We start from the raw sequence: 55800 nt of genomic DNA on the forward strand, positions 1-55800 counted from the left end.
ATGAACACCAAAACACAAGCTACGGCGGCGTAAGTCGCAAGGGGTAGTTTTAGGCCGCGCCGCAGACCTAAAAAACGAAAACCCCGCCAAAAATATGACGGGGTTTGTCATCAATCTGAGGCCAGCTTTCGAGCTGGCCTTTTGTTGTTTAACCGGCGGCCGCCAATGTGACGGGCCCAATGATATCTTCAAAGCACCGGCGCACTTCGACTTGCTGATCTTCCAGAAGGCGGGTCAGCCGCTCGAAGGTAGGCTCCCCGCCCGCCATGACCAGCAGGTCCAGCATGCCCCTTGGGGCTGTGTTCGGGTCGAACTTGCCTGAGAGGGTGAGCTTCAAGATTTGCGTCAGGGCCTCGTAGAGACGCAGTTGTGGCACAAGCACATCCGCATGGCCTTGGTCCAAAACACCTGCCGAGACAGCGGCCTGCAACGCCTGCTCGGTTTTCTGCTTTAGGACCTGCGGATGATCTTTGCCGTGCGCAAGCTGCAGGTACTGTGCGATGAACTCAATGTCTACCAGACCGCCAGAGACCTGCTTCAGATCCCAAGGGCACTTGGCAGGCTTTTCCTTCTGGATGCGCGCACGCATCTCACAGACATCCTTGCGCAGTTTGTCAAGGTCACGGGCACCGGACTTGATGTCCTCTATGCCGCGCTCGATCCGCATGGAAAAACTGTCTGAGTTTGACGCAATCACGCGGGCGCGGGTCAGCGCCATGTGTTCCCAGGTCCAGGCTTCCTTTTGCTGGTACTCCGTGAATGCGGAGAACCTCGTGGCAAGGGGGCCGGAGTTTCCAGAAGGACGCAGTCGAAAATCAACTTCGAACAGAACCCCTTCTGCCGTTGGTGCTGTGAGCGCGCTCACAAGCCGCTGCGTGAGACGGCCAAAATACTGACTTGGCGCAAGCGGTCGGCCTCCATCGCTCTCGTAGACCTCCTCTGGCACCTCATAAAGCAGAATAAGATCGAGGTCGGAACTGCAGGTGATTTCGCGCCCACCCAGCTTGCCCATGGCAAGCAGGGCTACTTCGGCACCCGGGAGCTGGCCGTGGGTTTCTTCCAGTTCGGCTTGAACACGGGCAAGCATTTGCTGCAACACCGCCTGCGCCAGATAGGACAGGCATTCTCCCATCTGCAAAGGTGTGATGCTGTCCGTAAGGAGGCGCAGGCCGAGGAGAAACTGCTGCTCCTGAACGAAGATACGTGCCCGGTCCAAAGCTTCCTCGTAGAACCGTGCCTGCCCCAAGGTGGTTTCAAGGCCGGAGACGATCTGGGCCTGTGTGGGCACATCGCCAAAGAAGGCTGGATCAAGCACAGCGTCGAGCACGTGAACCCGGCGGGAGACGATCTCTGCCATGCGCGGCGCCGAGCCCATGACGGTGGCGAGCAGGTTCAACAGATGGGGATTGGAACGCAGCAGGCCAAAAAGCTGGACACCTGCAGGCAACTTGGACAGGAACGCGTTGAAACTCAGTAGTGCGCTATCTGCGTTGTCCGTCTTTGCAAGGGCATCAAGAAGGACCGGGTGCAGTTCGGTAAGGCGCTCACGGGATTTGGCGGTCCGCATGGCTGGATAGCGGCCATAGTGCCATTCACGAATGATGCGAATGGCCTCTGATGGGCGCTTGAAGCCGAGACGCTCCAGCGTTGCGACCGTATCCGGATCATCGCTGTCCCCGGTGAAGACCAGATTGCCGAGACTGTCGGTCAACTCCGGTTCATGCTCAAACAGGGCTGAATAGTGGTCCTGAACGGTGTTGAATCGCTTCAGGAGCGCTTCTGTAAACTCTTCCAGGGTTGCCAAGCCCAATAGCTTGTAAACCCGCGCCAGCGCGTCTGGGTCCGTTGGCAGAATATGTGTCTGCTCATCGTTCACCATCTGGATGCGGTGTTCAACATTGCGCAGGAACGTGTAGGCCTCTGCAAGTTCTTCGCAGGCGCTTGGATCAATCCAGCCGTGCTCCACCAGCCCCTGAAGGGTCACCAACGTCTGACGCGTGCGCAGGTCCGGATTTCTCCCCCCGGCAATGAGCTGCTGGGTCTGGGCAAAGAACTCCACTTCACGAATGCCACCACGACCCAGTTTCACATTGTGGCCAGCCACGGTGATCTTTCCGAAGCCTTTGTGGGCATGGATCTGCCGCTTGATCGAATGGACATCGGAGATTGCGGCGTAGTCCAGATACTTGCGCCAGATGAAGGGACGAATTTCCTTCAGGAAGATCTCGCCAGCGGCCACGTCGCCGGCGCAGGGGCGGGCCTTGATGAGGGCGGCACGCTCCCAGTTCTGACCCAGGCTCTCGTAGTAAACCAGCGCGGCGGGAACCGAGATCGCAAGCGGCGTAGCGCCCGGGTCGGGCCTTAGCCGAAGATCGGTACGGAATACATAGCCATCCCCTGTGCGTTCGCTCATCATCTTCACGATGCGGCGGGTCATGCGCACATACTCAACCGGCGGCTCCGCATTGCCCTGCAAGCGACTGAGCTCTGGCTCATAGAAGACAATGAGGTCAATGTCTGAGGAGTAGTTCAGCTCCCCTGCACCGTGCTTGCCCATGGCAAGAATGAAAAAGCCAGCGTCCTTCTCGGGGCGATCTGCATGGACAGGTTCAAACCTGCTGCGGGCCTGAAGATCGCGGTAGCACAAGCGAATGCAGGCGTTAAGTGAGACGTCGGCAAAATCGGACAACGCGCCCGTCACCATTTCCAGTGGCCAAACGCCGCCCAGGTCTGCCAAGGCGGTGGTCAAGGCCAGCTCCTGCTTGGCAAGGCGCAGGACCCGCATGAGGTCGGCTTCACTCGTTGCATGGTCATAGGCATCATGCAGGCAGAGATCGGTAATTATCGCTTCGGGAGAAGAAGTGAGGATGCGCAGAAGACGCTCCACGTCCCTCAAGGAAATCTCCTTCAAAAATGGAGAGTTGACGAACACGCCCGTGAGAAAGGACTTCAGCTTTGGATACTCGTCGCAAGCGCTCTGAAAAGCTTCGGCGATCCCGGCCTTTTCAAGGGCGAGCTCAACATCCTTCCAATGCGCTTCTGCCAGTCGCGTGTCATCAGCGACGGGTATCACCTCAAGACGCTCAGCCAGACAGGATTGATCCTCAAGAGGGTGCGCTACTGAGTTCTCTTTGGCCACCGTCATCTCCACCACTGGTACTCTCCCGGGCCAGTGGCAAGACCAAACGTGCGATCAGGCCCGGGTTACCACTGGCAAGCTCCAACTCGCCATGATGGACCCCAGCTACGGCTTTAATCAAGGCCAGACCCAACCCTGACCCCGGCTCGGTGCGGCTATGGTCAAGCCGCACGAAGCGTTCGCAGACCCGCTCGCGCTCGTCTTCCGGAATGCCGGTCCCGTTGTCGGCCACCTCAAGCACCGCTGTTTGATCCCGTGAATACAGGCTTACGTTGACTTCAGATGGCTTGGCCTCGTCGATAGATCCACCGTACTTCAGGGCATTTTCAATAAGGTTGGCAACGGCCTGAGACAGCAGCTGGCGATCGCCAAGGACCACGGTACCCGTGTCGATTGAACTGTGGAAGACTACACCCTGATCTTCGGCAACAGGCTCATAAAGCTCGCAAAGGTCTTCTGCCACACTCGAGAGCGGCAGGTTCTCCATTTTCACGCCTTCAGAACCCGCCTCTACTCGGGCGATTCTCAGCAGAGCATTGAACGTATTGATAAGCTCATCGGTTTCAACGAGCGTCTCTTCCAGCGCACCACGCAGGCCCGCTTCGTCCTTGTGATCACGAAGCGCACCTTCCACGCGGCCACGCATGCGGGTGAGCGGCGTTTTCAGATCATGGGCAATGTTGTCGGAAACATCCTTAAGCCCCCGGAGCAGCTCTTCAATGCGTTCCAGCATCTGGTTGAGACTGATGGCGAGGCGGTCGAATTCGTCGCCGCTGCCTGTTACCTCGATGCGCCGGGACAGATTGCCCGCCATGATCTGCTGACTGCTCTTGGTGATGCCGTCCATTCGGGCAAGCATGCGGCGGCTGATGAAGAACCAGATGGCCGCAGCAAGCACGACCATGCCGACAAGCCAGAGCTTGAGCGCATCTCCCAAAAGGCCATGAAGCCGGTCCTGCTCTTCCAGATCTCGGCCGACGAGAAGACGGAAATTACCCGGCAGCTTAAAGACCCGCACGACAGCGTTGTAGCTCTTCTCCTGCCCACGGGCGTTCTCATCACTCCGCTCGTTGAGGCGCTGATAATTGACCACGTGGATTTCACCGTCGGCCTTGTCCAGTACGGCGGTGGGAAGGTGGGAAATGTTGCCGGAGATGAGGTTGCCCGCAAAGTCCACGAGAAGGTAGAGGTTTGCGTTGGGCTGACGCACGCGCCGTTCAATGGCTTGAGCAAGGCCGGTGATGCCGCCAAATGCATAGGGCTCGGTCAGCCCGTTGACGTCTGCATCCACCGTTTGGATAACCTGATCTCGCATCAGGTCATCTGTGTTCTTGGAGATGAACAGGAACATGGACAAGGACAGCCCGATGAACACCAGAATGGTGATCATGGACAGTTTGAATGCGGTGGTTTTTACCAGTCTACCGAGCGCCGTCACGGATGGAATACCCTGCCCCGCGTATTGTGTGAAGGAGCGGCACCTCGAAGCCCTTGTCGATCTTTGAACGCAGACGTGAGATGTGAACGTCAATCACATTGGTCTGCGGATCGAAATGATAGTCCCAGACATTTTCCAAGAGCATGGTGCGGGTCACCACCTGTCCGGCGTGTTTCATCAGGTACTCGAGCAGACGAAATTCGCGAGGTTGAAGGACGATGGGCTGACCGGCACGGGTGACGCTATGGGCCAGTCTGTCGAGCACCAGATCGCCTACCTTGAGCTGCGTTTCCACCTGACCCGCACTCTGTCGGCGGCCAAGCGCTTCAACGCGCGCCAACAACTCGGAAAAGGCATAGGGCTTTGGCAAATAATCGTCACCACCTGCCCGGAGGCCTTCTACTCTGTCATCTACCTGAGAAAGCGCTGAAAGAATGAGAACCGGCGTATGGTCACCAGAGGCCCGCAGCTCTTCAATGATGGAAAGGCCATCGCGCTTTGGCAGCATGCGGTCTACCACCAGAACATCCCAGGTCTGGGCGAGCGCAAACTCTAGCCCGGCTTCCCCATCAGCGGCATGATCGGGATTATGTCCTGCTTCCTTGAGCGCCTTTACGAGATATTGCGCGGCTTGTATGTCGTCTTCGATGATCAGGATTTTCATAGGGCAAAGGTCCTTTGGGGGAGTCATAGCACCACACCTTTCTCGGGAAAACAGCTTGATTTTATTATTGAGTTGATAGACCCGGCAGATCTCTGCGCATCAGATAGGAAAGAGGAAAACACCTGAGTGGACGCAGGTGTTTTCCTTGAGTGGGTCGGCTCTTCTGTTGTGTCGGGGCCTAAAGAGCCGACCCTGAGCAATGCTGATCAGGCATCCTCAAAAGGGATTGCCACAAACAATGTGTTTTCATTGCTTGTCACACGCAGGAGAACGGCTTTACGGCCTTGTTCTCTGGCGGCCTCTACCTGCTCGGCAACATCAGCAGGAGTAGAGACAGGATGACCAGCGACTGCGGTAATGATTGCGCCTTGGCGCAAACCCTTTTCGGCAGCAGGACTGTCAGGCTCAACGCGGGTGATGACAACACCCTCGCCTTCCAGACCAGCTTCTTTAGCCGTTGCAAGCTCAATGCCCAGACTATCGACAAGTGCCGTCTTGGTGTCCTTGCTCGTTTCGGCGGAAGCAACACTCTCATCTTGCGGGAAGATGCCAAGCTTTACGGTCTTCTCCTGAATCTCGCCATTGCGCCAGTATTCGATCACAACTTCGGACTCTGGACGGTACTCGGCAATGGTTCGGGCAAGCTCACGTGGGCCGTTCACTTCCTTGCCATCAACCTTCAAGATCACGTCGCCAGCCTCAAGTCCCGCAACCGCTGCGGGCGTATCCGGCTGGGTTTCGGCAACCAATGTGCCATCGGTGCTTTCAAGGCCAAGAGACTCAGCGATGTCTTCAGTCACCGGCTGGATTTGAACTCCGAGCCAGCCGCGGGTCACTGACCCATCTTCCTTCAGATCCTGAATGATCTTGCTTGCGGTGGAGGCCGGAATTGCGAATGCAATGCCCACATTGCCGCCGCTTGGAGAGATGATGGCAGAGTTGACGCCAATCACTTCACCATTGATGTTGAAGGCCGGGCCACCTGAGTTGCCGCGGTTCACAGAAGCGTCGATCTGGATGAAGTCGTCGTAAAGACTTGCGCCGATATCACGGCCACGTGCGGAGACGATGCCTGCGGTTACTGTGCCGCCAAGGCCGAATGGGTTACCCACGGCAACAACCCACTCGCCAACCAGCGGCGGCGTGTCGGCAAACGCGACATAGGTGAACTCCTTGTCAGCATCAACCTTGAGAAGCGCAAGGTCCGAACGCTCATCGGAGCCGACCAAGGTGGCTTCATATTCTTCACCGTCATCCGTTACCACGGTGAACTCGGTTCCATCGCCAACAACGTGTTCGTTGGTGACCAGAAAACCGTCTTCAGAGATGAAAAAGCCAGAGCCTTGAGACTGACCGTAGCGCGGGGCACGGCGTTGTTCCTGGTCCCCATCACGCCCACCACCGAACTCGTCAAAGAAGTGGCGGAACGGATGGTTCTTCGGCAAATCGCGGAACATGGGCGGAATGCCGCCACGAACAGAAGACTGCTGAATTTCAGTGCGGACGCGCACACTGACCACAGCGGGCTGCACGGCTTCTACAACAGGCGAGAAGTTTGCAATTGCAGGCGCCTCAACGCGAACCGGGTCTGCAAACGCAGGCGCGCTGTTCATGGCGAGTGGCGCAGCAATCGCACCGGTAACAGCGAAAGCGACAGCACCGGTCAGGAGTCTGGAACGAAGGGAAGCTTTGGAATTTGCAAGTTTCATTGAATTCACTTCTGTTGGTCAGTCACAATTGGGGGAAAGAGAGCGCCCTGGGGAGCGGAGCGAAGGCGTCTCTCTTCATCTTGATCTACAAAATGAACTCGCGAACCTTACAGAGACCTATCTGCCAGATTAAGCTTCTGTAATATTCCGCAGGACCATTACGCAGATTGCGGTTCTGCGATCTTGGTAATCACCGCAGCGCTGCTTTCCAGTGTTCTGTGAACTGGGCATTTATCAGCGATTTCTAGCAGCTTTGTCTTTGTTTCTTCGTCCAGCTCACCTTCCACATGAATGGTGCGCTCAAACCGGTCAATCTTGCCTGCTTTGCCTTCTGCGACCGCACCGCAGTCCCCGCAGTGGTCAGCAGGCAGCTTTTGATGAGCGACTTCAACGCGAACGCGACCCAGATCAATTTTCTTGAAACCGGCATAAATTCGAAGGGTCATGGACGTGCAGCTTGCCAACGCCACGCTGACAAAGTCATAGGGAGATGGGCCACTGTCCAACCCGCCAACGGATTCAGGTTCATCTGCAATCATGCGATGCGGCCCAACCTTCACCATGTTCTGGAACTTGCCGAGCCCCGTTTCCTCAACAACCGCATTCACGGGTGCATCAGTCACAACCTTTTCGGTCGTGTCATCAATGTAGCGGCAGGCCCAGCCCGCAATCACCCGTGCCGCATAATCGGCATCTTCTGGCTTGGTGAGCAAGTGGTCTGCATTATCAAGAGAGACGAAACTTTTCGGATGTTTGGCCGCAACGAAGATCTCACTGGCGTTGTCGATGCCGACCGTTTCATCCAGAGGCGAATGGAGCACAAGAACGGCCTTCTTCAGCTCGCCAATACGGCCGCGCACATCTTGTTGTTCCAGATCGTCTACAAACTGTTTTTTGATCTTGAATGGTCGTCCGGCCAGATCGACAGTCGCCTCGCCGTGCTCTCGGATGGTATCGAGCGCCACGTGGAAGTTATGCAGCACATGATCTGCCGTTGAGGGCGCCCCAATGGTCGCAACCGCTGTAACCTCCGGGATTTCCTTTGCAACGGCAAGAACTGCCGCGCCGCCAAGGGAATGACCGACAAGAAGCTTTGGAGCTTCGAAGTTCTGGCGCATGTAGTCTGCAGCCAGAAGAAGATCCTGAAGATTGCTGGAAAAGTTGGATGAGGCAAAATCCCCTCCACTGCCGCCAAGCCCGGTAAAGTCAAAGCGCAGGACTGCGATGCCGTCATTGGTGAGCGCTTGCGCAATCCGGCGCGCAGCAGAGATATCCTTTGAGCAAGTAAAGCAGTGCGCAAACAGGGCATAGGCGCGCACGGCACCCGCAGGCAAGTCCAACCGAGCGGACAGCTCAGCGCCAGAGGATCCTTTAAAACTCAGCTTGATTGGCTTCACATCCATTGTTCTCTCCAGTTCTGATCCGAGCCTGCGGCTTAACAGTTAAGAGAGATACTCCAGATTGAAAGGGTGTAATCAACACGAAATCGCAGAAGCGGTTCACTCTTCCTTGAAAAGCGCTTCAAGCTCTTCCTTTTCCTTTTTGCTCAAGGGTGGCGGAACAATCTCTTTTTCCAGCAGCTTGCGCCGTTTGCGCAAGCTGAAAAAGATCACAGCACCGCCGACCAGAAGGATCAACGGGCCACCTGCCCACAAAAGCCATGTATGCGGGGCAAAGCGCGGCTTCATGAGTACAAACTCGCCGTAGCGGTCCACCAGATAGTTCAGAACTTCCTCGTCGCTATCGCCTTCTTGAAGGCGCTCTCGAACCAACAAACGCAAGTCTTTCGCAAGCTGTGCGTTTGAATCGTCGATGGACTGGTTCTGGCAGACCACACAGCGGATCTCCGCGGAAAGGTCCCTCGCCCGCTGCTCCAATGCGGGGTCGTCCAGAACCTCATCCGGATTGACGGCCCAGCTTGGTGTTGCCAGTACCGCCAAAACAGCCAGAGTGCGCAGAAGTATCTTCATGGTCACTGGCTTCCTCTATTCGGCCGGGGTTGCTGCGACAGGGCGCTTGACCGCTTTGCGGGCCGGCTGGGGAGCGCCCACATGGAGCTTGCGGTCAATCAGCGCGATAAAGCCACCCAGCGACATCACCAGTGTCCCGATCCAGATCAAGGTAATCAGCGGCTTGTAGTAAACACGGGTTACGAGTGAGCCGTCATCCATGTTGTCGCCAATGGAAATGTAGACCTGTGAGAAGCCAGAGGTGTAGAGCGCGGCTTCTGTCATGGGCTGCCCACTGACATTGTAAACACGCTTTGAGGGCAGCATGGTTGCTGCCACATTGCCATCCTGGCGGAGCGTGAACTGTGCCACGCGCTCCACAAAATTCGGCCCCCGCTGATCCCATGTTCGATCATAGGTCATGGAGTAGCCGGAGACTTGCTGGGTCTGGCCGGTTTGCATGGTGAGTACGGTCTCGGTCTCAAATGCCGAAACAGTCACGATGCCAAGCGCCGTCAAACCAATGCCCAAGTGGCCAAGCGACGTTGCATAGACGGTCTTGGGAAGGCCAACGAAACGGCTCCAAGCCTTCTTGAGGCCCACCTTGCGCGGTTTTACGCGGTCCACGATCTCCCACACAGAACCAAAGATCACCCAGAACGATACGCCGAAGCCGAGGGCAGCCAGAATGCCTGTCCCACCCATGACCCAAGCCAGAAGACAGGTTGCAACAAGTGTCACGAAGAACGCCCCGGTCAGGCGCTGGGTTACCCCCCACGCGTCCCCGCGCTTCCAAGCCAAAAGCTGACCAAATGGCATCATGAGCAACACCGGGATCATCAAAGGCCCGAAGGTCAGGTTGAAGAACGGAGGTCCAACAGAAATTTTCTCGCCTGTGAAGGCTTCAAGTGCTAGCGGGTAGAGCGTGCCGAAGAACACGGCAGCCGTTGCCGTTGTCAGGAACAGGTTGTTGAGCACCAACGCCCCTTCACGGCTTACCGGTGCGAACAAGCCACCCGTCTTCAGGAGCGGGGCACGCCATGCAAACAACGTCAAAGATCCACCGACGAACACCATCAGGATGCCAAGGATGAAGAGCCCGCGGGCGGGATCTACGGCGAACGCGTGAACGGATGTGAGAACACCGGAGCGTACGAGGAAGGTACCCAGAAGGGACAGCGAGAAGGTCAGCAGTGCCAGGAAAATGGTCCAGACCTTCAACGCATCACGCTTTTCCATGACGATGGCAGAGTGCAGCAGCGCCGTACCTGTGAGCCACGGCATGAAGGAGGCGTTCTCGACCGGGTCCCAGAACCACCAGCCGCCCCAGCCTAGCTCATAATAGGCCCAGTAAGAGCCCATGGCGATGCCGAGGGTCAGAAAAATCCATGAGACGAGCACCCACGGGCGCACCCAACGGGCCCACGCAGCGTCGATACGGCCAATGAGCAGCGCAGCAATGGCGAAGGAAAAGACAATGGAAAAGCCCACATAGCCGACGTAAAGCAGCGGCGGGTGGATGGCGAGGCCAATGTCCTGCAACATCGGGTTAAGGTCGCGGCCTTCCATGGGGGCCGGAGCCACGCGCAAGAACGGGTTTGAGGTGAAAACCACGAAGATCAGGAAGGCAAAGCTGACCCAGCCTTGCGCCCCGAGTGTCGCTGCGCGCAGCTGTGTCGGCAGGTTTCGGCTGAATGCCGCCACCAGTGCGCCAAACAGCACAAGGATCAAAACCCAGAGCAGGATCGAGCCTTCATGGTTGCCCCAAACCCCTGAGAACTTATAGATCAGCGGCTTGTCTGAGTGAGAGTTCTCGATCACGTTGAGCACCGAGAAATCCGAGGTCAGGTAAGCATGGGTAAGTGCTGCGAAGGAAATGAGAACCAAAACAAACTGGGCATTGGCCAGTGGGGGTGCCACTGCCATCATGCGCTGATCGTTCTTCAGTGCCCCCCAAACCGGAAACACACTTTGAACCACTGAGGCGATGAGCGCCAAGATCAGAGCAAAGTGCCCAATTTCAATAATCATCTCAATTCCTTGTCTTCACTCAGAACGGTCACGGCGGCCTTGTGAGGGCCGGAAAATGGCTTAGTAGGACTTGCTGCTGCCATAACTGGCTGCGCCTTGTTCCTCTTCCATCCAGTGTCCGCTATCTTCAAGGGCCTGCTTTACTTCTTTTGGAATGTAGTTCTCATCGTGCTTGGCAAGAACCTGATCGGCCTGAAACACGCCGTTCGGGTCAATGTACCCTTCAGCCACGATACCCTGCCCTTCGCGGAACAGATCCGGCAACAGGCCGGTATAGGACACGGCAACGGTCTCGACTTCATCTGTCACGATGAATGACACTTGCGCGTTGTCGCCTTGCACGACGGAGCCGTCCTTGACGAGACCACCCAAGCGAATGCGCTCTCCTGCTGGGATCTGGTTCTCTGCAATATCAGAGGGGCTCTGGAAGAACACAATCTGATCGTTCAGCGCATAAAGCACCAACCCAGCCGCTGTGGCCAACACAACGCCCGCCAGACCAATCAGCGTTAACCGTCTTTGTTTTCTCGTCATCGCTCTCAATAAGTTAGGCTGCCTTTCAACCCGCAGCCATGCCTCTCATGCCCGGTGCCCACACGGGGCCGTACCAATCTATTTAGAACTATTCTTAGTTCAAGCCCAGTGTCAGAGCCAATGCGTCCAATTGCTCCAGCCCGCCCTGATCTGCTTTCAGGTCCTCACGTGCTGCCAGCAGCATTTCCTGAGCCTTGCCCTCTTCGCCAATAACGATGAGAGACCGCACCAGACGGCCCCACTCAGCGGCGGACCCTCCATCTTCAGTCAGGCGCAGTTCAAGCCCTTCTACCATGCCACGGATCATGGCCTGACGGTCTTCAGCGGTCATTTCCTGAGCTGCGGCGATTTCTTCCGCGCTCGGTCCGGAAAGTGTATCAGCGCCTTCCTGTGGTGCTGGCGCGATTGCCACGGCGGATGACTGCGGCTCGTTGGTTTGGCCGCGCAACTCGTTCAGCTGTGCCTGTGCTACGGGCACCCACGGCTCGTTTTCATCCGCTTCTTCAAGCAACGCGGTCCAAGCGGCAATGGCCGCCTCGTTTTCCTGACGCTGGCCAAGCGCAAGCGCAAGGTAGAATTTCGGTTTGATCTGGTCTGGGGCGGCGGCGCTTGCACGCTGCATCATGGCTTCCGCTTCCGCGCTGATCTGGCCTTGCGCGGCAAAAATCATGTTTTCCGCCCGCGCCAATTCCAGTTCAGGATTAGGTCCAATGATGCGAATGGCCTCGCCATAGGCCGCCTGTGCCTTATCATAGGCGCCAATGCGGGAATAAACCGGTGCAAGTACAAGCCAGCCCTGCGCATCATCCGGGTTGGCGACCAGATGCTCTTCGGTTCGGGTAATCAACTGTTCCAGATTGGGTTCACGCTGGATCTGAGCAAGACGCTCCGCCAGCGGTTGATCCGGCACGCCCGGGGCCCCCACGTAAAAGTAAAGTGCCAGTGCCGACAGCGGCAGAAAGACGATAATCGCAAGCCGCACCCAAATAGCACTTGCCGGGCTGATGCTTTGCTTTGCGCGCTGTTCTGCCTGTCGGCTTGCAGCAAGCAAGCGGCGGGAGATCTCAGTGCGCGCCGCTTCGGCCATCTCCGGAGAGATCGCACCAGTTCGCGCATCGTCTTCGACTTCAGTCAGCTGCTGCCGGAAAACCAGAACATCATTGTCTTCGCGTTCCGGCTTGTTGCGAGAACGAGAAACGGCGACAAGCACGGACAGTGAGACTGCCGCAGTCATAAGGGCTAGTACGATCCAAAACATCATAGCGGTGCAATAGACAGACTCGTGAGCGTTTAGGCAACATGCCCAACACTGCGACCAGCGGTCGCAGGCTCAATATGGTACCTTAAGCAGAAGCACGCAATCCTTGCCGCACAGGTATTTTTACAGATTTTTCATTAGGTTATGCAGCAGCCTTTTGGGCTGCACGGCGCCGCTTCATCATCAGGCTACCGTATTCATTTCCAAAACAATTTTCTCCAAGGGCGACCAGACAGTCGAACGCGCGCACCTCTTTGTGATCATCTTGCAAGTTCTGAGACTGAATCTGTGACAGCAGCTTGTTGCTTCGGCCTTCAAAGTATTGCTCGATCTTGCGGCTCAGCGGCAATGAAGCCTCTGATAAGCCAAGAGTTTGTGCATAACCCGGCATAAGATCGCCCACCTTTAGAACACGGATCGCGTTGCGCAGAGATTTGCGCTCCCCGCTCCCTTTGGCGCGCGCCTCATCAAGCGCGGCATCCATGCTCCCAATGGTGTTTTCTATGTCCTCACGCACCATCTTGGTGATGAATGCTCTTGTCTGCTCAAACACACGGGACCAGTGCTTGCTTTTTTGGAAATCCGTCAAAAGCAAGATGTCTTCCAGAGACTTCAGTGCTTCTCTGAGGGCTTCCGGATAGCCCAACTCGCAGAACGGAGCTGCCTTCCAGTTCTCAACACCTTGTATCTGGCGGGCAAATTCGCAAAGGGCGTGGGAGACAAGCGGCTTGAAAGTGCTTTCCTCAACCACCCGAATATCTCGGGAGCTGCACATGTCCATGGCAAGCTCGATCAATGCGGCAGCCTGCTGCCCCCGTCGGTTGATCAAGAGGCTGGCCACATAATTGATGTCGCCGGGGTGTTTTTGCAAATACTCCCTCAGGTAACGGATGGCCTTCATGCTGAAAAGGTCGTTCTCGTCCTTTTCGAGCGGCGGTAACTCGTCCATCAGAACCCGCAGGCGCTCCGAAGCCTCAAAGATCTTGAGTGCGTCCTCCAGCTCCTCCAGATACCGCTCCCCGCCCAGTCGGCGTCGCAGCTTGCGGTGCTCGCTCATGGACGCATCGGCAGCCTTGATCTGTTCTTTCGCCGCTTTGACCACTTGCTTGCGCAGCTCAGCCGCCAACGACTGGAGGAATGCATCTTCCTCCATGTCCAGCTCGTCATGCCAACCTTTCATGGCGTGCCGACATTGCTCGATTTCGCTTTTCAGAAGCTCATCTTCCAGATAGCGCCAAAACCCATCCAGAAAGCCGCGCTCAATCAGACCTTGAGTCTTGACCGGCATGTGCTCATTGATGAAAAACGGCTGCAACGGAGAGAAGACGGCGCGCTGTAGGGGCGAAGACCTGTAGCCCATGCGACGTGCGGAGGATGTTTTTCGGATCAACCCTTGGGCCATAGGCAGAACAAGGGCGCTATTGGTCAGCTGCGTGCCCTTGGCTTCGGAGGCCTCGATTGAGCGCACAAGCATGCGAAGGGCCTTGGGCGACAGTCCCCCAAGAAACTCCGAGAGCTTTTCCGACTTCAATTGTGCATTAGGCATATACACTCATCCTGAAACTTGGATTGAGTATAATCTGATCGAATTACTTAAGGATTAAGAAAGGAAGATATCCCCGGGACGCACATGGCGCGCCCTCTTAATTCAACAGGGTCCAATTCTTACCCGTTTTACATGCAGCGCCATTAAACACCATCTTCTGCTGCTCGATGGTGATGGCGTGAGAGTAATCACGGCATTGGGTTTCATTCACGAAATAAATCGGACCTGAACGCACCGAACCCTCCGCTTCCGAACGACGGCTGGTCCATTCAACAAGACCGCCAATATCGTTAGAATTCAGAGCAGCTGTCTGCGCCCTCTCCGCCATCGTCAAATCGCGTGAAGCAAGCAAGCTCTGCAGCTCTTCAGAGATGATACCGTTTATGGCCTCTTGTCCTTGCGTTTCAGCAGACTGTGACGCCCAGAAGCCGACCATGCTGGTTTCCCCAGCATCATCCGATCCCGTGGTGCCACAACTTGCAAGAGCAAGACACATTGAAAGGCACAGGCCGATCCGAACCATGGTGCGCAGCCGAAGGCTCCCCTGTTACGCTCTACCAACCCTGAAAACGGTTTGGTTTGTTTTTCCGTTCAAGTCCCGAATTCATATTGAGGGGCATATGCCTATAAGTGCAACTAGGACGCAACCCAACAAAATCACTAGACGAATTTATCTTTATCGCTCCAGATTAATCGCGCAAGCCCCCTCAGGATTTAAGGCCCGGCAGTGTAACGATCGCCTTAAGACCGCCCAATTTACTCTCCTCAAGCTCGAAGCTGCCGCCGTAAACGCCTACAAGATCAACAATAATCGATAATCCGAGTCCCGATCCAGGAACGCTTTCATCCAGTCGCTTGCCCCTTCGCAGTGCTTCCTTACGTTGAATCTCAGTCAATCCGGGCCCATTGTCCTCCACAGTTAGGCGGATCATGTCCCGTGTTGAGCCCTGCATTTCAACAAATTCACAGCGAACTGCGACTTTCCCGTCACACCATTTGCAGGCGTTGTCGATCAGATTCCCGGCAACTTCTTCCAGATCTGGTTGCTCCCCTCGGAATCTCAGCTCCTCAGGCAGGTGACTGTCGATCTCCAGATCCTTGTCCCGATAGATCTTCTCCATGGCCCGAGTGAGGCGTGAGAGCACCGGTGCCACTTCGCAGGACACACCAATCACCCGGCGTTGCGCAGCCATGCGCGCCCGCTCCAGATAGTGTGTCACCTGATCCTTCATAAGGTTGGCTTGCTCTTCCACCTTGTGAGCAAAGCGGCTGTCTTCGCTGCGCGCCTCATTCAAGATCACAGAGAGCGGTGTTTTAAGCCCATGAGCCAGATTACCCACGTGGGTTCTGGAGCGTTCAACGATCTCCTGATTAGACTTGATAAGCGCATTGAGTTCCTCTGCCAGCGGCTTGAGTTCCCGCGGCAGGTCTTCGTCGATGGCCTCTGCATCGCCGCGCCGCACTGCTGCCAGAGAGGCCTGCAGGTTCGTAACCGGCCACAAGCCATAGCGCACCTGAAGCACGATGGCAGCGACCAGTCCCAGCCCCAAAATGCCCAGCGTCGCGGCAGCAAGCTGCGCGAAAGATGTGGTGCGTTGATCCACTTCACTGGTGCTGCCTGCCACTGCGATCAGATAGCTTGACCCATCTGAAAACCCGATGGTGTCCCACTGTACCCTAAGCTGCTGCCCAGCGGGGCCCGTGGTGTAAAACTGCTTTTCAACCTGCTTTTCCGGCTCTTCGAACTCTAGCCTGTCACCAAACAGGGACACACTGTCGTAAATCACCACACTGGGGTCAGCGGCATCGCGAATGGTCCAATACCAGCCGCTCAAAGGCAGGTCGAACCGGGCTTCGCCCAGCGCGGCTGGTCGTTCTGGCTTGTCCGGCATGTTTCTGGCAATGGAACCAATGATGGACGTCATATGCACGTCCAGCCGATCATCCAAAGCTTCAATGCTCGACTTTTGAAAGAGCGCGACCAGCACACCGCCTGCAATGATGAGCGTGAAGAAAGACCACAGGGCCGCAACGAGAATAAGGCGTATGGACAGCGCCATACGCCTTTTCTTTTTCACCTCAGGGGCATGTGTCTCAGCCATTTTCATCCTGAATGCGATAGCCGAGGCCCCGGACAGTCTCGATGAAATCCGAGCCGAACTTCTTGCGCAGACGCCCCACAAACACCTCAATGGTGTTGGAGTCCCTGTCGAAGTCCTGATCGTAAAGATGTTCCACAAGCTCCGTTCGCGATATCACCCGCCCCTTGTGCATCATCAGATAGGCGATGAGGCGCAGCTCGTGGGAGGTCAGCTTGACGGCAGAGCCGCCTTTGGTCACCCGCCCCGCTTTAACATCAAGAACAACATCGCCAATGGACACCTCGTTGGAGGCATGGCCTGCGGCGCGGCGTACCAGAGCGCGTACACGGGCCAGAACTTCTTCCATGTGGAATGGCTTTGCCACGTAATCGTCGGCGCCTGCATCAATGCCAGCCACCTTGTCGCTCCAGCGGTCACGAGCGGTCAGGATGATCACCGGCATGGCTCTGCCATCCCGGCGCCAGCGTTCCAGAACACTCAGGCCATCCATTTGCGGCAGGCCGATGTCCAGCACCACCGCGTCATAGGGTTCGGTATCTCCGAGGAAATGGCCTTCTTCGCCATCGAACGCCTTGTCGACCACATAACCAGCATCTTCAAATGCTTCAGAAAGCTGACGGTTCAGGTCCTGGTCGTCTTCAACCACGAGCAATCGCATGAAATAACTCCAGCCACGCCGGTGGCTTATCTTCCGGTTTTTGCATCAACGGTGATCTGCCGCACTTGCCCGTTCTGAAGAACGGAAAGAACGTAGACCAGACGCCCGCCTTGTTGGCACAGCTTGGCATCCACGATCTTGCCGCTTATGCCGAGAGATCCCAGCGCGCGAGCCTGCCCGCTGTTGACCGCAGACCGCGCCTCACCTGCAGACAGGCACTGCGCAGCCACTGCTGAGGGCGCAAGTGGCACTGCCAGCATAACGCCCAGCGCGACCACCGCCAATTTGTGTTGTAAAAACCAGAGCTTCATCATGAGCCCTGTTTTAATGCAGGTTGGCTGAACATGAAATGAACACACCTTTCATGAAGGGCTGATTACGGCATAATTTCGACAGCTTTGCTGGTTGCTTTTCCACTTCCCACAGTATTTGAGAGCTGAGCAACTGTAATCACCAGCCACTCCTCCGCCGCAATCGAATCGTCTGCTTGCATGGCGGTTGTATAAGTCCATCGCGGCGTGGTCACCTCAACTTCTCGGCGAAGATCCCCCGATTGCGTCTCAACGCGCACCCGGTAGGCTTCTTGTACCTCGCCGACCGGCACTTGTGCCAAGGCCCAGTTATCTCCGTTCAACCGGGTCCTGCGCACCCATGACACCTCAATATCACCAAGGCCGGATTGCTCGGCCTTCAAATGAACCGGTGAGAGCGGGCGCAATGCAATGCCTGTGCCTTCGTAGGTTTTGTCCACTTTAAGGGCGCTGTTGAACGCTTCTCCCGCAGGCAGAATGCGATAGTAAAAAGCGCGTTGAAGGGCTTCCTCAGAAAATGGCAGGCGCTCCACCGCCTCATTGAGGAGCAAAAAACCTGCGCCTTCTGGAGCGCCCCGCTTAGCAAGGTGCTCCGTGCCTTGCTGGCCGCGCAGCAGGCCCGTCAGCTGGTAGGTATTGGCTGCGATGAGCTCCGCCTCTTGAAACTGAAGAAGCTCCCACTCCCCCTGTTGAACCTCGACCGCGCACAGGTTTGCCCCGCTCAGCACGTCCATTGGGTCTGCGGATTGCAGTGCCCCTGTCAGCTCGGTGACAATAAGGCGTGATTGGGTGTCCCACCGCCACACCGGACCGGCAGGCAAAGGCGCAGAAAGCCGCCCCATGGTGGCCGGTGTTGCGACCTCGCTTATAAGATCGTAGGAGGCCCCGGAGCTGCTGCGATAAACCTGCGCAGGCCCGGGCCACGGATCCCCGTGAACCGCGATCACCGGATGGCCATCATCTGCCCCGTCCCGTAAGCGCGGCAAATCGGCAATCACAACGGTTGGAGGCCCCACCCGCGCACCGTTAAACGCAGTTCTCTTTTCGAGACCGGGCACACCGTTGGAGGTCGCTTTCGGCTCTTGGCTTACCTGCCGCGCATCCACTTCCAACGCGTCGCCCCAGGTAAGCCGCTCCACCCGGTATCTCACCTGATCATGCGCGCCATCAACCAGATCAGCGCCAAGGCGCACCACGTCACCGGGTGTCACATGGGCATGACGAGGAGACAGAGTGAAACGCGCGGCTTCCTTTTCCTGCCACAGGCTCTGCATCTGCTTTTCGCAGAGCATTTGCAAGGTCTCGGCCCCCGCCGAGATTTGAAGCGATTGAGTCAGCACCCGTGCACCTGACGCTTCTCCATATCGGGTGGCGACAGAAACGCGGGCATAGTCCTGATAGGGATCATAGCCACTGAGCCGAAGTTCTGCGGGCAAGTCCGCGCTGCTGGATCGTTGCAAGGTAAGAGGCGCTTCCCCTTCCCGCGTAACCACCAGGTCGCCAAGACCCAGTGTCTCGGTGTCGGCCCCAGTCCCTGTCCCCGTCCCCGTACTGGTCCCAGACCCGGACCATTTGCTGCGCAGCGCAAGCTGAACCCCCTCGTCGGCCATCACCAGCCCCAGCACGCTCATCAACGGTTCAAGCACACTGCGGACAGAGGTAATGCCGGGTACTACCAGCCCGTCCAGTGTGGCGGCGGCCTCTTCCAGGCGCACTGCGTCCTCGGGTATCTCGAAGTCTTTCACCAGTTGCCGCATCAGCCCTTTCGCAGAGACCCCGCCAAGGCGGCCATTCAGCCAGTGTCCGCGATACCAGTTAATGCCATCGGACCATTCGCCGGTGTATTTTGGAAAGGCCGGGAACGGGCGCGCATCCCATGTCCAAAGAAAGATCCCGTCAGGGTCCACCATTGGTCCGCCATACACGGCGGATGTGGGGTTCTCTACCATCTCCAAGTCGGGATGGCCTGCACTGAACGTGCTCAGCACCGCCTCAAGCGCCCGGCGCTGTACCAGATCATCACGGGCACCGCTGGAAAAGTGAGGCAGCGCGCTTTCCGAGGATTTCTCATCATAGAATACGTTGGGCTGGTTTGCGCTCAAGTCCACGGCCGGAAAGCCCAGCTCCGTCAGCCAAATTGGCTTGGATTGCGGCACCCACGGGGTTGGCGCGCTCAGTTCCACGCCATTTGCGCGCTCCACATGCGCCTCACTCCACCAGCTTTTCAGGTCCTTGGTGCGGTAGACCCACGGCTTGCCATAGGCACCGTCGGTGATGGTCGTTGTTTGCCTCGCAACCCGGTCCGCCGCGCTTTCATAGTACCAATCGTGGTACTCCCCGCTTGAAAGGCCCTCACGCAGCAGCGCCGGGTTATAGCGGTCTTCAGCACTCTCGCTTCCTCTCTGGTCAGTCAGGGGCACATACCAGTCGATCCCGACCACATCGATTTCTGCATGGCCCCAGAGCGGGTCCAGAGGAAAGCGCAGCTCTCCATCTCGTGGAACGAAGCTGCCATATTCCGACCAATCGGCCGCGTAGGATAGAGTGGTATCGTTCCCGAGTTTCGCCCGCACTTCGCCCGCCAACGCCATCAGCGCCGCGACAAACGGAAACACGCCTGAGCTGGAATAGATACGCGTCAGGTTCTTCAGCTCCGTTCCGATGAGAAATGCATCCACGCCGCCCGCCGAGACGGCAAGGTCGGCGTGATGATGGATGAACCGGCGGTAACCTGCCTCATCAACCGCGCCCACGAACCGGTCCACTTCAGTTCGGGCGGCTTCACTTCCCTGCGGCGTTCCGGCCATATCGGCGGCAAGCGAAGTGGTCAGCCGTCCGCGCCATGGGTGCGCCGCCTGTTCACTACCACCATATGGGTCGGGCAAGCCGTTTCCCTCCGGGATATCCATCAGGATAAACGGATAGAGCATCACCTTCAGGCCGCGCCTTTTCAGTTCTGCAATGGCCTCTCTTACAGAGGCATCCGAGGGTGTGCCGCCATAGGCCGGGCGGCCCTCCACATCAGAAACTACTGGCGCTGTTGCACGCGTATACCCAGCCACTTGCCAGTCTTGCGGCCACGTATTTCGGTTCTTGTAGGTCACTTTCGGTTCCAGCCGGCATTCCCCGCAGCGCAGGTCATTTCCAAACCAGCTCACCACCAGAGCCACCGTTTCAAGGTTCGGGCATAGCGCCTGCAGTTCGTCCAGCGACGCAGCAAGATCGCTCCCTGCACTCTTGCAGTGGCGGTTCAATGTGCGTGTGGCCCCCGGCCCGGTTTCGCTCAGCACTTCCGTTGTGGCGTTGATGAACTCATCGGCTCCGGGGATCAGCGTGATACCGCGCACCATGGGCTCCAACGGCTCTACCGCCCGGATCACTTCAAAGGAGATCTGCGGCAAGCGGTTGCCATAGGCTTCCAGCGGCAAGCGTTCAAAAACAACATAGGCCAGTCCGCGATAGGCGGGCGCGGTTCCCTGTTTGGCTTCGATCAGCGGATCCGGCAGCTGGTCGGACGTGCCCATGTAAATGCGCATGTTCACGCTTTGCCGGTCCAGCAACTTGCCATCCACCCAGATGCGACGGACATCCGCAATCGGCCCTTCACACAGACCAATGGCAAAATTGGCGAAGTAGCTGTGGGTCGTCACTGTGGTGGACGTGCCGCCGCCGCCCTTTCCGCCGCCGTGCTTTTCCCGCGATACCACTTCTTCAAATCGGGTTGCCCAGATGACCTCGCCCGACACCCGTGCGCGGCCATAGACCCTTGGAATGCTCTGGCCTTGCGAGGAGGTTTGCAAATGCACATCGCCAATCCGGCCGCGCTCCACTTCCCGGCTTTCGCCAAACACCGCGTTGTCGATCACCGCGCCGCCCAGCGCGCCGATGGCTTGCCCGATGAGCGCGCCAAAAGGACCAGCCACAGCGCCGCCAATGGCAGAGCCAACGCCGGAAAGGATCATGGTTGCCATTCGCCAGCCTCTCCTTGGTGTTTTTGTGTTTCGGGAAAAGCAAACCGCGCTGCAATGCGGTTCTTCCATGTGGGCACCAGCGCACTTTCCACTGTGCCCACCGCTTCATAGGCGTGAATAAACCGGTCTGGTCCAGACATGATGCCAATATGCTTGCAAGGGCATTCTGCCCGCCAGCGAAACAGCAGAATATCGCCGCATTCCGGCTCGTTTCCGCTGCGTTCCACCAGGTAGTGGCGCGCTGCCGCAAGCAGCGTGTCCCGGTCGCTCACCTCAGCCCATTCCGGCGCATAGAACGGCAGGCGCATAGGTTCAGCGCCATAGAAGATGCGATAAAGACCGCGCAGCAGTCCCAGGCAATCACAGCCCACTCCTTTGAGTGAGCCGCGATGAATGTAGGGTGTGCCCAGCCACTCCCGTGCCTCGTTGGCGACCAGAACCGGCGGTACGATACGTTCAGTGATCACAGCGCCCCTCCGGTGTTTTCACCCGTGTCGCGCTTTGGTCCCCACAGCACGAAGTCATTGCCGGGCATGTGAGGAAAGCCGCGAAAGTTCAGCGTGTTCTGAAACTTCTTCTGGCAGGTCTCGAAGGTCTTGTCGCAGCCTGCCTTCAGGGTCAGGCTTTCGCCCTGTTTCAAGTAGGCTTCCACCGGCCGGGTCAGCACCAACAGGTCTTTAGAGCCCTGCTTTTCATGGCGCAGAACCGTAAAACTCACCCCACCACCGACCGTTTCCTTGGTCAGCGCGCCACCAGCGGCCCAACCTTCCTCAAAATCTTCGGCCCCGGAGACAAGCACCTCCATGCCGTCTGTCACCTCAACCACCGTAACGGACCGTTTGTAGCGCACCTCATCAAGGTTCACCGTACAGGCAGCATCCCCAACCTGTGCCGCGCAGCGCTCGGAATAGACCCGCCCTTTGTCCTCGGCAAAAAGATCCAGCAGGGTGCGCAGTTCGGCGCGAAACAGCAGCCCATCGCGGGTCACTTCCCCAATCCGCGCTTTCATCAGGACCGCGTGCTGGTCCTCTGGCGCTTGCCAGTTCACCAGATACACCGTCACGGCGGCCCCGTCCCAAAGCCCTGCGGCAAGCTCTGCCTCATCCAGCGTGTCCGCTGAAAGCGCGCCTGTCACCTCCTGCGATCCCACGGCAAAGCCATCGGAAAGCTCCGTTGCACTTTCCAACAGGCCAAGCCCGGGGTCATAGGTTTGGCCCCCAAACTGCAACGGGCGGTCGTGACTGGTAAAACCCAGCCGCACACCGTCCTTGCGCTCAAACAGCCAACTGGTGGCCAGCGTCCACTCATCCCCGGCAAGGTGCGCTTTCAGGGCCTCAGGTAGAACTCTCATGGTCGTTTCCTTGGAATGGTCGGTTCATAGAAGCAGCTCAACAAGTGGAATGCTCGGCACCTGCCCCGCTTGAAAATGGGTCAAGCTCGCTTCCAGCTGGTCACTGTCAAAACGCACCGGTGTATCAAAAACAAAGCCTGCGGTGATTGTGCTGCCCCCTTGCGGGATGGCCTCCGCCGAAAAGGTGATCAGCCCCGTCGTGGCATCAAGGCTCACGGCGCTGCCCAGCCCGTCCCCGACCACAAGAGGCACCCCATCCACGGCCACGGCCAGTGTCTGCGCCACAGGCTTGGTGATCTTTCGGGAATAGGCCGCCGCCCCGTTGCCATAAGTCTTGGCCAATTGAAACGTGGCAGTCGCGCCATCTCCCTGTCCCAGCACAACATCAAGAGCCGAGGGCGACCCGGTGCTCATGGCCGTTGAATGGTCAAACGGGTCCTTGAACCTGAAACCATGAAGCCGCCCCCGAGCCTCTTCAAACAGCTCCAGCACGAGGAAAAGGTCACCAAGCGAGCGAATGCCGGTTCCTGCATCGTACCTGCGGCGAGAACCGGCCCAGTTCGAGGCGCGCACTTCGCCGCCATTCCCGAATGTCAGCACCCGTGTGCGTCGTTCTGGTCCGCCACTGGCCCCAAAGGAAATCCCTGGCGGAAAGGACTTTTCCAAAAATGTCATGGGCATTCAGCCTTTCTTTTGACCTGTCTCAAGGCAACCGCAGCGCAAATTGGGGAATGTCATCTCACTTGTTGGGATAGGATCGGAAGGCCGTGCGCTCTTGATATCAAAGAGAGTTGCGGCCGTTTTCATCCCCTCGGCAGAGCAGATTTTTCGGGCCCGTTGCCCCGATCCCAGATGCGTCGGTCCTTGAGTCCCTCCTCTTCAATGCCGACGTCATAGCCCGCGCTGTCCCCGTCCGACGGCGCGGGCAACAGCTGCTGCCACCTGGCCTTGCGAGCGCGTAAACCCTTCCACGTCCGGCGTTGAAATGTTGATGGTCACAGCGGAGCCTTGCGCACCGCCCGCTTCCACACCCAGCCGCCCGCCGGGGCCTCGCTTCAGCGGCAAGATCGCCTCTGGCCCTGCTTCGCCCATCACGCCAAGGCTTGCGCCGGTGCTGCTGCCGCCAATAGGAAAATAGGTGGGCGCTGACACCACACCGCCTTGCGCAAACGGCAGGACGGCACCCGAAGAACCGCCGGAAATGGCTCCGGAAACGGCGCCCGTTATCCCGGAAGCGATGGCCCCTTGAAGCGGTTGCAGCGCTGCTTGCAACGCGGAGCGAGAAAGCGAGAGCGCCGCCTCCGAGAGGATCGACCGTAAATCCTTGCCGGATACCACCGCGGCGGCGAGCCCGCCTGTCAACTCACGCGAAAAGTCGGAGGCCAGACCTTTAAGCTCTGTGAAGGTGGTGCGCAGCTCTTCTGCATTTGCCAAGCCCATACCATCGTCTTCAAACGCATCCATGTTAGCCCTCCCGATCTGGATACAGGTTCATCAAATGACGCAGCTCGTTCCCGCCAAGCGGCGCGTCCCGCCGCATAGCCCCCAGCGCAATCGCCAGTTCCTTTGGGGTTGCCTGCCAAAAATCGCGCGGACACCAGCCAAGGCGCGAGAAAGCCAAATGCATGGCCTCTTCCCACGGAAATGACCGTGCCTGTGGTGCCGCGCCTTCTACGGGGGGCTTTGGGAGCCCTCGCTTGTGGTGCCTTGATCTTTGAAGGTTACCGCCAGCAGGGCCTTCACGGCCCGCGCCATCCCCACCACTCCTTCAGGGCAGGTCATGGCTTGCAGCTGCGCGTTGCTCACCTCGTTGCCGCCCCCACGCAGGCCCGCACCGATAATGCGTGTCAGGTCTTGGGTGCCCAGCTTGTGCTCGGCAAACCGTATCACCAGTGCTTCCAGGCTTTCAGCGGCATAGGCATCTTCCAGTTCAGCCAGTGCGCCAAGGGTAAGCGCCATGGACCAACGCCTGCCATCAAGCTCAATGTCCACTTCACCGCGATGTCTGTTCGCCATGTCCCTGCCCCTTATGCGCTTGGAGAGAAGGTGAGTTGCCCAGCGGATTCCAGTGAAATCTCATAGGTAATCTCGCCGTTAAATTGCCCAGAATATTCAAGGCCTGAGATTTGAAAGGGGCCTTCCAGCACGCCAAAATCGGGCAGCACCACCTGCCATGTGGCAAAGGTGCCGGAGAAGAACACCTCGCGCACTGTGCTGTCGGTCGCCGCATCGCGAAAGACGCCTGCCCCCGACAGGCTTGCACTTCGGGTGCCGCTTTGTGCCAGCAGCTCCCGCCACCTGCCAGCGCTGTCTGCATTGGTAATGTCCGCCGCAACCGCGTTGAGCGCGAACCGCCGCGAGCGCAGGCCAGCCACGGTTTCAAACGTGCCGGAGCCTGTCTGGTCCAGTTTCAACAGCATGTCCTTGCCAGCTTGTGCTGCCATGCTCACCTCCATTCCTGTTGCAAGTTCAGTTTTGCGGATCTTCCGGTTCCACTATGGCTCTGCCGGTCAACTCGGCGCGCCACGTTCGCCGATCGCGCAGAACCGCAATTGCTTCGCCGATCCCGAAGATCAAACAGCGCGCGCCGCTGTCCGTTGTCAGCGGGCCGGTGGTCAAAAATGCTTTGATCCGGTCTGCAATCGAAGCCGCCTCAGTGCGGGTCAGCTCGCGCGAGTAGATGTTAATGGTAAACCGCAGCCGCTCTCCCTCTTGCGCGTGCCCTGTCAGGCTTTCGGTTTCGATGCGGGAGAGCGCCACGTATGGCATGCGAATATGGGCTGGGGCCCCGTCCACGATCCGCCCGGCGCTGCCGCCCAGCAGGCTCACAAGTTGCGCATCGCTTCTCAGCGCGGTCACCACCGCCTCCCGAAAACTGTGTTGGCTCATGGCGTTTCCTCCCGGCACATCAGCATGAGAAAACGCCCGCGCTGGTCCACGTCCACCACGGACAGAATGGTGAGGTCGAGCCCCGCCCCCGAGAGCTTCCAGCCAGCTTCCACGCTCACGCCAGCGCGGATGGTGACCCGAAATCGGTTCTGTTCCTCAAGCCTGCCCGCGCTTTCCCCCGCACTCTGCTGGGCCGCCTCCACCTTGGCCCAGACCTGTGCCTGAGCCAGATAGACCGCCTCATCACCACCATCACCTTTCAAGGTTGTGGTCGGCGCTGAGAGGGTCAGCGGCGTGTTGAGGGCACCAACCGCGCTCATATCTTCAACACCTTGTAGGGGGAAAGCGCGGCGGCAAACCCATGAGGGATCAGCCCCGTGAGCAAGCCATCTTCCACCATGTTGCGGCGTTCGTACCAGAACCCCATCAGCATCAGGATGGCCGTGCGCAGGCCCGCGGGCACATCCTCCGGCGCATCGCCGTAGCCCGCCGTCACCTCCACTTCGATGCCGTTGAGTTCTCGAAGCGATGTGCCACATCCGGCACAAAGGCGAATCCGCGCCGGATTGCTGACGAGATCGGCCACATACTGCTCCGCAGTCAGCACGATTTGGGTACCATCGGCATCATAAAGGTTCACCGCATCGACGCGGCTCACCGGAGCCATTGGCAGACGGATGATCCGATCCTTCGGTGGCTCATCCAGGTATAGACGCCACCCTTGGGTGATGAGAGCCCGCCCGCTGATGCGTTCCACCTCCTGCCTTGCGGCGGTAATCAGCCGGGTCAGCAGGCCATCTTCCAATGTGTGAGACAGGCGCAAATGGGCATGGGCGTCCTGCAGCCCCACCGGTTCTGATACCGGTGGCGCAACCAAAACCGCAGTCATGGCGGGCTCTCCTTTTGTGGGGTGCTCTGTGGCGTGAAACGGAAGGTCCGCCGGTTACGCGGCGAACTTCAGCAGCTTGATGGCGTCAAAGTCCTGCACGCCGCCGCCCACGCGCTTGGTGGTGTAAAACAGCACGTAAGGCTTGTTGGAGTAAGGATCGCGCAGGATGCGCACCCCAAGGCGATCGACCACCAGATAGCCGCGCGCGAAATCGCCAAAGGCAATGGGCGTGGTGCCGCTGCCGATGTCCGGCATGTCTTCCGCCTCTGTCACCGGAAAGCTCATGAGGCTTGCGGGCGCGCCCGGTGTCACAGGTGGCTGCCAAAGATAGTTGCCCTGCCCGTCCTTCAGTTTGCGCAGGGCAGCCTGGGAGGAGCGGTTGAACACGAAGCGCCCGTTCTGGCGAAAGCCTGCTTTCAGCGCATAAACCAGGTCAATCAGTGCATCCCCGGGGTTGGAGGCGGCAAATGCGCCATTTGCGCCCGTGTTCAGCGTGCCGATGTTGCCCCAGGTCCAACTGTCTTCATCGACCTGCGTGTAGCTCAAGAACCCTTTTGGCTCATTCACCCCATCCCCGGAGATGAAGGCCGCGCCCTCTTTTTCTGCAAAAGCTGCTTCCACTTCCTGCGCAATCCACTCATCCACGTTGATGGCCGCATCATCAAGCAGCGTCTGCGTGGCCGCAGGCATGGCGTACAGCTCCATGGTGGGGAACGCCAGCTCAGCCAGATCCGGGCTCGCGGTCTGCGTGCGCGTTGCCGTTTCGCCGACCCAGCCACTGGCAAGGCCAGACTTGGAGAACGGCTTCTTGAAGGTGTTTGCAGTGATCTGCCGGTTGCCTGCAATGGCACGGATGGGCGAGACATTGGCCAGCCGCATGAGAATGGCAGCTTCCGTTTCTTCCGGCACCAGGTAGCCGCCATCAGCATCCGAGCCCACGGAGAGCGCTTTGACTTCCAATTGGCGCAGGTCATGTTCCTGCCCCTGACGGACATAGCGCTCAAACGCCGCGTTGTGCTCGGTGGACGCAAAACCACCATCGGCGCTCTGGCGCTTGAGGCCCTCACCTGCGGCCCCTGCCTTTTCCGGACGCCGGGCTTTGAGCGCAAGCTCATTGACCCGCGCCATTTGCTTGTCCAGCGCCTCGTCCATTCGGCGCAGCTTGTCTTCTACAACCGTATCTGCCTGAGACTTTTTCTCCAGCTCCGCAAGGCGCTCATCATTGGCATGACGGTAATCTTCAAAAGCCCCCAGCAACTGGTCAAGGGCTTCGCTCGCCGTTGCCCCTGTTTGCCTTGGCGCGGCATCCGCCTTCACCACCGCGCCCTTGGGGTGAGCCAGATCCTTGGTTTCAAGTTGGGTTAGTCTCTTCGTATTCATAGGATTTTTTTCCTCTATTTAAGCACTAGGAAATTGCAGAACAGCACAACCTGTGGCCGATCCACGTCGCAATCATCTTGTGTGTCAGGAGTTGGGTTTAGCGCTTCACAGCACCTGTTGAAGCCGTGCTGATCGCAACAGCGGGAACGTCACCAGGGACACTTCCCAGAGATCCACCGCCAGCACCTCGCGGCAACCGGTGCGCGGATCACGACGGGCCTTGCGGGCCTTGAAACCGATGGAGAGACCGTTCAGCACACCGGCACGGATCAACTCGTTGGCTTCGCGCCCTTGCGCCACTCCATCGAGCACCTCACCAACCACGAACAAGCCCTCACCATCTTCACGCATGTAGGTCCACTTTCCGATCGGCCGAGACGGATCGTGCTGCCACAGCATTTTCACGTCCCCCGACGGGCGCATCACCAGTGAGCGCAAAAACGCACCTCGCTGAATGATGTCGCCACCATCATCTGCTTCGGCAAACCGGCTGGCATACCCCTCAATCTGCATCAGCTCTCCTCCTTCTGATTGACAGGCTCACGCAGTCCGAGGGCCATTCGCTCTGGCACCGTCATCTCGCCTGCAGCAGATCTCGCGTCTCGTATCGCCGCCCTTCGCTCCGCAAGAGGTTCGCCGCGCCGCCCCGTTGGGCAGCACACCTTTTGCGCCCGGCATATCCGATGCCTGACCGGCCCCGCGCTTTAAAGACTTCCTGTAGCGCCGCCACGCAAGCTGCGCCTTCAGGCGCGGGGCCGCACACCCAAGTTCCTTGAGCGCCACCCCAACATCCTGCCACTTGCTGGAGGGCAACTCTCCGTAAAAAACCGCTAGTGTTCGCATTCAAACTCCCGAGCAAAACCCAAACATGAAGAAGTTATCTTCTGCACTCATTCTCAATCTTTGCAGATGACATGATTAACAACTCACGGCCACTCGTCGTCCCGCAACACCTTGTTCAGATGGGCCACTTCCTCCAGAAACGCGTCGAGCTTTCTTGCGCCGGAAACCAGTTCCTTCAACGCCCAAAGCAACAAGCTGGTGGAACTGCTTGCCCAAAGAAACAAGGTCAGGTGGGCCAGGTCGCCACGCTCACTCAACAGCTGCAAAATCTCCATCAGCGCTCCTCTTTCACCCCATACCCAACCGCCAGCCGCTTCTCGTCCTCCGTCAGAAAGTCCGCGCTGCTGACCCTGTCCCAAAGTGCGGACCGCTCCGCACTCAACGCATCCACCCCGTCCAGATCTGCCTCCAGTATAAAGGGCTGCTCATAGGCCGGGGATAACCACGCCGACAGCGCACCGTGCACCTTCTTTGCCAGGGGAATAACTGTCTGACGCCAAAACGCCCGGTTCGCTTCCTGATAGTTGGCATAGGTGTTGTCGCCCGGCAGTCCAAGCAGCAGAGGCGGCACCCCAAGGGCCAGAGCGATCTCACGCGCGGCCTGATTTTTGGCAGCAATGAAATCCATGTCCTTTGGCGAATGAGCCATGGGCTTCCAGTCGAGCCCGCCCTCCAAAAGAAGTGGGCGCCCCGCATTCCTTGCCCCCTGATAATTGTCGGAGAGCTCGTCCTTGAGCCGTGCAAACTGTTCGTCTGTCAGATGCATGGCTTCGCCGCTGCTGCCGTAGACCAACGCGCCCGACGGGCAGGCCGCGTTGTCCAGCAGCCCCTTGCTCCAACTCGCCGCCGCGTTGTGAATGTCGAGCGGACCTTGGGCCGCTTCGAGCGCGGCAAAACCGTAGTAGTCATTGAGCGGATGAAATTGTTTCAGGTGTAATAATGCTACAACCTGCACACCCGAACCCTGAGTGATGCGGATGGTCTTGCCGCCCACAGTGTAGTCATAGGCCTCAACCCAGCCCTTAGGGCCGGGCACCACTTTCACCCGATCAGGCCGGAGTGTATGCAGCTCGCGCAGGGAACCTTCCAGCTCCACCGCCTCAATGTAGGCATTGCCAGACACCAGCAGGTGGCCGAAGACCGTCTCCAAAAAACCGGAGGCATCTTCTCCCGGCGCGGGCTTGGCAAGAAGGTCCAGCACCGGGTGGGCATGGACTTCATGCGCGCCTTCCTTGACCACCAGCGGCAGGCTGGCCGCGGCCTCACTGATCATCCGTATGGCGCGATAGGCGACCGGGTTCTTCAGGTAACCTTCGCGCACCAGCGCGCCATAATCCCGCGGTGTCCATACAGGACGGCCCTGTGTCTGCATGGCGACGAACCGAGCTGCCCGCGATGCCTTCACCTCTTCAACTGGCGTGAAAATTCTATCAAGAACCTCTCGTAAGCCCATGTTTAAACTCCATTTTCAAACGCCACTTAAAGTGATGGTTAAAGTGGTTAAAGCGTTGATTCAAAACTTTAAGTTTCCGATTCAAGCACGGCGGATTCATGAGTCCGCTGAATCGGTTAGCCGGAATATTCCAGAAGCATTTGAGCGTGCTCCGGGCAACCTCATAGTGCGCGCATGCGCGGCTCCTTGCGGGCCGTCAACATCAGCTCGCTCAAGGCCCAGACCAGTGCATCCATTCGGTCAGGTGACTTGCCGGAGGAAAGCCCACTTGGCGCAAAGTCGGCCATCTCATCTTCCAGCTCCGGAAACAGTCCCACGTGGTAGACGCGGCCCTGCTCATATAACAGCGCCACTGGTTCAGCTCGCCTGCGCTTTGATCTGGTCGCATGCACCAACTTAACCGGAATGGTTGGATCCACCCCCGCAAGCACCTCTCGAACCATCTCACCGCCCTGATTGGCTTCTGCAACGATGCAATCTGCACGCAACTCATGATAGAGATCGGTGGCCTGTTTTGCCCATCCGTTGGGACGCTGGCCGCGACTGGTCCGATCCCTCAGGATGTATGCTGTGCCCGCTGGATCCGTTCCCGCCGCCACGATCCCGCAAGCGTCTGATCGCTTGGTCGCGCTGGCTGGCGGATCAATGGCGACCACGATCCGCTCCATCTCAGGCCCCTCTTGCAAACGCCCCAACTCAAACCATTTCCTGAGAAACAATCCATCCTCACGGTCGGAAATCAGTTCTCCGTCAAGCTCTTGACGGCCAAGCCGGGTGCCGCCGTACTTGGCAATCATGGCCTCCAGAAAGCTGGGCGCAAGAAAGCCCGCATTGGCCATGGTACTCGCGCGCGTCACGACACTCTCTTTGTCACAGAGCAGTTTCCTCAGCAGCGGAACGACACGGGGTGTTGTTGTTATGAGCTGGCGCGGATGCTCACCAAGACGCAACCCAAACTGCAACATGTCATAGGTCTCTTGGGCGTAACGCCACTTCGCCAGCTCATCACACCATGCTGCCGTGAACTGCGGACCGCGCAAGGCCTCTGGATCTTCGGAGGAGAAACACCGCGCCACCACCCCGTTTGGCCATTCGAGGCGTCGACGCGAGGCGCTCCAACTGGGGCGCTCGTGCCTTGGGTGCACCTGCATCACCCCCGAAATTCCTTCCACCATCACCTCGCGCACATCATGGTAGGTCTGCCCGACCAGTGCGATCTGCCCGCTCCCTCTTGCCAGGCCAGACTGTCCGGCCCACGGCTTTCCGGTAGCCAGCGCTCGCACCCATTCAGCCCCCGCCCGCGTCTTGCCCGCACCACGTCCGCCCATGATGAGCCAGGTCCGCCAATGCCCCTCGGGAGGCAGCTGATGGGGGTGCGCGAACGCATCCCATGCATGTTGCAGATACCTCAACTGTTGGCTGGACAAGCTTTCCAAGAAAATCTCAGCCTTGCCCTGCTTCACACAAGTGCGCAAGGCGCTTTGCAAGCTGGTCTCGCAAGTGGTCATCTGGCTCCTCCGCCTCCTGTGCATCAGGGCTGTGCGCATCCTGAAGACTGATCAATGTGTCCAGTGTTTTGGCAAGGCTCGTGAGCGCTCTCGAAAGGTGATCGGTCTCTGCCAGCGACACGCTTTCTTCTGCTGAAAGCTCCTTCAGCCGCGCTTCGATACGCCCCACCTGTTTTTCAAAGGCATTATAAAGACGGGCGATCAAACGACCCCGCTCCTCCGGTTCAGCCTGTGCCAACTCTGCTGAAAGCTGTGCCTTGCGAAGCCACCCCTCCCGCCTGATGCGAGAGGTAATCGAGGATGCAGGCACCCCGGTCTCTCGTGAGATTTGAGCAATGGGCACCCCACTGGTTTCGACCCGGCGACGCACCCAGTCCCAGGTCTCTTTCGGGATCCGGCGTCCATGCGCTCGGTCGATATGGGAAGCCTTGCCAGATTGGTCAGACGTTTTTGTTGTCACCCGCACCTCCTGAACCCAGCTGCACACAGGCACAAAAAAACCGCTGTCCCGATTTCTCAGGTGCAGCGGTCATGCACATATCCGATCATTTTTTCGAAGCGCTACACGTCAGTGCCCGCTCGCCTCTCTTGATGCCTTCCCTTTGCTCAGGCCAACTCAAACGCTCTAAGGCGGCGCTCAAACCCCTCGCCTGACAGCATCAAACCACGCCAACAAATCACCCCGAAGACGCGTCATTGCCTTCATGACAACCCCATCAGCATAGCCTTCTCGACTTGCCAACAAAGCCCTCAAACCACAACCCAAGGTGCAACTCACAGTTTTTCTAGTATGCCAAAACACTATCAAACCAGCGTCACGCTGTCAAGAATTTATTCCTCATTTAGAGAGTTTAATTACGCTAGATAAGATATCCCCGCTTGGACAAATGGCAGGACGCCAAAGCCAGCGCCAAACTTCGCCATTGTCGGCGTAGGCCACCAGTTCGCGAAAATGACTTATCCCCCTCATCGGGCAGAACGGTCCATTCAAGCCTCAGGTAAAAGAGTGGTGCCGAGGTTTGATCCCGGTTCACTTGAGAAGAGGAAAGATCCGGGCACGGTGGCGCCTGCGCCTCGGGTTGCGCATCTGCGGTATGTTGAGGACCTCAGGAGGCCCCACCAACGAAAAAGGGGAACAGCAGTCCCGCTGCTCCCCTTTTTGGTCGAAATATCAGTTCGATGTCTTGGCTGTCAGCTGGCAGCAGCGCGGCGCTCAAGCACCTTGTAGATGATCAGGGCGATCACAATACCCGTCACGGAAAAGATGGCAGCAGCGGGGACCGCGCCAAACCGTTCAACGAGGAAGTTCACTGCATCAGCCACAGCCTTGCGACGGCTTCCGGTAGAAGCCACCATTTCACCCTGCAGAGCCAGATAGGCCAACACCTGGAACACGACCAAAACCACGCCGCCAGAAACAAACTTATTCATAAAAAGGCTCTTCATGACCTCTCCTTGGATCTCATGTTTTCTTGTTAAGCGAGAGATACACGAGCACATGCAACCTCCAGCTCGAAGTATGGCCGTGTAAATTATGCAAATGACATGAGTCAAGAAGCCCCGCCGTTCCGGCACCCGTTTGTTTACGGATAAGCGGGAGAGCGCTCAGTGAGAATGGGTCAGGCGCGCGCAACTGAGCGGCGCACAATCAGAATATGGAACGGCATGACGGCGCGCAGGTAAAAGCGACCAAACAGGTTTTTGGTGTGCACCCAAGTGGCGGCGTAAGCCATACCATCCCGCACCATGATGGAGATGCGGAAGTCCAGATGCTTGTCATCGGTGCCGAGAATGATCTCGTTCTCACTGCGGCTTATTACTGGAAAAATGCCAATGGTTTCCGAAGCGGCAAAATGGGTGGAGATGCCAAAAGGCTTCACCAAGGCGTTCCGCAGACGCATCAGCTGGCTGACCCAAGCCGGAAATGTCATCATCCGCTGCGCCACCTCTTCTAGGGAACATGAGGTAGGCTTGGCGTAGCAGTCCATAAAATCCCCGGGCTGCTTGTGGCCGTAGAGCAGACTGTCGCCGGGAAGCATCGCTGATTTTACTGCTGTCATTGTGTTCTACCCACCTTCAGGACCAACCGAAGCCTGCTACCGCACTGCGCCATCAGGCTTATTCCTCTTCAGATCCTTCTACCTGAGGATCTTCATTGGGCCAATACACCAAATGATCCTCATAGTCCTCCGGTTCCATGCCGTCTTCGGAGACGGTCTTTCCGCGAACCGAGATACCTGCGGCGTGGACTGTTTCCGGGTCCTTCGAGACCAGCGGATGCCACCAGTATAAATCATGGCCATCGCGCACCAGACGATAGGCGCAGGTAGGCGGCAACCACTTCAAATTGCGAACAGTTTCCGGATCGAGCTGCACACAATCCGGAACTGTTTCAAACCGGCGTTCATACTTTATGCACCGGCATGTGTGACCATCCAGAAGAGTACAGGCAACATTGGTCCAGTAGATGTCACCGGTGTCCCAGTCTTCCAGCTTGTTGAGGCAGCAGCGGCCGCACCCATCGCACAGGCTCTCCCATTCTTCAGGGGTCATCTGTTCAAGGGTTTTTGATCGCCAAAATGGCTCATCACTGCTAGAGTTGGGGGGTACCATCGTGATTTATCTCTATGCCTATATTCTAGTGTGCGTAGGAGCGGGATAAAGATACAGTGTAATGGGATCAACCCCGCTCGTCGTTTTAGTTTTGCGTATTTAGGCCAGAACGGATCAGGCTGTTGAAAGACGATCGTGATACCAGCGTAGAGCACAGCGCCACCCCGGACGCTGCTCATGGTGAAAATTCACAGCGGAACCCCCAGTCTCCGCGGAACGACGCCTCCTTTTTGCGAGGTCTGTCGCGGCGTATGCTTGCGACCGACGCATGGCTTGACACGGCCCTCTGGCGCACCGGTGAGTTTTTAAGCTCAACCTGGCGCAGCTATTCCTCATTCATGAGGCGCTTCAGAGCGCGGGGTGCATACCGCGTACTGGCCGAAGTAGGTTCAGAAGGCACCACCTATCTTCTGGTAGGCCTTGTGGTCATGGTCGCTTTCGCCCAGCCGGCGTTCAAAGAGACTGAGGCCTCGGACTGGCGCACCACCGCAGACTTCTCTGTCACGTTCCTCGATCGGTATGGAAACGAGATTGGCAAGCGCGGCATCCTTCTCAACGACAAGATCCCACTGGAAGAGATTCCTGATCACCTCATCAAGGCGACCCTCGCCACCGAGGATAGGCGCTTTTTCTCTCACTTCGGCATTGACGTGGTTGGCACCGCTCGTGCCATGGCCGAGAACGTTCGCGCCCGCCGTGTGGTGCAAGGTGGCTCCTCCATCACCCAGCAGCTCGCAAAAAACCTGTTTCTTTCAAACGAACGCACGCTTCAACGCAAAATCAAGGAAGCCTATCTGGCGTTATGGCTTGAGGCACGGCTGACCAAGCAGGAAATCTTGAAGCTGTACCTCGACCGCGCTTACATGGGCGGTGGCACATTCGGTGTCGCGGCGGCCTCTGAGTTCTATTTCGGTAAGGATGTCAGGGAGATATCCCTTGCTGAGTCTGCCATTCTGGCCGGCCTTTACAAGGCACCTTCCGCTTATGCCCCTCACAAGAACCTGCCAGCTGCCCGCGCCCGCGCCAATGAAGTTCTGACCAACATCGTTCAGGCAGGTTTTATGACCGAGGGGCAAGTTATTGCCGCACGTCGCAACCCAGCCGTTGCTGTTGACCGGAGCAAGGAAGATGCGCCAGACCATTATCTTGATTGGGCTTTTCAGGATGTAAAGAACCTTGCCGCGCAGTATCCCAAGCTGGGCGAAGACAGAATTGTTACCGTTCGCACCACCCTTGATCCCGGCTTTCAGAAGCAGGCAAAGACCTCGGTTGAAAGTACGTTGCGCCAGTATGGTGACCGCTATGGAGTTGAAGAAGCTGCCATGGCTGTTGTCACAACGACCGGTGCTGTCCGCGCAATGGTGGGGGGAAGAGATTACGACGCAAGCCAGTTTAATCGTGCTGCAGACGCCCTGCGCCAGCCCGGTTCAGCGTTCAAGCCGTTCGTCTACATGACCGCTTTCATGAACGGTTATTCCCCTGAGAGCGTTGTGCCGGATGCCCCCATCAGCATTGGTGGCTGGAGCCCGCGCAACTACAGCCGCGGCTATTCCGGACCTGTAACACTGAAAACGGCTTTGACCAGATCTATCAATACCATACCGGTACGTCTGGCGCAGGCTATCGGGCGCGACAAGATTGCCAATACCGCCTACATGATGGGCCTCCAGCATGAGCTGAAAATCACCCGCACCATGCCACTGGGCGTATCAGAAGTTACCGTCATGGACATGGCCAGCTCCTATGCCACCTTGGCGACTGGTGGCATCAAGGTGCAGCCTTATGCGGTAGAAGAGATTCGCAACTCAAGCGGGGAAATCATTTACAACCACGACAAGGATGCCCCTCGCCCACTGCGCGTTTTGCCGTTTGATAAGGTTGCCGAACTTAACGATGTGCTGGTCAATGTCGTGGAACGTGGCACGGGCCGGCGGGCACGCATAGAGGGCGTGACAGCGGCAGGCAAGACGGGAACAACTCAGGCCTACCGGGATGCCTGGTTCGTTGGCTACACTGGCAACATGTCCGCCGCTGTGTGGTTCGGGAATGATGACTTTTCCTCTACCCGCCGTATGACAGGTGGCAGTTTGCCAGCCATGACCTGGGGCAACTTCATGCGATACGCCCATCAGGAAGTTACCCTCAAGCCCATGCCCGGCGTCGATGCACCTGACTATCAGGCGACCAACCAGCTGCTTGCAGCCGAGGACGAGGAGATCGGCAAGGCACCAGAGGTTCTCAACGCTCAATCGCAACGGATTTTGAAGGCAATTGGCGAACGGCTCGCGACACTGCATGAGCCCTCCCGCCTGTCCGAACTCCAAGTCCAAGCGGCCCGCACCGTCGGTCAACAGAGCGTCCTGACCAGATGACGAAGATGCCAAAGATGCCCTCACTTGCGTTGCTCAAGCAGCCGCAGGAGCCTTTCTATGATCCAGAGACCAGTTGGCAGAAGCCTTGGCCTCGCGTATCCCGCTTGCTGTACCGGACCTCCCTGTTCTCCTTTGGGCCGTTTGTCTTATTTCTCCTTGTCACCATCGTGTTCGGGGTCGGCTCTGCATATATGGCATTGACCAAATCCTCGCCGTTTGAGGCCCTTCAAAGCGGCGTCTGGGTGGCTCACCCCAAGGCGGGCACGGATGCTGCGGACCCTTATAGTGCCGCCATTTTTGCACGCACCCTGCGCATCCCTCTTGGCAGCGGAGAGGGCCTTGCGTTTTATGCTGTGGTGGATGATCGCGGCAGGCTTCTCAACCCTTCCTGCACCTATACGATTGCAGGCAAAACTCCGCCTGCCCGTGTTTGGACGCTTACTGCGGTTAATCAGCAGCTGGAGTTGCTCGCAACCGATGCAGGCCGCAGCTACCTCAACAGCGAGAACCTGCTGCGCGACAAGGACGGCAGCTTTGAGATCACGGCCTCTCAAGACGCCCGGCCGGGCAACTGGCTGCCAACGGGAAGCGCGGGCGGCCTTGTGTTTGCGCTTCGGCTATACGATACGCCCCTCACCACAGGTGCGGGCATTGCAGGGCCGCAAATGCCTTCTATCCGACGGGGGGATTGCCAATGAGATTTCCCCATAGGCTCCGCCGTGAACTCATGAGCCCCAGATGGTATCTTTGGGGCCTTGCCGGGCTGCTCGTCGGGGGGATAATTCATATCCTCATCGTGCTGTCCGTCCCCACTCAAGTGCCGTTCAACATCTTCGACAAGGTGGCACGGTTCGGTCCTGACCGTCAGTTCCACATGCTTCCTCCCGTACTGCCGCGTACGGAACCTCTGGTGGATCTGGATCCAGCTATGCGTCATGCAATTTGCCGCTACCAGCTGGATGAAGGACCGATCCTGGTGCGGGCCGAAGTCTCCTCTCCGTTCTGGTCCGTCGCGTTGTTCAACCGCGAAGGCCAGACCATCTACAGCCTGAATGATCGCACCGCCGACAAGGGGGAAATCTCCATGCTGGTGATCACACAGCAGCAGCTTGCGATCTTGCGTGAGAACCCACCCGCAGATCTGGAAGAGATGATCATCATCGAGACGGAAGAGGTGGACGGGTTCGCTCTTCTGCGCGCATTTGTGCCAAGCGCAGCCTATGAGCCTCAGGTGCTTGATGGGTTGGAGCGGGCCGAGTGCACCTCCCGGATCAATCAGATTTGAGGATGCCCGCTCAGGTCCAACCTTCTTAAAAGGATGGCCTTCGTTTCCGATAAAAGGGAATAACTATTTTTGCGGCGGCGGCGATTCCTGCCCCCAGCCCTGAAGCACGCGAGATCGCAGCGGCTCTTTGGACCGGCGGTCTTGAACCTCTTGCAAGCCGCAGCTGTTGAAGAGCAGCAGATATTCTTCGGTCAGGCGGTCATAGGCTTGATTGGCGTCCCACACCTTGTCTTGAGATGGGGTTTCCAGTTCCAAGGTGTTTTTGGCAATCCGATACGCCTTCAGGCGAACGGTTGCCATTCCCAGCACCCAGCGCGTTACATCGTCATTCTCTTCAATTCGGGCGTAAACGCCTGCAATTTCGGCGGAAGTCGGCCCTGTACGGCGCTCCAGTGCTTGACGACGCTCGCGATCTGCCAGCGCTACACGGCGTGCCACTTCGCAGTAAGGGGCGATCAACGAACGGTCGCTGTTCATATCACTTATGATACGGGAATACCTTGTTTCGCTGGAGCGATACGTCTCCGAGCGCAGAACATCATAATATTTCTGCGGATCAATCCAGAGATACTTTTCAGGAAGGATACCGGTTCGGCGCAACTCAGTTGCTGTAATGCCGATCCAGTCCTGACTGCTGGGAGGCGCGATGAGCGCCCACGCGCGGTTGCGCATTTCTTCTTCGTCATCAGTCAGATTGAAGATGGAGACATTCTGCTTGGTGGTGTAGCGAAGGGCTTGCCCAGCCTCGGGCAGGAGCGTGTCGTTCACGACCGATGGCGTGGCTCGGCCAAAGTCCCCGGTTGGACGTGTGCATGAGGCAACCATAACTCCGCAAAGCAGAACAGTGCTTACACACAAAACACTTCTTGGCATGAAATGCCGAAAGTTCATTCCAGTAGTTTGAGCCGTCAATGCTCGCTTTGAAACCATAGGTTCAGGCCTGCCCGCTCGGGGTACAGGCCCTCAAAGATCTTCATGATCCTGCTTATGAACCGCTGCACCCTCTGTAATTTGAGGGATGGTCCCGATTCTTGGTCTCAAATCAAGCCCCCACCGTTCCTGGCGCACACCAGTGAACAGGTGAATCTGTGCCGGCCCACTTGGTTTGGCTTTCGCCTGCCGTTCACAGTACCGACGGTTTTTCGCCCTTGCGGCGTAAAAGTCATACACAGTGCCCATGTGAGTTCCCTTCCCTACTCGCAAAACACGTGACGCTTCTCCAACGACATTTCTGTTTCAGGTCGATTAAAAGCTTATCAGAGTTAATCGCCTATAAATTATTTACCCCTACTTTTATCAGGGTGTTTTGTGCCGAGGCTATACGCGTTGCCTCTGATATTTTTGATACTGAGTACTGCGTAGATCAGATCATGAAAGCGAAAAGCTCTCGTCGCTCGACGGAAACTCTAAAGCCGCGAAACCTCTCTGGGGTCCTGCTTGATGCTACTGAGGCTTTTGTCTCCAGCCAGCGCAGTGATCCCTCCGAAAAGAGAATGTTCCGCGAGCTCGCCCGCGAATACCTGCCGTACGCGGATATTTCATCCCGGTATCAGGTCGCTCAACTACTGGCCAACTCTACCAAGACGCCAGCAGAGCTTCTTGAAACTCTTGGCCGAGATGCAGACCCGGATGTCAGCGGACTGACGCTCCAACATGCCGATGGGCTATCTGAGGCGTATCTTCTTGCCGCTGTCGAGAACGGGCCACAGCACCGGCGCGATGCCATATCCAAACGGGTTAATCTACCAAAATCCGTTCTTGCTGCATTGCTATCACGAGAGGCTGACGCGACGCTGACCAGCTTCAAAGAACAGTCAGCAAGCAAGTCACCAAGCCTTTCAGCAAATACGCGCTGCACACATACTGCACAGCAGATACACACTTCCGGAATTAAGTCGTTTCTCTCTCTGCCCCCTGTACATCGCCTGTCCATCTTACAGAAATATGAAGCTCAGGCGCGAGAAGCAGAGATTTTCAACCCACACGGCGCCATTACCACTGGCAGATTGGCCAATTGCAATCAGCATGAGCTGGCCATGACTGTAATCACTGGCAAAGAAGGTGGTATTGAAGCGCTGCTGCGAGAGTACACCTCTCTTCCCTCTTCCGACATAACCGAGATGCTGGAGGACAAATCCGGCCATTGTCTCCTGATTGTTCTCAAGTCACTTGGGTTTGAGAAAAAGTACTGTGGCTGGATATTACTGCACCATCTGGGCACAGAGCTGAAGCTGGACACGCTCCGGGAGCTGCTTGCGCACTACAACGGGTTTTGCGAGCACGCTGCCCACCTGATCTTGGAAAGCTGGGCAAATGGTGCCGAACAAAAGTCCATTCGGCACTTTGCCATGTACATGGACACCCCAGGGGTACGCGAGCGGGCTCTCAATCGCTTGCGCAAAGCACGTCAACAGTCGGGTACCACCTCAGCACCGAAGATGAGTGCGCTAAACTAATTTACTGACATTCCTGAGATAACAGGGAGGCCACGCGGCGGAAGAGTTCACCTTGCAAGGTGTCTCCCGCCGCGTGAGCTGATCAGATGTCCCCATCCTTGGCGATCTCAAGAAAATGGCGACCTTCTTTGTCTTCCACTTCAACCTGCCAGAAGTCATCATCCATGCGCGCTTCCTTTTCGAGGCGCGTGATGATCTCGAAACGGTCCACGCCGCTCAGGAGCTGTTCGAATTCTCGATCGAGCGGCTTTTCTTCGGCGAAAAAGCTCTGTGGTGCAGGGCCAAACAGATCGTAGGTGCCATCAAGGCGGTCAATGGAGACGAAGATCGCGCCAGCCTCCGTTGCACCACGCTTTAAGATGCCAGCGAAGGCACCAGCAGCAAAGCACTTCCGGATGTAAGCAGTGACCCAGAACTCAGAGGTTACGCGCATGAGGATACCCAGGTCTGCTGACCGCCATCCAGACTAAAGGATCTGGATGCCACTGATCTTTTCCAGCTCTCGGACAAGTGACTCGCGGAGCTGGCCGGTCACCTCAAGCCCACGGTCCTTTTCAAACTGCTTTACAGCTGCAGTGGTTTGGCCGCCCACAACACCATCAACCGTCAGCGGACCATAGCCCAGATCGGCAAGAACCTGCTGTACGGCCTGCACCTTGTTCGTGCTTGCGGAAATCTGATCGGCGGTCAATCTGCCAGATTGGGAAATGCCTGGCGCAGTGCGAGGCTTGGGAATGCTTGCGGTCTGCACACCCAACGGTCCGCTGTCCATCGTCAAGCGTGCAAGCAGCCGAGAATTAACAGTGCCGGTCTCTGGGAGGCCTCTTGCTCTTTCATAGGCAAGCACCGCGCGCTTGGTCGCAGGTCCCTCAAGGCCGTCTACAGTGCCGGGATAGACCTTCAAACGGCGCAGTTCCCGCTGAACATCCTTCACCAGAGCCAGTTGCTCCAGCACCTGCGGATCTACCGCGGTCGCAACCGAACTTTCAGAGAGAACAGCCCGGGTAGCAAAAAGGGGCGCAGGATGCTGCCCTTCCTGAAAGATGAGCGCATTTCCTACGATCAAACAACCGGTTATACCCATCAAGATCGCCGTGGTCGTGACAAACGACCGGCTCGCCGGTTGGCGCCCTACGTCCTGTTCCGTTCCCAAGGAGTATTCGTAGTGTGCGTCCAACTCCTCGTGATCATCATGGGTGCGTGCTGGCCTTCTACGCGCCATTTACTCAATACTCCACTCACGCGACACATTTCTCCGGCAATTCTACTGTCTCGTGGGAGGGATCACACTCCATAGCCTCATGGGTGACAGGAAGACGGACCACTACACAGGTGCCCTGCCCCTTGCGACTATTGATTTGGAACTGCCCCCCTTGGCGCTCCGTCAACTGTTTGGCCAGCGCCAAGCCGAGTCCATTGCCTTTATTTGGAACGAGCCTAGCGGACTTAGCCTGAACAAATGGTTCACAGACGTGTGGAAGGTCTTCTTCGTCGATGCCAATACCCGTATCCGACACCTGAATACTAACCAGATCGGGCGAGCGTGTGGCAGAAACCGTTACGGCACCACCCTTTCTGGTAAATTTGACGGCATTTGAAAGCAAGTTTGTGAGAATCTGTTGAACAGCTGTGGGATCAGCCAACACAGCCCCAAGGTCAGCTGCGAGATCGAGGTTCAGATCGATTCCCCCCTCCTGCGCAGTCGGACGCAGCAGCGAGACACACTGATCGAGGCAAGCTTCCAGCTCGAACTCCGAGAGTTCAATGGCAAGCTCCCCTGCTTCCAAATGGGCCAGATCAAGTATGTGATCGGTGACAGTGGCCATGTGGCGGCCGGTGGACCCGATCAGTTCCAGATACTCACGCTGAGTGTTCTCCGGAATGCGGTAGTTGTTGGCGTTCAAGAGAAGCTCGGAGAAGCCCACAATGGCGTTGAGCGGCGTCTTGATTTCATGACAGGCAAGCGCCACTCCATTGTTGCGCAAGGCAAGCTGATCTTTGAGGGTGTCAATCTGCCTGTCGAGCTCCACCCGGTGGCGGTGCTCAAAGGTGACATCAACGAAATACGCTTTCTGGCTGGCATGGTAGGCTGCGGGCCAAACGCCTTCAGCGCGGCTGAACTCCACCAGATAGTAGCGCGTTTCGCCGTGATCACTTTCGGTTCTTACGCGCACTTGTTGAGGGGTGCCGGTTGCGCAGTTTTCTGTTTGCGCCTTCAAAAAGAGGTGCCGGTCATCGGAATGCAGGCGCTGAAACAGACCACGTGCGGTGACCATTCCCCCGCCCCAATGAAGCACCTTTGAAAAGGCATTGGACGTGTACCGAATTTCACCCTCTGCAGAGAAAAGGCAGAATGCCTCTCTGGTTTTTTGCAGGTGAAGGTTCTCTGTCGCAGCCTGTGTTTCCAGCTCTGTGCGGAAATGGCGATGTGCCCACGCCATGCGCAGACCGATGAGAAGCCCTTGCGCAAAAACCAAGAGCTGCCACCCGCCCTGATCCAGGCTGGTCGCAGGTGCGCCGAGAAGTTTGGAGGCAACGACGCCGGAAAAGGCAATTGCAGACACACAACCAACAGCAACAGACCCGGTGCGATCGCGGCGCAGGACCGGCTCCATGAAGCCCGCAGCAGCGATCAGCGCAGCACTGAGAAGAGAGATACCCGCAACCCAAGTTCCTATAAGAATCGCTAGGGCCGATATCACGGCAACAGAAATCTGCGCCAGTCTCTCAGCTCCGCTCCGAGAGACGACAACCAATATACCCAGATGGCATAATAACCAGCCGACACAAATCCAAAGCGCAGGCGTTATCTGCGTTGCCATCAACACAAGTAATGGGAAAGAAGCAAGGGCCACGAAGCCAGCAGCAAGACATGACCCCACCCAAGCACGATGACGAACGAGGCGCCACTGACTGGTTAAGGCGCTTGGGTGCAAAAGACCATCTAAGCAACTGATAATCAACGAAGAACCCTGCGGTTTACTCAATACACTAACCTGCCGCAGATACACCACGACTCCCCCGGCCCTTGAGCCTTCATCAGTTAAACCGTTGCCCTTTAAGGAAGGCTAAAACCCCATTCGCAAAGCAAGACGTTCACATTAACGCTTGTTTATCCAACAGGCATAACTGGAGCTTGGCAGGCTTAAGTAAAAGTTTAGTCAATTTTGTTTAGGTTTTATCGTGGATTTAATTCAAATCCATCAGGCCTCCTAAACGCGATTTTGGGAGCCTATCGATAACAATTTGATCCAAAAGGCGTTGCGCGTATTAAGCGCATGTTTAAGCCTGTCACGTGCTCGGGTTTGGTTATGTTCTCATTGCTGCGAAAGGTGTTCTGGCTGTCGCTGCTGCTTCTGTTGCTTCCCATTGGCTTGGGCAGCAACGAAGATGCGCCGTCTATTGGTTTCGTACAGGCCATTAACGCTGCGCAAACCACGTTCAGTGACCTTTCCGGTTTTTGCGACCGCAACCCCGACACCTGCGAAACAGGCAGCTCCGTGGTCACCCTCGTAGGGCTCAAAGCAAAACAAGCCGCCCGCCTTGCCTATCAGTACCTGAATGAGGATGATGTTGAAGCGCTTGATGGCGCACTTTCTGGTGACGAGAACACCATACTCTCTGAGAACGCACCGAGTTTGGACAGCGAGCTTGTGGTCAACACTCCTGATAGCGGTCAACCTGACACAGCACAGAGCGGCACACTAACCTCTGAGGACCTTGAGATACCTTGGAGGCTTGCCAAGGCAGCCGTTGAAGCAGGCGCACTTGACGAACTCAAGCAAAACGATCAAGAGCGCGCTGGCGCGCTTTTGGCTGACCCCATCGACATCGAGGGCTCAGGCGTAACCACGACGGGTTCGGTTGAAACCGCCATCCCGCTTCCTCGATCAAAGCCAACCAATTAAACTTGCGAGGCCATTCATGAGCCTCCAACGGCGCCCGTGCGGTTGACACGACATTATTCATTGCTATCTGCGTGGATGAGGGCCTGTGTGGTTGCCCCGCATCAGGGAAGCTACTAGAAAGGCCACACAGTTTTGCAAATTGAGTGGATGGTCATGGCAAGTTCAATCGAAGAAATTCTGGATGGGTTCGAGTTCCTGGACGATTGGGAAGACCGCTACAGATACGTTATCGAGCTTGGCCGTGAACTTGAACCTCTCTCTGATGAAGAGCGCAACGAAGCCAATAAGGTGCAAGGGTGCGTGTCGCAGGTTTGGCTGGCAAAGAGCCTTGATACGGGAGCCGATGGCAAACCGCTTTTGAAGTACAAAGGCGATAGCGACGCGCACATCGTCCGAGGTCTCGTCGCCATCGTTCTTGCTCAATATTCAGGCCGCCCAGCTGAGTTCATCGTCAAAGATGATATTGACCAGGTGTTTGACAAGATTGGCCTTCAGGAGCATCTCACACCCCAGCGTTCCAATGGGCTGCGGTCCATGGTTCAACGCATCAAGGAAGATGCAAGACTTGCGCTTTCTGCTGCTTGATCACAAGCATACCTCTGCCTTGTCCCCGTCCTGCCAGCTTCGTGCCGTTCGTTGAGCCTTGCTCGCGGTTGCAAGCTGGTAGTGTCGTGCCAAACTGGACAGCCCCAAACCAAGCACAATACGCGCAGTTCTCGCGGGCCATTGGCGTTCAAATTCAACCTGCCGAAGCCCCTTCATAAAGCAGCAGACATCAACTACGACACTTGAAAGCTCCGGCCCCATGGCCTCAATGGCAGCATGGGTACGGCGGCGCGCATTCAGCGCTCCCTCTGTCATTTCCTTCTGCCCTCCCTTGGCTCCATCGATGTGCACAGTACGCCAGTTGCTTTTCAGCGATGAGGTCACCTGCCCAAATGCGTAATCTGCGCTGAACTTTTCTGCGGCAACCAACTGCTCCCTGGAGAGAAACGCCTTCCCATCCTTTGCCTTTCGGCTTGCGAGCCAAGCCAATGGGCTTTCATCAAGCGCGCTGTCCTTGCTGATGGCCATGCCGCTTTGGGCGGCTGTAACAGATGCTTCTAGCCCTCCCTCACAGAGCCCCCGCTTCAAAAAGCGCCGACCGTCCGGTGTGGTGAACAGGCGTTGTTCCAGTTGAACAACGAACTTCTCTGCCAGAGCTTTCTCAAGTGCCTTCGCGAAGCATTCCTGCGCCTCTCCATGGCACAACCCGTCTTTTCCCGAGGCCACTCGAAGAAGCCGCAGCAGGTCATTGCGTAGGTTTGACATGGCCCTCACCCTAGCGCTCTCAAATTCTCGGGCTCTGCATACAAGACATCACGAAGCGCGCACTGCCCTGCGACCGCCCGCTGAATGAAGCGTTCCAACTCGCAGATTTGGCGATCAAAGTTCACGTTGTCCCGCAGATCTTCCACCACACGGCAGGCATGAGCTGCGGTGGTACGGTCCCTTCCAAACACACCTCCCGCTTTCGCTAAAGTAAAACCGAGAGCAACATGAAGAAGATACATGGAGACTTGGCGCGCCAAGGCGACCCGGGCTACGCCCCGCGTCGCGCTCTGTATGGTGTCGGGCGGAAGGCCGAAAGCCAGCGCAACCCGTGCCGTGACAAGTCGCTCCATGGCCTCAATGGCATGATGTTCCTCTACCGCAATTGAAGAGATTGGAACCTGAGAATCTTTGGTGTTGTAGTTATGCTCCCGCGACTGCGTTTTGAACATGGTTACACCTCGCCTGCAAAAGGATGAAATACTTCATGTATTTTTCGATGATTTGCTGGTTTGGCAGGCAGGGGGATAAGTATCTGCGCCCGATATCTCTATAAGGAAGCACTACTCATTACATGAGTAATTATTCCCCAGAACTCAAATGGACCTAGCATTAAGCAAGAACCACTCATCTAAACAGCCGGCTCTTCTAGAATCAAAGTGGCATTCTTCAACCCTAAACAATCGGCAGAGAGGATAAGTATTTTTGATGGAAAATCTGCGCCTGAAGGTTCACCAGTTGATGCAGGACCTTGAGGGGGAGCGCCTTCGGGGCAACAACGGGCATTGGACATTCGATGCCAATCGGCTGGTTGCCGTTCAACTGGAACTGCGACGCAAATTGTTCCAGCATCTAATAAAAAACCGCCGCCCTCGCTGAGAGGACGGCGGTTTCGCGTTCCCAGATTGGAAACAGATTATTTGCCGCGCTTACGCTGCTGACCCAGGCCCATCTTCTTGGCCAGTTCAGAACGAGCTGCTGCATAGTGTGGTGCCACCATTGGGTAGTCAGATGGCAAGCCCCACTTTTCGCGGTATTCTTCCGGTGTCATGTCGTAGTGCGTACGCAGGTGACGCTTCAAAGACTTGAACTTCTTACCGTCTTCAAGGCAGATGATGTAGTCGTTCGTCACAGACTTTTTGATTGGCACTGCTGGCTTGAGCGGCTCTGGCTCTGGCTCAGTGACCGCACCGCTTGTCTTCTGCAGTGCAACGTACACATCGGTGATCAACACAGGCAGATCCGCGGATGCAACAGTGTTATTGCTGACATAGGCTGACACGATGTCTGCTGTCAGTTCAATCAAGTTATTGTCTGCTGGGATCTCGCTCATTTCTCACCCGTTATCTTCAGAAAATCGATTTTAATCTCTTTACACCGTCCGACTGTATTTAAGCAAATACGCATGCAAGGCATGCATACTTTCATGTACCTAGAAAATACAGATGATTCATATGGGCGTAAAACCTGTTGGCCATTTATAGAGATGGCGATACTCTTTCACAAGAAAAAAAAACGCCTCTTTTCTTTAAACCTAAGCTTTTTTTCTGGAAAGCCGTTCGGGCAACTTGTTGAACCGCACTAAACGTTGTGTTGTTGGGAAGTAATTATGGCAGCCTGCCATATTCCGCCCTCCGCTAAGGTCAGGTAGGCGTGCAGTATGGTGAGCCCTATTGGGGAAAACCGCAGATACATTACACGCCGCAACCTGAATCAACAGATGACGGCGTGTAATTCATAGCAGAACTCGCCTTGCGGCAAGCTTGATCTTTATCGGTGCAGATCGGTCTGTGGCTGGGCTGGTACCTTCGGATCAATCACTGTGTCCGTGGTTGGACGATAGCCCACCGAATAAGCCGCACGCGCAATAAGATGCGCCGCAACAGGTGCTGTCAAAATGAAGAAACAGAACCCTGCAAATGCACGGGCAAACACGCCCAGATCCAGTGCATAGATACCAAGACCAATCAGCATCAAGCCAGAGCCCAATGTGCCCGCTTTGGAGGCGGCATGCATACGCTGGTAGACGTCTTTCAGGCGCAACAGGCCCATGCTCGCGGCAAACGCGAAAATGGCGCCCACCATCAGCAGCAGCCCCACAAGGATGTCGTGCAGTGCCATCATGATTTCTGGTCCTCCTTCACGCAGTAGACGCCGACTTCATCTTCAATGGCCCTGTCATGCACACGCCCTCTGTTGAGAACGAAGCGGGCAAAGGCCACAGTCGCCAGAAAGCCAACCAGACCAAGTGCCAAGGCAATATCGACGTAGAGCACATACTGAGAGCGCACGCCGATTGCTGCCATCAATCCAATGGCAACCGCCACGAGCAGGTCGAGACCCACAATACGGTCTGGCAAGCCTGGCCCCTTGATGATGCGGTACACGATTATGAGGAATGTGACCGACAACAATGCCAACGAGAAGTCTACGGAGAACGCCAGAAAACCGGCAGCGATTTGCTCGAAAGTCATCTGAAGCACTCCATGATCTGACGCTCAAAGCCCTCCTTGATGCCGCGGATCGTTTCTTCCGGATGCGGCACATCAAGACAGTGAATGAACAAGGTTTTGCGATCATCTGACACATCCATGGACAGTGTGCCGGGGGTCAACGTGATCATGTTGGCAAGCAACGTGATCTCGTGGTCCTTGGTCACCGTCAAAGGCAGCGCGATGATTCCGGGGCGCAACTTCATGTTCGGTGAAAGCACGATCACCAACACACGCCATGAAGAAGCTACAACTTCGTAGAGGAAGCTGAAGGCCAGCCCCACCACGCGCCCGGTCCGACCTGCGTACTGCTGGAATGGCACCTGCTCGCGGATCATGTAGAGCGCAACCGAGGAGAGGATGAAACCGAACACCAGGTTCAACGCATCGAAAGAGCCGGAAACCGCGCCCCAAGCGATGGTCATGATCAGGTTGATCAGGAACAGTTTGCTATTCATGGCCACACTCCGAATACAGACTGAACGTAGGCGGTTGGATCAACCAGCGACGCTGCACCTTGCGTAGAGATCGCCATGACACCTTCTGGAAACAGTCCCAGATAGATGACAAGACCTGTCAGGATGGCCATCGGCACGGTTACAGTCATCGGCAAGGAGACAGAAGCAACCGTCGCCGTACCATCGGACTGCGGCACCAAGGTCCCATCAACGGTACCTTCCGGGCCACCACGCCAGAACGCGTAGATCCAGTAACGCCCAATGGCGATGGTCAGCAGAATGCCTGAAATCAGGATTGATGCTGCCAGCAGGCTGCGTCCAGATTCAAGAGCACCTTCCACCAGCATGACCTTTGGCCACAAACCTGAGAAAGGCGGCAGACCAGCGACAGCCAACAGCAAGATCAAGGAGACCGCGGCCACCAGAGGACTCTTGTTGTAAAGCCCTCCCAACTCCCGCAGGGAGAATGAGCCCCCGATGCGGTTGATGACACCTGCCAGCAGATAAAGGGCTGTGATGCAAAAGAACGAATGCACCGCATAGAAGATCGCCCCGGCAACCGCCACCTGATTGGCAATCGCCAAACCTGCAATCATGCTGCCTACACCGGAAATCACAATGTAGCCGGTCATGCGGCGAATATCCGTCTGCGCCAGCGCGCCCAGTGCCCCCGCAATCATGGTTGCAATCGCAACAAGACTGATGATGTCACCCAACCACTCGCGCGGTTCAGGCATCAACATGAGCACCACACGCAGGAGGGCGTAAACACCGACCTTTGTGAGCAAGCCGCCGAAGACCGCCGACACCACCATACGCGGGGTATGGTAGGACGCGGGCAGCCAGAAGTTTACAGGGAATGCAGCCGCCTTCATGGCAAATGCCAGGAAGTAGATGGCTGCGATGCCATAGATTGGCCCCTGCCCTTCAAGCTGACTGACCTTCACGATGATGTCGGCCATGTTCAGCGTCCCAACAAGACCGTAAAGCAGGCCCGTCGCCATCAGGAACAAGGTGGTGGCGACAAAGTTCAGGATCGCATATTTCACACCGCCGTCGATCTGAGCCTTGTCGTTGCCCAGAACAATCATGCCAACGGCAGAGATCAACAGCACCTCAAACCACACATAGAGGTTGAAGATGTCGCCGGTCAAAAATGCGCCGGTACAACCGCACAGCAAGAGGATCAGGAACGGATAGAAGCCATATCGGCGCTCTGACGCTTCAATGGAACCGGCCGCATAGATCGCAGCACACAAGGCAACGATGGAAGCAGACAACGCGAAGAACGCGCCCATGGCGTCAGCGGTAAACGCAATACCGAAGGGTGGCAACCAGCCCCCCATCACCATGGTGACCACGCCGTGATCCAGCACATGGGCCAACAGCCCAATGTTCGAAAGCACCACAAGCGAAATCACGCCGATTGCAATCCAAGGCTGGATCGCTGTCTTCTTGCGCAGCATGATCGCCACAGCACCGCCTGCCATGGTCAGAAGCAGTGGCGTGACAAGCAGCCAGTCTGCACCCTGAACAGGCTGGGTTACCATGGCTGCTGCGATATCAACTGTATTAGATGAAACTGCCATGATTAGTACCCCAGCGGTGGCTTTTCGTCGCCTTTCGGCTCGGCCACACGCATTTCAAGAACATCATCGGTCCCCAGTTCCTGATAGGCGCGATAGCCCAGTACCAGAAAGTAGGCGAGGAACGAGAATGAGATCACGATCGCTGTCAGAACGAGCGCCTGTGGCAGCGGGTTCGCCGTCTGCTCCAGAGGAAGATAGCTTCCTTCCGGAATGAACGGAGGCACGCTGCGGGTTATGCGCCCGCCCGTAAAGATCAACAGGTTCACGGAGTTACCCAGAATGGCGATGCCCATGAGGACACGCACCAGTTTCTTGGAGAGCATCAGGTAAATCGACGCACTCATCAGAAGGCCAACGAGACTGGCAATGACGAATTCCATCAGTCCACATCCCTTTCTTCCAATGAGAGCGCAATTGACGTGATCGCGCCAACAACAACCAGGTAAACACCGATGTCGAACACCAGCGGAGTACTCAGTTTCAGCTCGGAGCCAAGAAAGTCGAAGATCAACCACTGGCTTGTCATTGGGGGCTGACCAAAGAGATAGCTGGGCAGCACGGACAAGACAGCAATGAACAGACCGATCCCGGCCAGAGACATTGGGTGAACCACCATGGAGCGGCGGACAGCCGCCACCCCGCAGGCGATGCCGTAGATGGCGAACGCGGAAACCGCAATCAGACCACCGATGAAACCGCCGCCTGGCTCATTGTGCCCACGCAGCAGAACAAAGATGGAGAACACCATCATCAGTGCTGACAGATAAGGGGCAATAGTACGGAAGATTACCGTGTTCATTCTGCCACCTCCTTCATCACTTCCACCTCAGGTTTTGGCTGTGCCTTCTTGGCGCGCACGCGAATGAGCGCCAGCACGGCCAGACCTGCGACCATCACCACGGCGATTTCGCCGATGGTATCAAAGCCACGGAAGTCAACGAGGATAACATTCACAAGGTTTCGGCCATGGGCGATGCTGTAGCTGAACTGAGTAAAGAACTCAGGCAGTGTTGCATCGAATGGCAGGCTCACAACGCTCATCAGCAGCATCGCAAACCCAAGCCCCACGCTGCCGGCAATAACACCGTCGATAACGCGGTCTTCCTTTGAGCGTACGTCCTTTGGCTTCAGGTCCAGACGGGTCATCACAAGCGCGAGGATCACGACGGACAGGGTCTCAACCATGAACTGGGTCAAGGACAAGTCCGGCGCCCCAAACAGGGTGTAGATGACCGCCACAGAGAAGCCGGTGATACCGAGTGACACGATACCGGTCACGCGGTTCTTTGCTGTGATTACGGCGTAAAGACCAATCACGGCGAGGATCACAAACGCCCATTCATAGAACGTCAGGTTTTGAAAGCCTTCAAAGGTCGGCCAATTGCCGGTTGTCATCATGGGTACGAACAGCATCAGTGCAACGGCAATGAAGCAAGCCCGCATATAGGTAACCATGGAGCCGGTCTGAACAGTGCGAATGAACTTGTCAGAAGTGATGACAAGCCCGTCCATAAGCTGATCGAAGCCCCTGTCGGGCCCCCAACCGATGGCAGTCAGCGCTCTGCCTACCAGTTCGCGCAGGGTATCGATGCGCAAATAGGCGAAGATACCAAGAGCGATGGTGAGGACAGACATCAACAGAGCCATGTTCAGGTGTTTCGGGATCAGATAGAGCTCTTTACCATAGGTCCCCCCATCAACCGCCGATACCATCGGGTTGATGAAGAAGTAACCGGCGTGAGCTGCAAACAGACCGAGCAACAAACCTGATACGGCAAGGGTAATTGGCCCGGCCCACAACAGTATTGGCCCTTCATGCGCATGCTTGGGTGTCTCCACTTTTTCACCCATGAATGGCTTGAGGGCAACCGCTGCGGCGAGCGCAAACATCAAGATGTTTCCGCAAAGGGCGGCCAATGAAATCAGGTAGCCTGAGCCAACAGTGCCATAGGCACCATCGTAAAGGATTTCCTTTGCGATAAAGCCAAGGAACGGCGGCAGACCTGCCATCGACAGCGCTGCCAGAACCGCGGCAGCAAACGTGATTGGCATGGCATTGCGCAACCCGCCCAGCTTTGTGATGTCGCGCGTCCCGGCCTCATGGTCAATTGTGCCAGCCATCATGAACAGCGAGCCCTTGAACAGGGAGTGCGCCACTAGATAGAGCACAGCCCCCTTGATGGCGACGGTATTGGAAGCACCGGTCAACATCACCAAAAGGCCCAGAGAAGCCACGGTGGTGTAAGCCAACATGAGTTTGAGGTCGGTCTGACGAATGCCGATGATGACGCCTGCCAGAAGGGTCAGGCCGCCGAAAATCGGCAGAACGGTCGTCCAAAGCGCGGTATCACCCAAGACCGGGTTCAAACGCATCAACAGATAAACGCCAGCCTTCACCATGGTTGCTGAGTGAAGGTAAGCGGATACTGGGGTTGGGGCTTCCATGGCGTTCGGCAGCCAGAAATGGAAGGGAAACTGCGCCGACTTGGTGAAAGCGCCCAAACAAACCAGAATAAAGATGGCCCCATACAGGCCGCTGTCTCGCAGCACGTCGCCGGAGGCCAGGATTTCGCTCATCTCCATTGAGCCGCCGGCCATCCCGATCAACAGGAAACCGGCCAACAAGGCCATGCCGCCGCTGCCGGTGACAACAAGCGCCTGAACCGCAGAACGACGGGATGCAGTGCGCAGGTTATCGAACCCGATCAGCAGGAACGAGGTGATGGAAGTCAGCTCCCAGAAGATGAACAGGGTGATCAGGTTGTCTGCCAGTACAACACCGAGCATCGAGCCCATAAACAGGAAGAGGAAGGAAAAGAAACGCCCTTGCTGCGGATGTCCTTTCAGGTATCCGCCTGCATAGAGCACAACAAAGGCTCCGATGCCGGAAATCAAAAGCGCGAAAAGAGTTGATAGCCCATCAAGATAGATGGAGAAGGTGACGCCGTAGGTGGGCACCCACTCAAGTCCAAGCGTATGCGTCTGCCCAGCCGCAACACTAGAAACAAGCGAGAGAAAGTGCACGAAGATCAGCGCTGGAACCGCAGCCAATACCCAAGCAGCGTTGTGTTTCAACTTCTGCGTCAGCATTGGTGCGAGCACTGCAGCAACAAAGGGCGCGAGCATCGCCCAAAATGTCGCCTCAACACCAGAAAATGGCATTTAGCACTCCGTTAAAAGGCTAGTCATATGGTTCATTTTGGTCAGCCGAATCGATACCAAAGCATACAATTCAACATCCGAAGACATGACATAATGTGCCCATCGCAAAACGGCAAGTCGATTACGTTGGGTATATTCGATATGTCGCTATGCAAATACACTTATTTGGCTTAGTTCTCCGCCGATAGACATACATCTCTATTTTGTCGCACCCCATTTCTACATAGAGTATTGTGCCTGCGACAATTCTGAGCACCTTAGATCCGCTGCGAATACAAAAATGCACTTCATTTTTTCAAGAGCAGAGCCCGAAAAGTCTCGATAAGCGATTTTGCTATACTGCTTAGCAGCATGATCTCGTGGTCAATCTTGCTAATTTTTGTCGTTTTATGACAACTTCTCGCCTTTGATTACTCAAAGGGACCAAGCCCCAGTTCCACAAATTCTGCCTCGGCACGCAAGAAAAGGAAATATCGACAGGTTTCGAGCACTTTCTGCCAATTTTCTACGGAGTGAAGCGCATTTTCGTCCAATGTTGATCGACGCTTCACCTTCAGACCCGATGCAGCGACCCTTGAATCGCGGAAAATCTACATGAAACGCGAGCCCCTGTTGCGCCGTCGCTATGCCTTCGGCATCACTTGCTCTGAAACGGACCGAGGCCAGCACATGGACGGACCCGACAGATTGCCACACCAATTTATCGCCAAAACCTAGAATTGGGCCACCAATAAACCACAACTCCTGTGACTTGTCGCGGATGAGAAACGGGCATGGCGACATGTCCAGTTTTAGGCGCTAGTGTGCTGGCAAATCGACTCGGGCCACCTATCTCAAGGCCTTGAAGCTCCGATACAGAACCAATTTTGTGCTTAAGGACACCCCTTCCAAATGAACACACCGCGTCCTGAGAAAAAAGAATTTGTCTCTACCCACCACGGCATTACCAAAACCGAGTCCTATCATTGGCTTCGTGCTGAGAACTGGCAGGAGGTCATGCACGATCCTTCTGTTCTGGATGCTGAGATCCGCAGCTACCTTGAGGCGGAAAACGCCTACACGCAGCAAATGATGGCGGATACAGAGGCTCTGCAGGAAGCGCTCTTTGAGGAAATGAAGGGGCGCATCAAGCAGGATGACAGCTCTGTCCCCTCGCCTGACGGTCCTTTTGCCTATGCACTGAAGTATGTGCAGGGCGGCCAGCATCCAATCTTCTACCGCGTTGCTCGAGAAGGACACCAGGACGAGGAGGAGATCCTTCTTGATGGCGACAAGGAAGCGGAAGGCCAAGCCTACTTCAAGATTGCAGGCGCGTCTCACTGTGATGATCACAGCAAGCTGGCATGGGCCTATGATGACAAAGGCTCTGAGTACTTCACGCTGAAGATCCGCGACTTGGCCTCTGGCACTGATCTGGATGAGATTATCTCCAACACGGCAGGTGGCGGCGTGTGGTCCGCCGACAGCAAGTTCGTCTTCTATGTGGAGATGGATGCCAACCACCGCCCCTCCAAGCTGTTCCGCCACCAAGTGGGAACGCCCCAGTCTGAGGACACCCTTGTCTATGAGGAGAAGGATGCCGGTTTCTTCATGAGTGTGGGCCGCACACAGTCTGGGCGGTTTATCACCATCGACATTCATGATCACGAAACCGCCGAGGTCTGGCTTATTCCCGCGGACGATCCGAGCGCGGCACCAAAACTGGTTGCGCCCCGTGAAACGGGCATCGAGTACAGCGTTGAAGACCACGGCGACAAGCTGATCATCCTTACCAATGCAGGGGACGCGGAAGACTTCAAGATCGTCACAACAGATCTGGAGACGCAGCTGGCCAATCCAGGCCGATCCACATGGACTGACCTTGTTGCCCATGAGGCCGGTCGCCTCATCCTCTCCTTCAACGTTCTGAAGGAGCACATGATCCGTCTGGAACGTTTTGAAGGCCTGCCGCGTATCATGGTCCACCGGCTCGAAGATGGCGAGGAACACAGCATTTCCTTTGACGAAGAAGCCTACAGCCTTGGCTTTTCCGCAGGCTATGAGTTCGACTCCACACTGATCCGCTTCACCTACTCGTCCATGACCACCCCATCCCGCGTGTTTGACTATGACGTTGCCTCTCGGGAGCGGGTCATGCGCAAGGAGCAGGAAGTACCGTCTGGCCACACCCCATCTGACTATGTGACCCGTCGGCTGCAAGCCGTTGCCCCGGATGGCGTCAAAGTGCCAGTAACCGTGCTTTACCGCGCCGATACGCCTCTCGATGGAAGTGCCCCGTGCCTGCTTTATGGCTACGGCTCCTATGGCATTTCCATTCCTGCGAGCTTCAACACCAATGCGCTGTCCCTGGTGGATCGCGGATTTGTTTATGCCATCGCTCACATTCGTGGGGGCAAGGACAAGGGTTTTGGCTGGTACAAGGCTGGACGCCGCGAGTTCAAGAAGAACACCTTCACGGACTTCATCGCTGCAAGCAGCCATCTGGTTCAGGAGAACTTTACCGCACACGATCGGATCGTGGCTCAGGGCGG

Annotated in this window: 57 protein-coding genes and 1 pseudogene (1 of these 58 only partly in view); 9 read left to right on the forward strand and 49 right to left on the reverse strand. The window is 56.7% G+C overall.

Annotated elements, in window-relative coordinates; genetic code table 11:
* Positions 1-148: 148 nt before the first annotated feature.
* From Q3Y58_RS18505 to Q3Y58_RS18675, 35 genes and pseudogenes are all read right to left on the reverse strand, one after another.
* Positions 149-3145, reverse strand: coding sequence for a bifunctional [glutamine synthetase] adenylyltransferase/[glutamine synthetase]-adenylyl-L-tyrosine phosphorylase (locus Q3Y58_RS18505; protein WP_319623334.1), 2997 nt, complete (start codon positions 3143-3145; stop codon positions 149-151).
* Positions 3105-4577: a sensor histidine kinase gene (locus Q3Y58_RS18510; protein WP_319623293.1), complete on the reverse strand. Its 1473-nt coding sequence runs from the start codon at positions 4575-4577 to the stop codon at positions 3105-3107. Before Q3Y58_RS18510 ends, Q3Y58_RS18505 begins: the two co-directional genes overlap by 41 nt.
* Positions 4561-5241 carry a response regulator transcription factor gene (locus tag Q3Y58_RS18515; RefSeq protein ID WP_274217225.1) on the reverse strand — a complete coding sequence of 227 codons (681 nt, stop codon included), beginning with the start codon at positions 5239-5241 and terminating at the stop codon, positions 4561-4563. Before Q3Y58_RS18515 ends, Q3Y58_RS18510 begins: the two co-directional genes overlap by 17 nt.
* Before the next feature lie 206 nt (positions 5242-5447).
* The gene (locus Q3Y58_RS18520; RefSeq protein WP_319623294.1) at positions 5448-6950 is read right to left on the reverse strand and encodes a Do family serine endopeptidase; all 1503 of its coding nucleotides are present in this window, start codon (positions 6948-6950) and stop codon (positions 5448-5450) included.
* Positions 6951-7108: 158 nt separating this feature from the next.
* Positions 7109-8353, reverse strand: coding sequence for a bifunctional alpha/beta hydrolase/OsmC family protein (locus Q3Y58_RS18525; RefSeq protein ID WP_319623295.1), 1245 nt, complete (start codon positions 8351-8353; stop codon positions 7109-7111).
* Between the two features lie 96 nt (positions 8354-8449).
* Positions 8450-8920, reverse strand: a complete 471-nt coding sequence (locus tag Q3Y58_RS18530; protein ID WP_274217229.1) for a cytochrome c-type biogenesis protein — start codon at positions 8918-8920, stop codon at positions 8450-8452.
* Between the two features lie 15 nt (positions 8921-8935).
* Positions 8936-10930 carry a heme lyase CcmF/NrfE family subunit gene (locus tag Q3Y58_RS18535; RefSeq protein ID WP_319623296.1) on the reverse strand — a complete coding sequence of 665 codons (1995 nt, stop codon included), beginning with the start codon at positions 10928-10930 and terminating at the stop codon, positions 8936-8938.
* A gap of 60 nt (positions 10931-10990) precedes the next feature.
* Positions 10991-11464, reverse strand: a complete 474-nt coding sequence (ccmE, locus tag Q3Y58_RS18540; RefSeq protein ID WP_274217231.1) for a cytochrome c maturation protein CcmE — start codon at positions 11462-11464, stop codon at positions 10991-10993.
* A gap of 94 nt (positions 11465-11558) precedes the next feature.
* Positions 11559-12725, reverse strand: coding sequence for a c-type cytochrome biogenesis protein CcmI (ccmI, locus tag Q3Y58_RS18545; protein ID WP_319623297.1), 1167 nt, complete (start codon positions 12723-12725; stop codon positions 11559-11561).
* 139 nt (positions 12726-12864) lie between these two features.
* Positions 12865-14268 (reverse strand): hypothetical protein, encoded by a 1404-nt coding sequence (locus Q3Y58_RS18550; protein WP_274217233.1) that lies wholly within the window; start codon positions 14266-14268, stop codon positions 12865-12867.
* 97 nt (positions 14269-14365) lie between these two features.
* The gene (locus Q3Y58_RS18555; RefSeq protein ID WP_319623298.1) at positions 14366-14791 is read right to left on the reverse strand and encodes a hypothetical protein; all 426 of its coding nucleotides are present in this window, start codon (positions 14789-14791) and stop codon (positions 14366-14368) included.
* 184 nt (positions 14792-14975) lie between these two features.
* Positions 14976-16370 carry an ATP-binding protein gene (locus Q3Y58_RS18560; protein WP_319623299.1) on the reverse strand — a complete coding sequence of 465 codons (1395 nt, stop codon included), beginning with the start codon at positions 16368-16370 and terminating at the stop codon, positions 14976-14978.
* Entirely contained in the window at positions 16363-17028 is a 666-nt protein-coding gene (locus Q3Y58_RS18565; RefSeq protein WP_274217237.1) for a response regulator transcription factor, read from the reverse strand. Before Q3Y58_RS18565 ends, Q3Y58_RS18560 begins: the two co-directional genes overlap by 8 nt.
* Positions 17029-17054: 26 nt before the next feature.
* Positions 17055-17342: a PepSY domain-containing protein gene (locus Q3Y58_RS18570; protein ID WP_274217238.1), complete on the reverse strand. Its 288-nt coding sequence runs from the start codon at positions 17340-17342 to the stop codon at positions 17055-17057.
* A 62-nt stretch (positions 17343-17404) separates the two neighbouring features.
* Positions 17405-21310 (reverse strand): baseplate multidomain protein megatron, encoded by a 3906-nt coding sequence (locus Q3Y58_RS18575; protein ID WP_319623300.1) that lies wholly within the window; start codon positions 21308-21310, stop codon positions 17405-17407.
* The gene (locus Q3Y58_RS18580; RefSeq protein WP_319623301.1) at positions 21298-21777 is read right to left on the reverse strand and encodes an NlpC/P60 family protein; all 480 of its coding nucleotides are present in this window, start codon (positions 21775-21777) and stop codon (positions 21298-21300) included. Before Q3Y58_RS18580 ends, Q3Y58_RS18575 begins: the two co-directional genes overlap by 13 nt.
* On the reverse strand, positions 21774-22661 hold the full coding sequence (locus tag Q3Y58_RS18585) for a DUF2163 domain-containing protein (RefSeq protein ID WP_319623302.1): 888 nt from the start codon (positions 22659-22661) through the stop codon (positions 21774-21776). The genes Q3Y58_RS18580 and Q3Y58_RS18585 overlap by 4 nt, the downstream gene beginning before the upstream one ends.
* 24 nt (positions 22662-22685) lie before the next feature.
* Positions 22686-23342, reverse strand: a complete 657-nt coding sequence (locus Q3Y58_RS18590) for a DUF2460 domain-containing protein (protein ID WP_319623303.1) — start codon at positions 23340-23342, stop codon at positions 22686-22688.
* Between the two features lie 210 nt (positions 23343-23552).
* The gene (locus Q3Y58_RS18595; RefSeq protein ID WP_319623304.1) at positions 23553-24125 is read right to left on the reverse strand and encodes a phage tail tape measure protein; all 573 of its coding nucleotides are present in this window, start codon (positions 24123-24125) and stop codon (positions 23553-23555) included.
* A 1-nt stretch (position 24126) separates the two neighbouring features.
* Positions 24127-24294: pseudogene (locus tag Q3Y58_RS18600) on the reverse strand (phage tail assembly chaperone); the annotation flags it as partial.
* A gap of 38 nt (positions 24295-24332) precedes the next feature.
* The gene (locus Q3Y58_RS18605) at positions 24333-24677 is read right to left on the reverse strand and encodes a gene transfer agent family protein (protein WP_319623305.1); all 345 of its coding nucleotides are present in this window, start codon (positions 24675-24677) and stop codon (positions 24333-24335) included.
* An 11-nt stretch (positions 24678-24688) separates the two neighbouring features.
* Positions 24689-25105: a phage major tail protein, TP901-1 family gene (locus Q3Y58_RS18610; protein ID WP_319623306.1), complete on the reverse strand. Its 417-nt coding sequence runs from the start codon at positions 25103-25105 to the stop codon at positions 24689-24691.
* A 25-nt stretch (positions 25106-25130) separates the two neighbouring features.
* Complete coding sequence (locus tag Q3Y58_RS18615; RefSeq protein WP_319623307.1) at positions 25131-25550, reverse strand: DUF3168 domain-containing protein; 420 nt, start codon at positions 25548-25550, stop codon at positions 25131-25133.
* Positions 25547-25870, reverse strand: a complete 324-nt coding sequence (locus Q3Y58_RS18620) for a phage head closure protein (protein ID WP_319623308.1) — start codon at positions 25868-25870, stop codon at positions 25547-25549. The genes Q3Y58_RS18615 and Q3Y58_RS18620 overlap by 4 nt, the downstream gene beginning before the upstream one ends.
* Positions 25867-26439, reverse strand: a complete 573-nt coding sequence (locus tag Q3Y58_RS18625) for a head-tail connector protein (protein WP_319623309.1) — start codon at positions 26437-26439, stop codon at positions 25867-25869. The genes Q3Y58_RS18620 and Q3Y58_RS18625 overlap by 4 nt, the downstream gene beginning before the upstream one ends.
* A gap of 54 nt (positions 26440-26493) precedes the next feature.
* The gene (locus Q3Y58_RS18630; protein WP_319623310.1) at positions 26494-27819 is read right to left on the reverse strand and encodes a phage major capsid protein; all 1326 of its coding nucleotides are present in this window, start codon (positions 27817-27819) and stop codon (positions 26494-26496) included.
* A gap of 105 nt (positions 27820-27924) precedes the next feature.
* Positions 27925-28332: an HK97 family phage prohead protease gene (locus Q3Y58_RS18635; RefSeq protein WP_319623311.1), complete on the reverse strand. Its 408-nt coding sequence runs from the start codon at positions 28330-28332 to the stop codon at positions 27925-27927.
* A gap of 27 nt (positions 28333-28359) precedes the next feature.
* Positions 28360-28662: a hypothetical protein gene (locus Q3Y58_RS18640; protein ID WP_319623312.1), complete on the reverse strand. Its 303-nt coding sequence runs from the start codon at positions 28660-28662 to the stop codon at positions 28360-28362.
* An 83-nt stretch (positions 28663-28745) separates the two neighbouring features.
* A complete protein-coding gene (locus tag Q3Y58_RS18645; RefSeq protein ID WP_319623313.1) occupies positions 28746-28937 on the reverse strand; it encodes a hypothetical protein in 192 nt (63 codons plus the stop codon).
* Positions 28937-30115 carry a phage portal protein gene (locus Q3Y58_RS18650; protein WP_319623314.1) on the reverse strand — a complete coding sequence of 393 codons (1179 nt, stop codon included), beginning with the start codon at positions 30113-30115 and terminating at the stop codon, positions 28937-28939. The genes Q3Y58_RS18645 and Q3Y58_RS18650 overlap by 1 nt, the downstream gene beginning before the upstream one ends.
* Positions 30116-30276: 161 nt before the next feature.
* Positions 30277-31623, reverse strand: a complete 1347-nt coding sequence (locus Q3Y58_RS18655) for a DNA-packaging protein (RefSeq protein WP_319623315.1) — start codon at positions 31621-31623, stop codon at positions 30277-30279.
* Complete coding sequence (locus Q3Y58_RS18660) at positions 31559-32083, reverse strand: hypothetical protein (RefSeq protein ID WP_319623316.1); 525 nt, start codon at positions 32081-32083, stop codon at positions 31559-31561. Before Q3Y58_RS18660 ends, Q3Y58_RS18655 begins: the two co-directional genes overlap by 65 nt.
* A 731-nt stretch (positions 32084-32814) precedes the next feature.
* Entirely contained in the window at positions 32815-33069 is a 255-nt protein-coding gene (locus Q3Y58_RS18665; protein ID WP_319623317.1) for a hypothetical protein, read from the reverse strand.
* Between the two features lie 173 nt (positions 33070-33242).
* A complete protein-coding gene (locus Q3Y58_RS18670; RefSeq protein WP_319623318.1) occupies positions 33243-33683 on the reverse strand; it encodes a DUF2867 domain-containing protein in 441 nt (146 codons plus the stop codon).
* A gap of 58 nt (positions 33684-33741) precedes the next feature.
* The gene (locus Q3Y58_RS18675) at positions 33742-34236 is read right to left on the reverse strand and encodes a YcgN family cysteine cluster protein (protein WP_274217258.1); all 495 of its coding nucleotides are present in this window, start codon (positions 34234-34236) and stop codon (positions 33742-33744) included.
* A gap of 338 nt (positions 34237-34574) precedes the next feature.
* Here Q3Y58_RS18675 and Q3Y58_RS18680 point away from each other — a divergent pair, with 338 nt between their 5' ends.
* From Q3Y58_RS18680 to Q3Y58_RS18690, 3 genes are read left to right on the forward strand one after another with little or no spacing between them, the layout of a single operon-like run.
* Positions 34575-36608, forward strand: a complete 2034-nt coding sequence (locus Q3Y58_RS18680; RefSeq protein WP_413697845.1) for a transglycosylase domain-containing protein — start codon at positions 34575-34577, stop codon at positions 36606-36608.
* Positions 36609-36622: 14 nt separating this feature from the next.
* A complete protein-coding gene (locus Q3Y58_RS18685; RefSeq protein WP_319623320.1) occupies positions 36623-37306 on the forward strand; it encodes a DUF1214 domain-containing protein in 684 nt (227 codons plus the stop codon).
* Positions 37303-37893 (forward strand): DUF1254 domain-containing protein, encoded by a 591-nt coding sequence (locus tag Q3Y58_RS18690; protein WP_274217261.1) that lies wholly within the window; start codon positions 37303-37305, stop codon positions 37891-37893. Before Q3Y58_RS18685 ends, Q3Y58_RS18690 begins: the two co-directional genes overlap by 4 nt.
* Positions 37894-37956: 63 nt before the next feature.
* Here the strand turns inward: Q3Y58_RS18690 and Q3Y58_RS18695 are convergent, their stop codons facing one another.
* A complete protein-coding gene (locus Q3Y58_RS18695; RefSeq protein WP_274217262.1) occupies positions 37957-38718 on the reverse strand; it encodes a hypothetical protein in 762 nt (253 codons plus the stop codon).
* Positions 38719-39263: 545 nt separating this feature from the next.
* Between Q3Y58_RS18695 and Q3Y58_RS18700 the strand changes: the two genes are divergently transcribed.
* A complete protein-coding gene (locus Q3Y58_RS18700) occupies positions 39264-40349 on the forward strand; it encodes a hypothetical protein (RefSeq protein ID WP_319623321.1) in 1086 nt (361 codons plus the stop codon).
* An 82-nt stretch (positions 40350-40431) separates the two neighbouring features.
* Here the strand turns inward: Q3Y58_RS18700 and Q3Y58_RS18705 are convergent, their stop codons facing one another.
* Genes Q3Y58_RS18705 through Q3Y58_RS18715 form a run of 3 tightly spaced genes read right to left on the reverse strand, consistent with a single transcriptional unit; the run spans position 40432 to position 43051 of the window.
* Positions 40432-40782, reverse strand: coding sequence for a DUF1491 family protein (locus tag Q3Y58_RS18705; RefSeq protein WP_319623322.1), 351 nt, complete (start codon positions 40780-40782; stop codon positions 40432-40434).
* A 33-nt stretch (positions 40783-40815) separates the two neighbouring features.
* Positions 40816-41571, reverse strand: a complete 756-nt coding sequence (locus Q3Y58_RS18710) for a peptidoglycan-binding domain-containing protein (RefSeq protein WP_274217265.1) — start codon at positions 41569-41571, stop codon at positions 40816-40818.
* Between the two features lie 16 nt (positions 41572-41587).
* On the reverse strand, positions 41588-43051 hold the full coding sequence (locus tag Q3Y58_RS18715; protein WP_319623323.1) for a sensor histidine kinase: 1464 nt from the start codon (positions 43049-43051) through the stop codon (positions 41588-41590).
* A gap of 609 nt (positions 43052-43660) precedes the next feature.
* Here Q3Y58_RS18715 and Q3Y58_RS18720 point away from each other — a divergent pair.
* Together Q3Y58_RS18720 and Q3Y58_RS18725 are read left to right on the forward strand one after the other, a co-directional pair.
* The gene (locus tag Q3Y58_RS18720) at positions 43661-44257 is read left to right on the forward strand and encodes a DUF5330 domain-containing protein (RefSeq protein WP_319623324.1); all 597 of its coding nucleotides are present in this window, start codon (positions 43661-43663) and stop codon (positions 44255-44257) included.
* Between the two features lie 153 nt (positions 44258-44410).
* A complete protein-coding gene (locus Q3Y58_RS18725; protein ID WP_319623325.1) occupies positions 44411-44842 on the forward strand; it encodes a SufE family protein in 432 nt (143 codons plus the stop codon).
* Here the strand turns inward: Q3Y58_RS18725 and Q3Y58_RS18730 are convergent, their stop codons facing one another.
* The gene (locus Q3Y58_RS18730) at positions 44843-45568 is read right to left on the reverse strand and encodes a DUF6456 domain-containing protein (RefSeq protein ID WP_319623326.1); all 726 of its coding nucleotides are present in this window, start codon (positions 45566-45568) and stop codon (positions 44843-44845) included.
* Between the two features lie 5 nt (positions 45569-45573).
* Complete coding sequence (locus Q3Y58_RS18735) at positions 45574-46020, reverse strand: helix-turn-helix domain-containing protein (RefSeq protein WP_274217270.1); 447 nt, start codon at positions 46018-46020, stop codon at positions 45574-45576.
* Between the two features lie 256 nt (positions 46021-46276).
* Here Q3Y58_RS18735 and Q3Y58_RS18740 point away from each other — a divergent pair, with 256 nt between their 5' ends.
* Entirely contained in the window at positions 46277-46447 is a 171-nt protein-coding gene (locus Q3Y58_RS18740) for a hypothetical protein (protein ID WP_319623327.1), read from the forward strand.
* Between the two features lie 37 nt (positions 46448-46484).
* Here Q3Y58_RS18740 and Q3Y58_RS18745 read toward each other — a convergent pair whose 3' ends face one another.
* The 8 genes from Q3Y58_RS18745 to Q3Y58_RS18780 all read right to left on the reverse strand — a co-directional run bounded on the left by Q3Y58_RS18745 (position 46485) and on the right by Q3Y58_RS18780 (position 53269).
* On the reverse strand, positions 46485-46901 hold the full coding sequence (locus Q3Y58_RS18745) for a Ros/MucR family transcriptional regulator (protein WP_274217271.1): 417 nt from the start codon (positions 46899-46901) through the stop codon (positions 46485-46487).
* Between the two features lie 437 nt (positions 46902-47338).
* The gene (gene mnhG, locus Q3Y58_RS18750) at positions 47339-47692 is read right to left on the reverse strand and encodes a monovalent cation/H(+) antiporter subunit G (RefSeq protein ID WP_274217272.1); all 354 of its coding nucleotides are present in this window, start codon (positions 47690-47692) and stop codon (positions 47339-47341) included.
* Positions 47689-48042, reverse strand: a complete 354-nt coding sequence (locus tag Q3Y58_RS18755; RefSeq protein WP_274217274.1) for a cation:proton antiporter — start codon at positions 48040-48042, stop codon at positions 47689-47691. Before Q3Y58_RS18755 ends, mnhG begins: the two co-directional genes overlap by 4 nt.
* Positions 48039-48518 carry a Na+/H+ antiporter subunit E gene (locus Q3Y58_RS18760; protein WP_274217275.1) on the reverse strand — a complete coding sequence of 160 codons (480 nt, stop codon included), beginning with the start codon at positions 48516-48518 and terminating at the stop codon, positions 48039-48041. The genes Q3Y58_RS18755 and Q3Y58_RS18760 overlap by 4 nt, the downstream gene beginning before the upstream one ends.
* Positions 48515-50107, reverse strand: coding sequence for a Na+/H+ antiporter subunit D (locus tag Q3Y58_RS18765; RefSeq protein ID WP_274217276.1), 1593 nt, complete (start codon positions 50105-50107; stop codon positions 48515-48517). The genes Q3Y58_RS18760 and Q3Y58_RS18765 overlap by 4 nt, the downstream gene beginning before the upstream one ends.
* 2 nt (positions 50108-50109) lie before the next feature.
* The gene (locus tag Q3Y58_RS18770) at positions 50110-50487 is read right to left on the reverse strand and encodes a Na+/H+ antiporter subunit C (protein ID WP_274217277.1); all 378 of its coding nucleotides are present in this window, start codon (positions 50485-50487) and stop codon (positions 50110-50112) included.
* Entirely contained in the window at positions 50487-50906 is a 420-nt protein-coding gene (locus Q3Y58_RS18775; protein WP_274217278.1) for a Na+/H+ antiporter subunit B, read from the reverse strand. The genes Q3Y58_RS18770 and Q3Y58_RS18775 overlap by 1 nt, the downstream gene beginning before the upstream one ends.
* Positions 50903-53269 (reverse strand): putative monovalent cation/H+ antiporter subunit A, encoded by a 2367-nt coding sequence (locus tag Q3Y58_RS18780; protein WP_274217279.1) that lies wholly within the window; start codon positions 53267-53269, stop codon positions 50903-50905. Before Q3Y58_RS18780 ends, Q3Y58_RS18775 begins: the two co-directional genes overlap by 4 nt.
* A gap of 594 nt (positions 53270-53863) precedes the next feature.
* On the opposite strand from Q3Y58_RS18780, the gene Q3Y58_RS18785 reads away from it, so the two are divergent.
* Positions 53864-53986, forward strand: coding sequence for a hypothetical protein (locus tag Q3Y58_RS18785; RefSeq protein ID WP_319623328.1), 123 nt, complete (start codon positions 53864-53866; stop codon positions 53984-53986).
* A gap of 174 nt (positions 53987-54160) precedes the next feature.
* Positions 54161-55800 carry the 5' portion of a S9 family peptidase gene (locus Q3Y58_RS18790; RefSeq protein ID WP_319623329.1) on the forward strand. The gene runs 454 nt beyond the window's last position, so the window shows 1640 of its 2094 coding nt (coding positions 1-1640); it begins with the start codon at positions 54161-54163; its stop codon lies off the right edge, out of view.

Source organism: Nesiotobacter zosterae, from assembly GCF_033843645.1.
In the GTDB taxonomy this organism is placed as follows: domain Bacteria; phylum Pseudomonadota; class Alphaproteobacteria; order Rhizobiales; family Stappiaceae; genus Pseudovibrio; species Pseudovibrio zosterae.

Excerpts from the sequence above, each read along its gene's own strand:
- Q3Y58_RS18740 (WP_319623327.1), top strand. The coding sequence starts at position 46,277 with ATGGAAAATCTGCGCCTGAAGGTTCACCAGTTGATGCAGGACCTTGAG.
- Q3Y58_RS18695 (WP_274217262.1), bottom strand. The coding sequence starts at position 38,718 with ATGGTTGCCTCATGCACACGTCCAACCGGGGACTTTGGCCGAGCCACG.
- Q3Y58_RS18530 (WP_274217229.1), bottom strand. The coding sequence starts at position 8,920 with ATGAAGATACTTCTGCGCACTCTGGCTGTTTTGGCGGTACTGGCAACA.
- Q3Y58_RS18570 (WP_274217238.1), bottom strand. The coding sequence starts at position 17,342 with ATGATGAAGCTCTGGTTTTTACAACACAAATTGGCGGTGGTCGCGCTG.
- Q3Y58_RS18505 (WP_319623334.1), bottom strand. The coding sequence starts at position 3,145 with ATGACGGTGGCCAAAGAGAACTCAGTAGCGCACCCTCTTGAGGATCAA.
- Q3Y58_RS18625 (WP_319623309.1), bottom strand. The coding sequence starts at position 26,439 with ATGACTGCGGTTTTGGTTGCGCCACCGGTATCAGAACCGGTGGGGCTG.
- Q3Y58_RS18785 (WP_319623328.1), top strand. The coding sequence starts at position 53,864 with ATGAAACGCGAGCCCCTGTTGCGCCGTCGCTATGCCTTCGGCATCACT.
- Q3Y58_RS18535 (WP_319623296.1), bottom strand. The coding sequence starts at position 10,930 with ATGATTATTGAAATTGGGCACTTTGCTCTGATCTTGGCGCTCATCGCC.
- Q3Y58_RS18515 (WP_274217225.1), bottom strand. The coding sequence starts at position 5,241 with ATGAAAATCCTGATCATCGAAGACGACATACAAGCCGCGCAATATCTC.
- Q3Y58_RS18705 (WP_319623322.1), bottom strand. The coding sequence starts at position 40,782 with ATGCGCGTAACCTCTGAGTTCTGGGTCACTGCTTACATCCGGAAGTGC.
- Q3Y58_RS18555 (WP_319623298.1), bottom strand. The coding sequence starts at position 14,791 with ATGGTTCGGATCGGCCTGTGCCTTTCAATGTGTCTTGCTCTTGCAAGT.
- Q3Y58_RS18665 (WP_319623317.1), bottom strand. The coding sequence starts at position 33,069 with ATGAAGAGCCTTTTTATGAATAAGTTTGTTTCTGGCGGCGTGGTTTTG.
- ccmE (WP_274217231.1), bottom strand. The coding sequence starts at position 11,464 with ATGACGAGAAAACAAAGACGGTTAACGCTGATTGGTCTGGCGGGCGTT.
- Q3Y58_RS18700 (WP_319623321.1), top strand. The coding sequence starts at position 39,264 with ATGAAAGCGAAAAGCTCTCGTCGCTCGACGGAAACTCTAAAGCCGCGA.
- Q3Y58_RS18585 (WP_319623302.1), bottom strand. The coding sequence starts at position 22,661 with ATGAGAGTTCTACCTGAGGCCCTGAAAGCGCACCTTGCCGGGGATGAG.
- Q3Y58_RS18760 (WP_274217275.1), bottom strand. The coding sequence starts at position 48,518 with ATGAATAGCAAACTGTTCCTGATCAACCTGATCATGACCATCGCTTGG.
- Q3Y58_RS18735 (WP_274217270.1), bottom strand. The coding sequence starts at position 46,020 with ATGTTCAAAACGCAGTCGCGGGAGCATAACTACAACACCAAAGATTCT.
- Q3Y58_RS18610 (WP_319623306.1), bottom strand. The coding sequence starts at position 25,105 with ATGGCAGCACAAGCTGGCAAGGACATGCTGTTGAAACTGGACCAGACA.
- Q3Y58_RS18565 (WP_274217237.1), bottom strand. The coding sequence starts at position 17,028 with ATGCGATTGCTCGTGGTTGAAGACGACCAGGACCTGAACCGTCAGCTT.
- Q3Y58_RS18620 (WP_319623308.1), bottom strand. The coding sequence starts at position 25,870 with ATGAGCGCGGTTGGTGCCCTCAACACGCCGCTGACCCTCTCAGCGCCG.
- Q3Y58_RS18635 (WP_319623311.1), bottom strand. The coding sequence starts at position 28,332 with ATGCAGATTGAGGGGTATGCCAGCCGGTTTGCCGAAGCAGATGATGGT.
- Q3Y58_RS18525 (WP_319623295.1), bottom strand. The coding sequence starts at position 8,353 with ATGGATGTGAAGCCAATCAAGCTGAGTTTTAAAGGATCCTCTGGCGCT.
- Q3Y58_RS18630 (WP_319623310.1), bottom strand. The coding sequence starts at position 27,819 with ATGAATACGAAGAGACTAACCCAACTTGAAACCAAGGATCTGGCTCAC.
- Q3Y58_RS18775 (WP_274217278.1), bottom strand. The coding sequence starts at position 50,906 with ATGAACACGGTAATCTTCCGTACTATTGCCCCTTATCTGTCAGCACTG.
- Q3Y58_RS18720 (WP_319623324.1), top strand. The coding sequence starts at position 43,661 with ATGTTCTCATTGCTGCGAAAGGTGTTCTGGCTGTCGCTGCTGCTTCTG.
- Q3Y58_RS18605 (WP_319623305.1), bottom strand. The coding sequence starts at position 24,677 with ATGGCGAACAGACATCGCGGTGAAGTGGACATTGAGCTTGATGGCAGG.
- Q3Y58_RS18655 (WP_319623315.1), bottom strand. The coding sequence starts at position 31,623 with ATGACCACTTGCGAGACCAGCTTGCAAAGCGCCTTGCGCACTTGTGTG.
- Q3Y58_RS18765 (WP_274217276.1), bottom strand. The coding sequence starts at position 50,107 with ATGGCAGTTTCATCTAATACAGTTGATATCGCAGCAGCCATGGTAACC.
- ccmI (WP_319623297.1), bottom strand. The coding sequence starts at position 12,725 with ATGATGTTTTGGATCGTACTAGCCCTTATGACTGCGGCAGTCTCACTG.
- Q3Y58_RS18520 (WP_319623294.1), bottom strand. The coding sequence starts at position 6,950 with ATGAAACTTGCAAATTCCAAAGCTTCCCTTCGTTCCAGACTCCTGACC.
- Q3Y58_RS18670 (WP_319623318.1), bottom strand. The coding sequence starts at position 33,683 with ATGACAGCAGTAAAATCAGCGATGCTTCCCGGCGACAGTCTGCTCTAC.
- Q3Y58_RS18595 (WP_319623304.1), bottom strand. The coding sequence starts at position 24,125 with ATGGATGCGTTTGAAGACGATGGTATGGGCTTGGCAAATGCAGAAGAG.
- Q3Y58_RS18650 (WP_319623314.1), bottom strand. The coding sequence starts at position 30,115 with ATGGGCTTACGAGAGGTTCTTGATAGAATTTTCACGCCAGTTGAAGAG.
- Q3Y58_RS18680 (WP_413697845.1), top strand. The coding sequence starts at position 34,575 with ATGAGGCGCTTCAGAGCGCGGGGTGCATACCGCGTACTGGCCGAAGTA.
- Q3Y58_RS18725 (WP_319623325.1), top strand. The coding sequence starts at position 44,411 with ATGGCAAGTTCAATCGAAGAAATTCTGGATGGGTTCGAGTTCCTGGAC.
- Q3Y58_RS18690 (WP_274217261.1), top strand. The coding sequence starts at position 37,303 with ATGAGATTTCCCCATAGGCTCCGCCGTGAACTCATGAGCCCCAGATGG.
- Q3Y58_RS18730 (WP_319623326.1), bottom strand. The coding sequence starts at position 45,568 with ATGTCAAACCTACGCAATGACCTGCTGCGGCTTCTTCGAGTGGCCTCG.
- Q3Y58_RS18640 (WP_319623312.1), bottom strand. The coding sequence starts at position 28,662 with ATGCGAACACTAGCGGTTTTTTACGGAGAGTTGCCCTCCAGCAAGTGG.
- Q3Y58_RS18780 (WP_274217279.1), bottom strand. The coding sequence starts at position 53,269 with ATGCCATTTTCTGGTGTTGAGGCGACATTTTGGGCGATGCTCGCGCCC.
- Q3Y58_RS18615 (WP_319623307.1), bottom strand. The coding sequence starts at position 25,550 with ATGAGCCAACACAGTTTTCGGGAGGCGGTGGTGACCGCGCTGAGAAGC.
- Q3Y58_RS18560 (WP_319623299.1), bottom strand. The coding sequence starts at position 16,370 with ATGGCTGAGACACATGCCCCTGAGGTGAAAAAGAAAAGGCGTATGGCG.
- Q3Y58_RS18675 (WP_274217258.1), bottom strand. The coding sequence starts at position 34,236 with ATGGTACCCCCCAACTCTAGCAGTGATGAGCCATTTTGGCGATCAAAA.
- Q3Y58_RS18770 (WP_274217277.1), bottom strand. The coding sequence starts at position 50,487 with ATGGAATTCGTCATTGCCAGTCTCGTTGGCCTTCTGATGAGTGCGTCG.
- Q3Y58_RS18710 (WP_274217265.1), bottom strand. The coding sequence starts at position 41,571 with ATGGCGCGTAGAAGGCCAGCACGCACCCATGATGATCACGAGGAGTTG.
- Q3Y58_RS18685 (WP_319623320.1), top strand. The coding sequence starts at position 36,623 with ATGCCCTCACTTGCGTTGCTCAAGCAGCCGCAGGAGCCTTTCTATGAT.
- Q3Y58_RS18745 (WP_274217271.1), bottom strand. The coding sequence starts at position 46,901 with ATGAGCGAGATCCCAGCAGACAATAACTTGATTGAACTGACAGCAGAC.
- Q3Y58_RS18755 (WP_274217274.1), bottom strand. The coding sequence starts at position 48,042 with ATGACTTTCGAGCAAATCGCTGCCGGTTTTCTGGCGTTCTCCGTAGAC.
- mnhG (WP_274217272.1), bottom strand. The coding sequence starts at position 47,692 with ATGATGGCACTGCACGACATCCTTGTGGGGCTGCTGCTGATGGTGGGC.
- Q3Y58_RS18575 (WP_319623300.1), bottom strand. The coding sequence starts at position 21,310 with ATGGCAACCATGATCCTTTCCGGCGTTGGCTCTGCCATTGGCGGCGCT.
- Q3Y58_RS18645 (WP_319623313.1), bottom strand. The coding sequence starts at position 28,937 with ATGGAGATTTTGCAGCTGTTGAGTGAGCGTGGCGACCTGGCCCACCTG.
- Q3Y58_RS18590 (WP_319623303.1), bottom strand. The coding sequence starts at position 23,342 with ATGCCCATGACATTTTTGGAAAAGTCCTTTCCGCCAGGGATTTCCTTT.
- Q3Y58_RS18550 (WP_274217233.1), bottom strand. The coding sequence starts at position 14,268 with ATGCCTAATGCACAATTGAAGTCGGAAAAGCTCTCGGAGTTTCTTGGG.